Here is a 56079-nt window from a genome sequence, read left to right as displayed (position 1 = left end):
TCGCGCCGCCGCAGCGCGGGGGCGCCGTAGCCGAGCGAGTCGAGCAGCCGCGCGATCGAACGGGTGGTGGACTCCCAGGCGTACGGGACCACCTCGACCGGCAGCGGGAACGCGCCCAGGGTGGCGACGACCTTGGAGTCGTCGACCACGGCGACCATCCGGTCCGAGGCGTCCGCGACGATGCGCTCCCAGAGCAGGCAGGCGCCGCCGCCCTTGATCATGGCGCCGTCGTGGTCGATCTCGTCGGCGCCGTCGACCGTGAGGTCGAGCCGCTCCACGTCGGCGAGCGTCGTCAGCGGCACCCCCACCTCGCGGGCCAGGTCGCGGGTGCCGGTCGAGGTGGGCACGCCGACGACGTCGAGGCCGTCGGCGACGGCCGCGCCGAGGGCCCGTACGAACCAGTGCGACGTCGTGCCCGAGCCCAGGCCCAGGCGCATGCCGTCGCGCACGTACGTCTCGATGGCGCCGGTGCCGGCGGCCCACTTGGCCTTCTCGGAGTCGGTGCGGGGCTGCATTCCGGTACCTCCAGGGGGAGTCGGGGCCGCCGGGGTGCCGGCGGCCAGCGCGGCGAAGTCGTCGAGGGGGGTGCTGCCGGGGACGGGCTCGCCCCAGGCGACGTGCCGGTACGGCACGCCGAGGCGGCGGGCGGTCAGGGCGTCGATCGCGGTGTCGCCGACGTAGACGGCCGCGCCGGGCGCGACGCCCAGGGCGGCGAGCGCGGCGGCGAGGTGGCCCGGGTCGGGCTTGCCCGCGGGGACGTCGTCGATGCCGACGACCGTGTCGACGAACGGCGCCAGGCCGGTGCCGGCCAGGACGGTACGGGCCAGGCCGCCGCGCTTGTTGGTGCACACGCCGACCGCGACCCCGCGCTCCTTGAGCAGCCGCAGCGCCTCGCGCGCGCCCGGGTACGGGACCGTGCGCGCGACCGGCGTGCGCCGGTACGCGGCGCTGTACGCGTCCAGCACCTCCGCCAGCAGCCCCGGACGGCCGCCGGCCGCCCGGAGCGCCCCGGCGACCAGTTCCCGCGCCCCGCCGCCGAGCAGGCCGCGCACCTGCTCGACGCCCAGGGGCGCGAGGCCGTGCGCGGCCAGGCCGGCGCCGAGCGCGTCGGCGATGTCGTCGGCGCTGTCGACCAGCGTGCCGTCCAGGTCGAACACGACGGCGTGCGGCGGCAGGTGCGGCCGGGGCGGCGGGGGCGTGTCCGTCACGGCGACACCGCCGGCTCGGCCGCCGCCGCGGCGCGCAGCCGCGGGTACAGCTGCCGGTGGTCGCGGAACACCTCGTCGTACGCGGCCGCCGCCTCGGCGTCCGGCAGGTAGGTGTCCTCCACCCGGACCGCCGTCAGCGCCTCGTCCAGATCCCGCCAGCGCCCCGCGCCGACGCCCGCGACCAGCGCGGCGCCGTACGCCCCGCCCTCTGCGGCCCCGGTGACGGTCACGGTCTCGCGGCCCAGCACGTCGGCGAGGGTCTGCAGCCACAGCGCCTCGACGGCCGCGCCGCCGGAGGCGACGACCCGCTCCGAGCGCACGCCCGCCGCGGTGCAGACCTCCAGGATCTCCCGCAGGTTGAGCAGCACGCCCTCCATGACGCTGCGGGACATGTGCCCCAGGTCGTGCATCGGGGTCAGCCCCAGCCAGGCGGCGGTGGCCTCCGGCGCCAGGTGCGGGGAGCGCTCGCCGAGCAGGTAGGGCAGGAACCGCAGCCCCCGCGAGCCGGGCTCGACCCGGGAGGCCAGCTCGGTCAGCCGCTCGTACGGCACGCCGCCGCCGGCGGCCGGGGCGAGGGCGTCGCGCAGCCACTGGAAGGCGCCGCCCGCGGAGAGCGAGACGCCCATGATGTGCCAGCGCCCGGGGGCGTTGCCGCAGGAGACCTGCACCCGCCCGTCGGGCGCCGCGGGGCACTCGGAGGTGCCGCCGGCGACGATGCCCGCGGTGCCGATCGTGAAGCCGACGGAGCCGGGGTCGACCAGGCCCATCGCGGTGGTCTGCAGCACGGCGTCGCCGCCGCCCCCGTAGACCCGCGTCCCGGCCGGCACGTGCCAGCACCCGGCCAGCTCCGGCAGCAGGGTGCCGGTCGGCTCGGTGGACTCCACGGCGTCGGGGAGCAGCGCCCGGTCGATGCCCAGCAGGCCGAGCAGCTCGTCGGACCAGGTGCGCCGGGCGACGTGGAACAGGCCGGTGCCGGAGGCGTCGGACACGTCGGTGACGCGGTCGCCGGTCATCCGCAGCCGCAGGTAGTCCTTCGGGTTGAGGATGTGCGCGGTGCGCCCGTACAGCTCCGGCTCGTGCTCCCGCATCCAGACGATCTTGCCGCCGGTGAAGCCGGGCAGCATGCGGTTCTGCGTCATGCGCAGCAGGCCGTCGAGGCCGCCCGCGCGCTCGGTGATCCAGTCGCACTGCGGCGCGGACCGCTGGTCGTTCCACAGGATCGCCCGCCGCAGCGGGGCGTCGGCGGCGTCGAGCGCCGTCAGCCCGTGCATCTGGCCGCACAGGCCGATGCCGGTGACCTCCCGGCCGCCCTGCGGCAGCCGGGCGACCAGGGCGCGCACGGCGTCGTCGGTGGCCGCCCACCAGTCGGCCGGGTCCTGTTCGGCCCAGCCCTGGCGGAGGTTGGTCATCGGGTAGCTGCGGCTCTCCTTGGCGACGACCTCGCCGGCCGCGCCGACGGCGATGGCCTTGCAGGCCGAGGTCCCGAGGTCTATTCCGATCAGCATCTCTGCTCTCCTATCCGCGCCTCATTGCGCGCCGTGGCGGAGCCGGATGTGCTTGGGGTGCAGGTACGAGGTCAGTCCCTCCGGTCCGTGTTCCGAGCCGAAGCCGCTCTCGCGGCGGCCCCCGTAGGGGGCGTTCATGATCCCGGCGTCGACGTTGTTGACGGCGACGTTGCCGAAGTCGAGTCCGCGGGCGAGCGCGAAGGTCTCGTGGGTGTCGCCGGTGTAGACGTACGCGGCCAGCCCGCCGGGCGTGCCGTTGGCGCGGGCGACGGCGTCGTCCAGGTCGGTGAAGGAGGCGACGCCGACCAGCGGGCCGAACGTCTCCTCGCGCATGACGAGCGCGTCGTCGGGCGTGTCCGCGACCACCGTCGGACGGATGAACAGCCCCGGCGCCAGGTCCTCGACCGGACCGCCGCCGGCGACCACGGACGCGCCGCGCTCGCGGGCGTCGGCGAGGTGCGCGAGCGTCCGCTCGTACGTCTCGTCGAGGGTCAGCGAGCCGACGTCCGCGTCCGGCTCGGCGAAGCCGTCGGCGACGCGCAGCGCGTCGGCCGCGGCGGCCAGCCGCTCGGTGAACTCGGCGCGGACGCCGTCCTGGACGTAGACGCGGTTGATCGCGATGCAGATCTGGCCGGCGTTGCGGAACGAGCGGCGGGTGGCGCCGGCGACGGCGGCGCCGACGTCCGCCCGGTCGGTGACGATCATGGGGCAGCTGCCGCCCAGCTCCAGGGAGAGGGCGGTGACGCCGGTGACGGTGCGGTAGAGGGCCTGGCCGGTACGGAGCGAGCCGGTGAAGCCGATCTTGACGATGCCCGGGTGGGCGGCCAGCGCGCGGCCGGTCTCGCCGTCCCCGTGGACGAAGTTGACCACGCCGGGCGGCAGCACCTCGGCGACGCACTCCGAGAGGACCTGGGCGGAGCCCGGGGTGTGCTCGGAGGGCTTGATCACGATGGTGCAGCCGGCGGCGGTGGCGCCGGCGAGCTTCCACCCGATCAGCTCGACGGGGTAGTTCCACGGCACGATGCCCGCGACCGGCCCGACGGGCTCGTACTCGACCATGCTGGTGAAGCCGTGCGCGTCGTTGGGGACGGTGCGGCCGTGGACGCGGGTGGCCTCCTCGGCGTAGTAGTGCAGCGCGGCGACGAACTTGCGCACCTCGCCGCGCGCCTCGTCCAGCGGCTTGCCCTGCTCGCGGGTGATCGCGGCGGCCATGTCGTCCACCCGGCCGGCGCAGACACCGGCCAGCCGGTGCAGCAGCGCGGCCCGCTCGGCGGGCAGCGTGCGGCTCCAGTGGCCGAAGGCGTCGGCGGCGGCGGTGACGGCCCGGTCGACGTCCTCGGGGGTGGCGCGGGGGGCGACGGCGGCGAGCCGCCCGGTGGCGGGGTTGTGGCGCTCGGCGGTGCCGCCGGCGGAGTCGTGCCAGGTGCCGCCGGAGAAGTTGCGGCAGACGATTTTTTCGTGGGGTGTCATGCGGCTCTGCCTCCTGGGCGGTCCGGCTCTGGTGCTACGTGCGGTTCGTACGGGCGGCAGCCGGGAGCGGCACCGGGGAGCGCAGCGGCTCCCCGAGCAGCGCGCGGCGGGCCTCGTCGGCGGCGAGCTGCTGGAGCCGCTCGACGGACTGCTCGGAGTAGAACGCCGCGTGCGGGGTGAGCACGACGTTCGGCAGGGAGCGCAGCTCGCTCGCGGCGGGCAGCGGCTCGTCCTCGACGACGTCCAGGCCCGCGCCGCCGAGCCGGCCGCTGCGCAGCGCGGCCACGACCGCTCCGGTGTCGACGAGGGAGCCGCGCGCGGTGTTCACCAGCACCGCGCCGCGGGGCAGCCGCGCCAGCGTCTCGGCGTCGATCAGGTGGTGGGTCTCGGCGGTCGCGGGGGCGTGCAGGGACACGGCGTGCGCGCGGGACAGCAGCTCGTCCAGCCCGACGGGCGCGATGCCCGCGCGTGCGAGAGCGGCGGGGTCGGCGTACGGGTCGTGGCCGAGGACCGTCATCCCGAACGGGGCGAGCCGGGCGGCCAGCGCCCGGCCGATGCGGCCGGTGCCGATCAGCCCGACGGTGGTGGCGTGCAGGGCCCGCAGCGGCGCCTGGTCGGAGGGCGCGCCCCAGCCGCCGCCGGCGATGGTGCGGTGGTACGCGGGCAGCTTGCGCAGCAGCGCGAGCAGCACGGCGGCGGCGTGGTCGGCGACGGTGTCGGAGCCGTAGTCGGTGACGTTGGCGAGGCGGACGCCGCGGGCGGCGGCGGCGCCGAGGTCGACGTTGTCGACGCCGATGCCGTAGCGCACGACGGTCGCGCCGGGCGCCAGCGCGGCGAGCACCGCGTCGGTGACGGGGGCGAAGTTGACCAGCGCCACGTCGGCGCCGCGCACCGCCCGGGCGGTTTCCGCCTCCCCGGTGCAGTCGTACCGGGCGTAGTCGGCGTCCGCGGCCGCCGCCGCGCGCCGCTCGGCGGCGTCGTCGGGGAAGGTCATGTCGGTGACGACCAGGAGCTTGCGGGCCGCGGTGCTCACGATGCCGCCTCCCGGAGCAGTCCGCGGCGGGCGAGGGAGGCGTACAGCTCCCGGATGCCCGCCTGCCAGGGCGGCGCCTGCTCGCTGGTGGTGACGGTGTTGCGCAGGGTGCCGAGCAGCGGGGAGGAGATCTCCACGAGGTCGCCCTCGCGGTGGGTGAAGCCGCTGCCGGGGGCGCCGCGGTCGGCGGTGGGCGCGAAGAGCGTACCGGTGAAGAGCACGACTCCGTCGGGGTACTGGTGGCGGCGGCTGACGGCCTGGGCGACCAGGGTCTCCAGCGGGCGGCTGATGCGCGCCATGTCGGAGGAGTCGCGCAGCGAGAAGCCGTCCTCGCCCCGCACGGACAGGCCGATCGCGGCGTCGCGTACGGAGTCGACGGTGAAGCCGTCGCCGACGAGGCGGACGAACGGGCCCAGCGCGGTGGAGGCGTTGTTGTCCTTCGCCTGGGGGAGCAGGAGGGCGCTGCGGCCCTCGACGTCGCGGAGGTTCACGTCGTTGCCGAGGGTGACGCCGGCGATGCGGCCGTCGGAGGCCACGACCAGGACGAGTTCGGGCTCGGGGTTGTTCCACTCGGAGACCTCGGCGACGCCGATCCGGGCCCCGTACCCGACGGCGGACAGCACCGGGCCCTTCGTGAAGATCTCCGCGTCCGGCCCGAGGCCGACCTCCAGGTACTGCGACCACAGGTCCTGCTCGCGCAGCCACGCCAGCAGCTCGACCGCCTCCGGGCTGCCGGCCCGCACCGTCTCCAGCCGGGTGCCGAGCCGGGCGCCGATCCGCGCCCGGATCTCGTCCGCGGCGGCGGCGACGCCGCCGGCGCGCTCCTCGATGACCCGCTCCATCATGCTGTCCGCGAACGTGACGCCGGCCGCCTTGAGGACCTGGAGGTCCACCGGCGCCAGCAGCCGCGGCCGGGCCGGGTCGCCGGCCGCGGTGGCGGCGAGCACGTCGGCGAGCGGCCAGCTCCGCGCGGTGGCGGCGGCCGCGGCGGCGCGGACGCGCGCCCCGGCGTCGGGGTGTTCCAGCAGGTCGGAGACGGTCGGCCCGAGGGCGGTGACGTCGACGAGAGCGTCCCCGCGGACGGTGACCAGGCTCGGGCCGCCGTCGGCCGGGTCGAGCAGGCGGCCGACCAGCAGGGCGGTGTCGGCGTCGGCCGGCAGGACGTCCGCGGGGGAGGAGGGGATCTCACGAGGAGCCATGCGGATCCGGCCCTTTCTGTGGGTGGCGGGGTGCTCGTATTGACTTCGTATGATGATCGGACGATAGTTGGGCCATGGCTGAATCGCAACCCCCGGAATCTGCCCCTCCGGGTCCGCCGCCCCGGCCCCCTGCTGATGCCCGGGTGCCGCCCCGCCCGCCCCGGCTCTCCGCGGTCGTCGCCGAGCAGATCCAGCACGACCTGCTGGCCCAGGGCATGCGCCCCGGCGACCGGCTGCCCACCGAACCGCAGCTGGTCGAGCGGTACGGGGTGAGCCGGACCGTGATCCGGGAGGCCGGGCGGATCCTCGACCAGCGCGGGCTGGTCGACATCCGGCCAGGGCGCGGCATGGTCGTGGCCCAGCCGGACGGCTCGGCCGTCGCCCGGCACTACGCGCTGATGCTCGGCATGAACGCGGCCACCTTCCCGCAGCTGATGGAGACCCGGCTGACCATCGAGGTCGAGGTCACGGCGCTGGCCGCGGAGCGGCGCGGCGAGGCGGACCTGGCGGAGCTGCGGGCGTGTCTGGCGCGTACGGAGGAGAGCCCCGGGGACTACGCGGCGTGCCTGGAGGCCGACATCCAGTTCCACGAGGCCGTCACCCGGGCCAGCGGGAACCCGTTCTTCTCCTGGTTCATGGACCCGGTCAACACCTGCCTGCGGGAGTCCTACCGCGACTCCTTCTCCTACCTCTCCAGCCTGCCCCGGACCGTCAAGGAGCACGGCGCGATCCTCCAGGCGATCGAGGACCGCGACCCGGACGCCGCCCGGCACGCGGCGAGCCGGCACCTGGAGCGGGTCCGGTCCGAGGGCGCCGAGCTGGTCTCCCGGAGGGCGGCGCGGGAGGAGTGAACCCCGGGGAGCGTCGCCTCGCGTGGCGGCGCTGCCCCGGACCGGCCGGCGCGGTGCCGCCCCTCGCGGGGAGCGGCACCGGCCGGAGGCCGGGCCCCCGCGCCCCATGCCGCACGGCGCGGAGGCGCGCGGGCGGTCGCGTACCGTCAGCCGGCCGGCGGCAGCTCGCCCGAGCCGCGGGCGACCAGGCGCGTGGGCAGCACCAGCCGCTCCGGGTCGCCGACCGCGCCGTCGAGCCGCTGGAAGAGCCGGGCGGCCGCGCGGCGGCCCAGCTCCGCGGGATCCTGGGCGACGACGGTGATCCCGGGGGAGAGCAGGTCCGCCAGCTCGAAGTCGTCGAAGCCGACCAGCGCCACCGGCCGCCCGCCCGCCGTCAGCGTCCGCACGGCGGTGACGGTGACCCGGTTGTTGCCGGTGAACAGCGCGGTGACCGGGTCCGGCCCCGCCGCCATCCGCAGGCACTCCGCCGCCACCCGCGCCGGCTCCGTACTGCCCAGCGAGGTCCACGCCCCCGCCACCGGCAGCCCGGCGTCGGCCATCGCCGCCCGGTAGCCGCGCAGCCGCTCGGCGGCGGTGTGGATGCCGGGGTGGTCGCCGATGAAGCCGATGCGGCGGTGCCCGTGCCCGACGAGGTGCTCGACCGCGCGGCGGGCGCCGCCGTAGTTGTCGGACAGCACGGTGTCGGCGCTGATCCGCCCCGGCGGCCGGTCGACGAAGACGGCGGCCACCCCCGCGGCCAGCTCCGGCTCCAGATAGCGGTGGTCGGTGCTCGCCGGCACCACCACCAGCCCGTCCACCCGGCGCGCGCACAGCGCGAGCACCAGCTCCTCCTCGCGCCCGGGGTCCTCGCCGCTGGAGCCGTGGACGAGCAGCGAGCCGTGCGCGCGGGCGACGTCCTCGACGGCCCCGCTCAGCGGCGCGTAGAACGGGTCGGCCAGGTCCTCCAGCACCAGCCCGACGGTGGCGGTGCGGCCCTTGCGCAGGATGCGGGCGCTGTCGTTGCGGCGGAAGCCGAGCGCGTCGATGGCGTCCCGCACCCGCCGCTCGGTCTCCTGCGTGACGCCGGGCTCGCCGTTGACCACCCGCGAGACCGTCTTGAGGCCGACGCCGGCGCGCGCGGCGACGTCCTTCATCGTCGGACGGCTGCCGTAGCGGGGCCGCTGCGGGCCGGGCAGGTGATCGGGCACGTGCCTGATGATAGGGGCTAGACAACGTTGTCAGGCTCCGGGCAGACTGACCGCGGACCGCATCCGCGACCCGTTCCGCACCTCAGGAGACGCCACGATGGCCGCCGCCCAGCCGACCGAGCTCGTCGCCGCGCTCGACATCGGCGGTACGAAGACCGCCGCGGCCCTGATCGACCCCCGCGGCCGGCTCCTCACCCGGGCCCGCCGGTCCACCCCGGCCGGCGCGGACGCCGGGGTGATCATGGCCGCCGTGGCCGGGGTGCTGCGCGAGCTGGCCGCCGCCGACCCCGCCGGGTGGGCGCGCGCGTCCGCGCTCGGCATCGGCAGCGCCGGCCCCGTGGACGCCCAGGTGGGCACCGTCAGCCCGGTCAACATCCCCGGCTGGCGCGACTACCCGCTGGTGGCCGCCGTGCGCGAGGTCACCGGCGGGCGGCCGGTGGTGCTCGTCGGCGACGGCGTCGCGATGGCCGCCGCCGAGCACTGGCAGGGCGCCGCCCGCGGCCGGTCCGCGGCGCTGTGCATGGTCGTCTCCACCGGCGTCGGCGGCGGGCTCGTCCTCGACGGCCGGCCCTACCCCGGTCCCACCGGCAACTCCGGGCACATCGGCCACATCTCCGTCGACCTCGACGGCGACCCGTGCGCCTGCGGCGGGCGCGGCTGCGTCGAGCGGATCGCCTCCGGCCCGCACATCGCCCGCCGCGCCCTCGCCGAGGGCTGGACCCCGGGCCCGGACGGCGACGCCACCGCCGCCGGCGTCGCCGCGGCGGCCCGCGCCGGCGACCCCGTCGCGCTGGCCTCCTTCGACCGGGCCGCGCAGGCGCTCGCCGCGGGCATCGCCGCCACCGCCACGCTGGTCGAGATCGAGGCCGCCGTGATCGGCGGCGGCGTGGCGGCGGCCGGCGAGCTGCTGTTCGCGCCGGTGCGGCGGCACCTCAAGACGTACGCCGCGCTGTCGTACGCCGCGGACGTGGAGGTGGTCCCGGCGCACCTCGGTACGGACGCGGGCCTGATCGGCGCCGCCGCCGCGGCGGCGCAGGAGCTGGGCCTGCGGAGGTTCACCGCGCCCGGCTGACGGCCGGGGCGGTACGGGGCGGCGGCCCGGCGTCTGTGGCAGCGGAGCTGCCGGGCCGGCCGCCCCGCGGGCGGGTGCGGCGCCGCGTGCGTCAGGCGCGGCGGCGCACCCGCCCTCCTGCGGGGGTGCGGGACGAGGCGTCAGCAGGTGAACTGCGCGTCGGCCCAGTCGGCGTGGTCGTAGTCCACGCCGTCGCCGCCGTCGGTGACGACCAGGCGTACGGTCTGCGCGTCCGCGACGTCCGCGGGCAGCGGCTGCGCCGCCTCGTCGTTCGTCACCACGCCGGACTCCGCGACCTTGGCACCGTCCGCCCAGACCTCGAAGGCCACCGAGCCGTTGGCGCCGGTCTCGTCGTCGAGACCGACCTGCGCGCTGAATGTCTCGCACTCCCCGCCGGTGTAGAACCCGATGTCGCTGACGGCGTGCACGCCCAGTCCCTTGGCGTACGTCTCGCCGCCGACGGTGAGCGGCCCGCCGTCGCCCGCGGCCTGCTCGCCGACGCTGGTGTCCCGCTCCACCGGACCCCAGCCGTTGCCGGCCTCCAGCCACTCCCAGTCGCTCGCGTACGTCGTCCCCGCGGGCGGGTTCGCGACCACGTACGCCGCCGCCGCCGAGGTCAGGGACACCTCCTCGCCGGACGGCGCGGCGTAGTCGGCGGTCAGCGGGAACTCCTGCCGACCGGTCGCGGCGTCCGCGGGGGCGGTGAGCTGCCAGGTGGTGGCCAGCGTGCCGCCCGGCGGCACCTGCTGCGCGGTGGTCGGCGACTCCGCCTCGACCTGCCAGCCGGCCGGTGCCTCGAAGCCGACGGAGACGTCCCTCGCCGGGGTGATGCCGGCGTTGCGGAACGTCGTCGTCACCTCGGCGGTGCCGCCCGCCTCGACGTACGGCGCGGACCCGGCGCCGACCTCGGCGGCCGGCGGGTACGAACCGGCGCCGTCGCCGGGCCAGACGCGGTAGAGCACGGTGCCGTGCCCGGGCACCGTCGCGGAGATCCCGCCGCCGGTGTTGAGGTCCTCGTGCTTCCACAGGTCCCGCATCCGGTAACCGTCCGCGGCCGGCAGGCCGACGGCCCCGGCGGTGGTGGAGATGCGCTGCGGCGTGTCCGACTCGTTGAACAGCGCCACGGCGCGGCTGCCGTCCGCCATCTCCTTGGCGACGACCCAGCGGCCGCCCTCCGACGTGACCACGGTGCCCTGCCTGCCCAGGGGGTCCTGGTCGACGGCGATGACGTCCCGGTTGCCCAGGATCTCGAACGTCGCCTCGTCGGCGGTGCGCAGGTCGCTGCCGATGAGCAGCGGCGCCGCCATGATGGACCACATCGAGAAGTGGGTGCGGTACTCGGTGTCGGTCATGCCGCCGTTGCCGACCTCCAGCATGTCCGGGTCGTTCCAGTGCCCCGGACCCGCGTACTCCGCCAGCGGCAGGTTCTGCTTCATGATGCCGAGCATGCTCGACCAGTTGTCGCTGATGTCACCGGTCGTACGCCACAGGTGGCCGACGTCCGCCGCCCACTCCCACGGCTCGTTCTGGCCCCACTCGCAGATGCTGTAGACGATCGGCCGGCCGGTGGTCGCGGAGGCGGCCTTCAGGGCGTCGCGCATCGTGGTGTAGCGCTCGATCGCGTCGACGCCCTGGTTGTTGCAGTTGTCGTACTTGAGGTAGTCGATGCCCCACTCGGCGAACTGCATCGCGTCGCTCTCCTCGTGCCCGAGGGCACCGGGGAAGCCGGCGGGGTTGCAGGTCTTGGTGCCGGCGCTGGTGTAGATGCCGATCTTCAGGCCCTTGGCGTGGACGTAGTCGGCCACCGCCTTGATCCCGTCGGGGAAGCGCTCGGGGTCGGGGACCAGCTTGCCGTCGGCGTCGCGTTCGGGCAGGGCCCAGCAGTCGTCGAGGTTGACGTACTCGTAGCCGGCGTCCTTCAGGCCCCGTTCGACGAAGATGTCGGCGATGCCCTTGACCATCTCGTGGTCGAACTCGGCCCGGCAGTGGGTGGAGTTCCAGTTGTTGAAGCCCATGGGCGGGGTCTCGGCCAGCCCGTCGGGCAGCCGGAGGGCCGGCCCGCCGGCCGGGCCGGCCGCCGTCCCGGCCGTGGCGGTCGCGCTCTGCGTCTGCGTGCCCGGGTGCGCCGCCACGGCCGGCGCGGCGAGGACCGCGGACAGCGCGACCGCTCCCGCGGCGGCGGTCACCGCGCGCGCGTAGGTTCCGGCGGCTCTTCGTGCGGAGAGCAGTTTCCGCATCGGATCCACTCCTCTGGTGGGGCTGTGAACGGATTGGGTCATGGACGCGTCACACGAGCGTTTACGGTAGAGCTTGTTGGAGTCTGTCGGAAGAGATGCGGTAACAGTTGACCGAGACACGGTCAAAACCCTTGACAGTGCCCCTGGGTGGAGGTGTGATCCCACAATCTTCGTTCGGTTGTGTTTGGTTAACACTCCACGGAAGGGTTGCGATGAGCGCCTCATCTTCTGCCGGCAGGACTGTAGGCCGCCCCACCACCGCGCCGCCGATGACGCGCCGGAGTCTGCTGCGAGGAGCCGCCGTCGGCGTCGGCGCGGTCACTCTTCCGGCGCTGCTCGCCGCCTGCGGAAGCGGGCCGGGCGGGGACGGCAAGACCGTGACGATGGGATCGAACGCCTCCGACGAGGTGCCCCGGAAGGCGCTCCAGGACGTGCTCGACGCGTTCGAGAAGAAGTCGGGGAAGACGGTCGAGGTCAACACCGTCGACCACAACACGTTCCAGGAGAACATCAACCGCTATCTGCAGGGACGGCCGGACGACGTGTTCACGTGGTTCGCCGGCTACCGCATGCAGTTCTTCGCCGAGCGCGGGCTGCTCGCCGACATCAGCGACCTGTGGAAGGGCTTCGACGGGTTCTCCGGCGCCCTGAAGGACCAGTCCACCGGCGCTGACGGCAAGCAGTACTTCGTGCCGATGTACTACTACCCGTGGGCGGTCTTCTACCGCAAGAGCGTCTTCGAGCAGGGCGGCTACGAGATCCCGGAGACCTTCGACCAGTACACCGCCCTGGCCAAGCAGATGCAGAAGGACGGCCTGGTCCCCTTCGCCTTCGGCGACAAGGACGGCTGGCCGGCCATGGGCACGTTCGACTACCTCAACATGCGCGCCAACGGCTACGACTTCCACAAGTCGCTGATGGCCGGCGAGGAGTCCTGGACCGGCCCCCGGGTGCGCGAGGTCTTCGACCTGTGGCGCGGCCTCATGCCGTACCACCACGAGGGCGCCAACGGCCGCACCTGGCAGGAGGCCGCCCAGTCGCTCGCCCTGAAGAAGACCGGCATGGGGGTGTTCGGCCTGCCGCTGCCCGGCCAGCAGTTCTCCGAGGAGGACCGCGCGGACCTCGACTTCTTCCCCTTCCCCGAGATCGCTCCCGAGCACGGCCGGGACGCGGTCGAAGCCCCGATCGACGGCTACCTCATGTCGTCCAAGGCCAAGAACGAGGAGGTCGCGCGGGAACTGCTGAAGTTCCTGGCCACCCCGGCGGCCGAGGAGACGTACCTGAAGTCCGACCCCAACAACGTCGCCGTCCACTCCGGCGCCGACACCTCCTCCTACGGCCCGCTGCAGAAGAAGGCCGCCGAGTTGGTCTCGGGCGCCAAGCAGATATCCCAGTTCCTCGACCGGGACACCCGCCCGGACTTCGCCTCGACGGTCATGATCAAGGCGTTCCAGGACTTCATCGACGACCCCGACGACATCGACGGACTCCTCAACGGCATCGAGGCGCAGAAGAAGACCATCTTCACCGAGAACCAGGAGTAGCCCGCCGTGCCGCCCGCCACCGCTCGCGAACGGCGCACCCGGCGGCGGGGTCTGCGGCGGTTCTCCGCCCGCGACCTCGCCGTCACCGGGGTGCTGCTGGGCTTCGCCATCCTGCTGGACCTGTTCATCATCTGGGGGCCGACTGTCGCCTCCGTCACCCTGTCCTTCTCCTCCTGGGACGGGCTGTCCGACCTGCACTGGGTCGGCGGCGACAACTACGACACGCTCGCCGGCGGCGACTACCCGGCGTTCTGGCCCGCGGTGCGCAACAACCTGCTGTGGATCGCCTTCCTGGGGCTGGTCGCCACGCCCTTCGGGCTGCTGCTCGCGGTGGTCATCGACCGCGGGGTGCGCTTCTCGCGCTTCTACCAGTCCACGATCTACCTGCCGGTCGTGCTCTCCCTCGCCGTCGTCGGCTTCATCGCCCAGCTGATCTTCTCCCGCGACCAGGGCGCGCTGAACGCCATCCTCGGCAACCAGGACAACCCCACCGACTGGCTCGGCGACCGGGACCTGAACATCTGGATGGTGCTGCTGGCCGCCGCCTGGCGGCACACCGGCTACGTGATGATCCTCTATCTGGCCGGGCTCAAGGCCGTGGCGCCGGAGCTGAAGGAGGCCGCCGCCATCGACGGCGCGAACGAGCGGCAGACCTTCCTGCGCGTGGTCTTCCCCACGATGCGGCCGGTCAACGTCGTCGTCCTCGTCATCACCATCATCGAGTCGCTCCGCGCCTTCGACATCGTCTACGCCATCAACAAGGGCAGAAACGGCCTGGAGCTGCTGTCCGTGCTCGTCACCGACAACATCATCGGCGAGGCCAGCCGCATCGGCTTCGGCTCCGCCATCGCCGTGGTGCTGCTCACCGTCTCCCTGGGGTTCATCGTGACGTACCTGGTGCAGGAGATGCGCGGGGAGGAGAGCCGATGACCGCCGACATACCCACCACCGCCGGGCCGCGCCCCGGCACCGCGCCGCCGGCCGCCAAGCCGGACCGGGCGGCGAAACGGCCCCGCCGGGGCCGCTTCGGCGTGCACATCTTCCTCGGCGGGGTCTCGCTCGCCTTCCTGGCGCCGCTGCTCCTCGCCGTCTACGCCTCGCTGCGCCCGTACGAGGAGACCGCGGAACACGGCTACTTCTCCCTGCCCCGCAGCCTGTCCTTCGACTACTACCGGCAGGCGTTCTCCGACTCGGAGATGAGCAAGTACTTCATCAACTCGATCATCATCGCCGTGCCCGGCGTGCTGATCGTGCTGTTCCTGGCGTCGTTCGTCGCCTTCGTGGTGGCCCGGCTGCGCATCCGCGGCGGGCTCTTCCTGCTCATCCTCTTCACCGCGGGCAACCTGCTGCCCCAGCAGGTCATCGTCACCCCGCTGTACGTGATGTTCAACCGCATCGAGCTGCCGTACTGGATGTCCGAGTCGATGCTGCTCTACGACTCCTACTGGGCCGTCATCCTCGTCAACGTCGGCTTCCAGATGGGCTTCTGCGTCTTCGTCCTGGCGAACTTCATGCGCGCGCTGCCCAACGAGATCCTGGAGGCCGCCATCGTCGACGGCGCGGGGGTGTGGACCCGGTACTGGCGGATCGTCCTGCCCCTGTGCCGCCCGGCGCTGGCGGCGCTGGGGACACTGCAGTTCACCTGGATGTACAACGACTTCCTGTGGGCGCTGGTCTTCATCTCCGACGGCGACAAGCTCCCGATCACCTCGGCGCTGAACAACCTGCGCGGCCAGTTCTTCACCGACTACAACCTGCTCGCCGCGGGCTCCGTGCTGGTCGCGCTGCCGACCATCGTCGTCTTCCTGCTGCTCCAGCGCCACTTCATCGCCGGGCTGACGCTCGGCTCCACGAAGGGGTGAGGAGGCGGCGGCCCGGGGGGAGCCGTCGATCAGCCCTTCTGATCACCGGACCGGGCCGCCGTACCCCGCCCGCGCGCGACGGGCGGCAGACGCCACCCTGCCCGGCCGCGGGGGCGCGGTGCAGGGGCCGAACGGCCCCCCGCCGGACCCCGGACGGCCCGGTTCGGCCGCGCAGCGCCGGTGCACGGGCCCGCGGGCGGCTCGAATCGGTCGGCGACCCGATGCAATCGCGCCGGGTCGCGGGCGTGCAACGTAGCCGGGCGGCCAAACTCTTCGCGCGGAGTTTCCCCGGGAGCAGGTAGCGGGCAACTCTCTGGGGGCGGCTGAGAGGGGGAACATGTGATCGTCTGGCTGAACGGCGCATGGGATACGGGTCTGCGCCGCGTCGCGCGCGAGCTGGTGGAGCTGACGCCGGGGAGCATCCTCTACGACCCGGAGCTGACCGGCGGACAGCTGCGCCGGCTGCTGCCGCAGAAGCGGCTGGAGGAGGTCGACGACGAGCAGGAGCTGCCGTCGTGGCGGCGGCTGGTGGTGGAGACGGCGGCGGCGCTGCTGGCGGAGGCGGACGGGCCGCTGGTGGTGCCGGCTCCGCTCTGGCGGCAGGAGCACCGGGACGAGATCTTCGGGCGGCTGGCCTCCCGCCGCTGCGAGGTGCGGCATGTGCTGGTCTCCTATGACGAAACGATCCTGCACGCCGGTCCCTTCCCGCGGTGGCTCACCGACGACGCCCACCTCGTCGACGCCGTGGGCCTCACCCCCCGCGAGGCCGCCGAAGAGGTCGCGGCCCGCCTGCGCGCCGGAGCCGGGCGCTGCGACATCGTGCAGAACTCCGAGCCCACCCGCGAGACGCTCGCCTCCGGCGTGCTGCTCTTCGACGACGCGGACCGGGTGCTGCTGGTCGACCCCACGTACAAGCCGGGCTGGGAGTTCCCCGGCGGCGTCGTCGAGGCCGGCGAGGCGCCGGCCCGCGGCGGCGTCCGGGAGGTGGCGGAGGAGCTGGGGCTGAGCCTGCGCCGGCCGCCCCGGCTGCTGGTGGTGGACTGGGAGCCGCCCCGGCCGCCCGAGTACGGCGGGCTGCGGCTGCTCTACGACGGCGGCCGGCTGCGCCCCGCCGAGACGGCCGGCGTCCTGCTGCCCGGGCCCGAGCTGCGCGCCTGGCGGTTCGTCACGGAGGACGAGGCGGGCGGGCTGCTGCCGTCGGTGCGGTTCAGCCGGCTGCGCTGGGCGCTGCGGGCCCGCCGCCGGGGCGCGGCGGTCTACCTGGAGGGCGGCACGCCGGTTGGCGACGGGGCGTAGCAACCCTATTGGCCCCGCCATTGCCCCGTTCGGCAGTTTCTGAGTGCGTGTCACCACCCATGTCTGCATAGCGTCTCTGCTAGCGGCGGCCCACGTCGCCGCGTCCCCCCACTTCAGGAGTTGACGACCGATGCGGATCATATCCACGGCGCTGGCCGCCGTGGCCGTCGGCGCGGTCGCCGCCGGCCTCACGGCCACGGTGGCGACGGCGCGGGACAACGACACCAACATCACCTCCTTCGGGTTCACCGTCACCCCCGAGACCGTCAAGCCGGGCGGCAAGGTCGATCTGACCGTGACGGAGTGCGACAAGGAGGCCACGGCCTCGTCGGCGGTCTTCGGCAAGACGACCCTCGGCATGGGTGGCGGCACCCAGAGCGCACAGGTGAAGGTCGACTGGGACGCCAAGCCGGGCGCCGCCTACGACGTGACCTTCACCTGCGACGACGAGTCCGGCACGGCGCCCCTGACCATCGCCGGCACCGGCGGGAACGGGGAGTCGGCGGTGGGCGGGGCCACGTCCCGGCCGCGGCAGCAGGCGGACGGGGACGCCACCCGGAAGGCCGAGCCCGCCCGGCCCGGCAAGGAGGCGCAGCCGGGTAAGGAGGCGGAGCCGGGTAAAGAGGCACAGCCGGGTAAGGACGCGCAGCCGGGCAAGGACGCCGTCCGGCCGGCGCAGCCGGCGAAGCCCACCCTTCCGGCCCGCGGCGGCCTGGGCGGCTCCCAGGACGGCGGCACCGCGATGCTCGCCGGCGGCGCCGGGCTCACGGCCGCCGGTGCCTTCGGCGGGGTCCTGCTCCTCCGGCGCCAGGAGGCGCCCGGGCGCGGCTGACCCGCGGCGCAGGCACCGGTCCGCATCGCGCGGCGCCCCGCGGCCCCTGGCCGCGGGGCGCCCGTCGCGGTCCGTACCGACTCCCCGCACGCCCACCCGCGCGGTCTCCCCGCGCTGCCCCGCGCAGCTCTTTCGCGCAGAAACGGTCCGCACCATGCACGAGCACCGCACCGACGACCCGTACGCCGCCATGCCGTACGGCATGACCCCGCACGGCGCTCCGCCCCACGACACGACCGGGTACGGGGCCGTCCCCCACGGCACCGCGCCCGGCGGCCCGCCGGCGGACCCCGGCGGCGACGGCGAGGGCGGCGGGAGCGTGGCCGCCGCGCTGCGCAACCGGTTCGCCGCGGGCGCCGTCGTCTGCGTGACGCTCCTGGGCATCGGCATGATCCACACCGCCCTCACCGGCGGCTTCGGCCCGCCACAGCCCTCCGCGCAGCACGCGCTCGCCGACGGCGGGCCGCCCGCGCACGCGCCGCTGCCGGTGTCGCCGCCCGTCGGGATCCGCATCCCCGCCGTCGGCGTCGACGCCCCGCTGACCGACGTCGGTCTCGACCCGGACGGCTGGCTGGCGGCGCCGCCCGCGGGCGTGCGCAACCTGGCCGGCTGGTACCGCGACGCCGCCACCCCGGGCGCCGCGGGCACCGCCGTGGTCACCGGGCACGTCGACGACGCCGCCGGGCCCGCGGTCTTCTACCGCCTCGGCGGCCTGGAGCGCGGCGAGGCGATCAAGGTGGACCGGAAGGACGGCCGCACGGCGGTGTTCACGGTCTACGCCGTCGAGTTCTTCGACGCCGAGGACTTCCCCGACCGGCGCGTGTACGGCGACACCGACCGCGCCGAGCTGCGCGTGCTCACCTGCGGCGGCGACTACCGGGAGGACGCGGCGGACCCCGGCTACGCCGGCAACGTCGTCGTCTTCGCCCGGCTCACGGCCGTCGGCTGACGGCACGCGCCGCGGCACCCGTCCGCCGGCGCCGCCGGCGCCGGCCCCGCGGCGTCAGCCCGCGCGGCCCTCCGCGTACCGGCGCAGGAACAGGGCCTCCGCGAACGACAGCCGCTCCAGCTCCTCCGGCGACACGCTCTCGTTGACCGCGTGGATCTGCGCCGCCGGCTCGGAGAGCCCGATCAGCAGGATCTCCGCCCGCGGGTACAGCCCGGCGAGGGTGTTGCACAGCGGGATCGTGCCGCCCTGCCCCGCGACCTGCATCTCCTCGCCCGGGTACGCCACGCGCATCGCCTCGGCCATCGCCCGGTACGCGGGGCTGGTGACGTCGGCGCGGAACGGCTGCCCGTCGCCGTACGGCTCGGTGCTCACCCGCGCGCCCCACGGCGCGTGCGCCTCGAAGTGCGCCCGGAGCCGCTCCGTCGCCTCGGCCGCGTCGTGGCCCGGCGGCAGCCGCAGGCTCACCAGCGCCGCCGCGCCGGCCTGCACCGACGGCGTGGCCTCGGCCACCGACGGGACGTCCATGCCGATCACCGTCACCGCCGGCCGGGCCCAGATGCGGTCCGCGACGCTCCCCGAGCCGATCAGCTCCACGCCGTCCAGCACCTTGGCGTCCCGGCGGAAGTCCTCCTCCGGGTACGCCAGGCCGTCCCACCCCGGGCCGGCCGCCAGGCCGTCCACCGTGGTCGAGCCGTCGGCGTCGCGCAGCGAGTCGAGGATCCGGATGAGCGCGCCGAGGGCGTCCGGGGCGGCGCCGCCGAACTGGCCCGAGTGCAGGTTTCCCGCCAGCGTGTCGACCTGCACCCGCAGCATCGTCATGCCGCGCAGGGTCGCGGTGACCGTGGGCACCCCGGCGCGGAAGTTGCCCGCGTCGCCGATGACGACCGCGTCGGCCGCCAGCAGCTCCGGGTGCTGCTCGGCGTACCGTTGCAGGCCGCCGGTGCCCTGCTCCTCGGAGCCCTCGACGACGACCTTCACCGAGACCGGTATGCCGCCGTTCTCGCGCAGCGCGCGCAGGGCGGTGAGGTGCATGAGGACGCCGCCCTTGCAGTCCGCCGCGCCCCGCCCGTACCAGCGGCCGTCGCGCTCGGTCAGCTCGAACGGCGGGCTGAGCCACGCCGATTCGTCGAGCGGCGGCTGTACGTCGTAGTGGGCGTAGAGCAGCACCGTCGGGGCGTCCGCCGGGCCGGGCAGGAACCCGTACACCGAACGCGTCCCGTCCGGGGTGTCGAGCAGGCGCACGTCCGTGAAGCCCTCGGCGGTGAGCGCGTCGGCGACCCAGCGGGCGGCGGCGTCGGACTCCGACGCCGGGAAGCGCTCGGGGTCGACGAGGGCGACCGAGCGGAAGGAGACCAGCTCGGCCAGCTCGGTACGGGCGCGCGGCAGCAGGCCGGCGACGGTGCCGGCGAGCCGATCGGTGTCCATGGGAACGCTCCTCGGGCGAACTGCGTTGTGTCCTGCGGTGCCGGTCCCGGAATCGGGGCGAGCGGTGACGATCATCGCACAGCGGTGCGCCGTTCTAGGATGCGGCAGATGGACGCCCCGGGCGGGGGCGGCCGGGAACAGGAGCAGAGAGCCAACGTGACCAGCGAGAACCCTCCAGAGCTGCCCGAAGAGACGCCGCGGCCCGCGGCCGACGGGGCGCCGGCCGGCCGGTCCGGTGCCGAGGCCGGCGGGGACCCGGACGTCTGGGACGTCGTCGTCATCGGCGCCGGCCCGGCCGGGGCCTCGGCGGCGTGCGCCGCCGCCGGCCAGGGGCGCCGCGTCCTGCTCCTGGAACGCTCCGCGCTGCCCCGCTACAAGACCTGCGGCGGCGGCATCATCGGCCTCTCCCGCGAGGCGCTCCCGGACGGGGTCGAACTGCCGCTGCGCGACCGGGTGAACGCCGTGACGTTCACCATGCGCGGGCGGCTCGGCCGCACCCGCCGCTCCCGCCGCACGCTGTTCGGGCTCGTCAACCGCGCCGAGCTGGACGCCCGGCTGGCCGAGGCCGCCCAGCGCGCGGGCGCCCGGCTGCGTACCGGCGTCACCGTCGCCCGGGTCGAGCAGCACGGCCCCGACGTGCCCGACCGGCGCACGGTCGCCGTCCACCTGGCCGACGGCGAGAAGGTGCTCGCCCGCGCGGTGGTCGGCGCGGACGGCAGCGCCGGGCGGACCAGCAGCCACGTCGGGGTGGAGCTGGAGCAGGTGGACCTGGGGCTGGAGGCGGAGATCCCGGTGCCGCCGGAGGTCGCCGACGACTGGCGCGGCCGGGTGCTGATCGACTGGGGCCCGCTGCCCGGGAGTTACGGCTGGGTCTTCCCCAAGGGGGACACCCTGACCGTCGGCGTCATCTCCGCCCGCGGCGACGGCGCCGCGACGAAGCGGTATCTGGAGGAGTTCACCGCCCGGCTGGGCCTGGCGGGCTTCGAGCCGAGCCTGTCGTCCGGCCACCTCACCCGCTGCCGGGCGCACCACTCGCCGCTGTCCCGCGGCCGGGTCGTGGTCTGCGGCGACGCCGCCGGGCTGCTGGAGCCGTGGACGCGCGAGGGGATCTCGTACGCGCTGCGCTCCGGCCGGCTGGCGGGGGAGTGGGCGGTGCGCATCGCGGAGGCGCAGGACGCGGTGGACGCGCGCCGCCAGGCGCTCAACTACGCCTTCGCCGTCAAGGCCGGGCTGGGCGTGGAGATGGCGGTCGGGCGGCGGATGCTGGCGGCCTTCGAGCGGCACCCGGCGGTGTTCCACGCGGCGCTGACCGGGTTCCGGCCCGCGTGGCACATGTTCACGAAGATCACGCAGGGGTCGACGACGCTCGGCGAGATCGTCCGCACTCACCCGGTGGCGCACCGGGCGCTGTCGCTGCTGGACCGGAAGGGCGCCGCGCTCAGCGGGTCTCGGTGAGCCGGAAGACCGGGTGGTCGGGGGCGGCGGCGAGCAGCTCGTCGTCGGAGGAGGCGGCCGTCACGCCCTGGAAGTACTGGTTGACCTCCCAGCCCCAGCGCTTGAGGTAGCTGCGCAGCACGGGGACGGCGGTGGCGGGCGGCAGCTCCTCGACGGTGAAGCGGCGCACCTTGCGCCCGACGCGCAGCTCGCCGCCGCCGGCCGCGCGCATGTTCCGTACCCACTGGGAGTGGCCGCGGGCGGAGACGAGGTAGTGCCCGCCGTCGTGGGTGTGCGGGTTGACGGGCAGGCGCAGCATCCTGCCGGAGGTGCGGCCGCGCACGGACAGCTCGGCGGTGCCCAGCACGCTCACGCCGCGGCGCGCGAGCCAGCCCACCACCTTGTTGAGCCGCGAGGCGACGGGGCCGGCCTTGAGGTAGTACGGCTGCGAGGTCATCGGGTCCTCCCGGACTGTGAGAGCGGTGATCTGTTTCGAGAGCGGTGCTCTCGACGGCTCCCAGTGTGCCGCAGAGTGGTGCGCCATGGCAAGAGCAGTGCTCTCGATTGTGTGCACTGATCTCGCGGTGGCAGACTGGCCCCATGACGAAGGTCACCGGAGCCAGGCAGCGCGCCCGCGGCGAGATCGCGGAGACCATCAAGGCGGAGGCCAGACGCCAGCTCGCCGAGGCGGGCGCCGCCCGGCTGTCGCTGCGCGCCGTCGCCCGCGAGCTCGGCATGGTCTCCTCGGCGCTCTACCGCTACTACCCCAGCCGCGACGACCTCCTCACCGCGCTCATCATCGACGCGTACGACAGCGTGGGAGCCGCCGCCGAAAGCGCCGTGCCCCCCGCCGACTCCGCCGCCGACCCCGCCGGTGCCTACCCCGTCGCCCGCTGGACCGCCGTCTGCCACGCGGTACGCCGCTGGGCGCTGGCCCACCCGCACGAGTACGCCCTGCTCTACGGCTCCCCGGTCCCCGGCTACGCCGCGCCGGCGGACACCAACGCCCCCGCCTCCCGGGTCGCCCTCGCGCTCATCCGGATCGTCGAGGACGCCGCCGACGCCGGGCTGCTCGACCCCGCGGCCGTCGGGTCCGCCGCCGTGCTGCACGACGCGGAGCAGCTGGTGCGGCGGCTGGACGTGCGGCTGCCGCCCGCCGCGATGGCGCGGGTGACCGCGGCCTGGGCGCAGCTCTTCGGGCTCGTGGGCTTCGAGGTGTTCGGCCAGTTCCACCAGGTCGTCGACGCCCGCGAGGAGTTCTTCGGCCTGACCGCGGCGGACCTGGGCCGCGGTGTCGGCCTCCGCACCCCCGCCGGCCGACCCGCGCCGGCCCCGCCTGCGCCCGGCGGCCACACCCACCGCTGAGCAGGTACTCCGCCGGGAGTACACCGGGTGTCCGCGCAGGGCTGACGCCCGGGGGCACCGCCGCCGGTTAGCGTTTCAGCCATGCGACGCGGAGGACCCCCGTGGCGGGCACGGGACGACGAGGCCGGCGGCCGGCGACGGCCGCCGTTCGCCGGGCCCCACGCCCCGGGCGGCCCGCCCGGGGCCGGCGGCGACCCGGACGACCCCGACGCCCGGCCGCTGCCGGGCCTGCTGCGCTGGCTGCCCAGCCGCGACCGGCTGCCCTGGCGCTCCACCCTCTTTCTGACCCTCTTCATGATCGTCGGCACCCACGGCGCCTCCCGCGGCTCCGACCGGGTCGGCGCCTTCCCCGGCACCCTCGGCTTCCTCCTCGCCGCCGCCGTCCTGTTGCTGCTGCGCCACCGCCACCCGCGCACCGCGGCCTTCGGCACCGCCGCCGTCTGCCTGGGCTACCTGGCCGCCGGCCTCCCGTACGGGCCGATCTTCCTCAGCGCCGCCGTCGCCTGCTTCGCCGCCGTCTCGGTGGGGGAGCGGCACGCCGCCTGGGGCGCGCTCGCGCTGCTCTTCGCCGGCCACGTCACGTACACCTCGCTCCTCTACCGCTGGCTGCCGCCCGGCGGGGACGACGGCGGCCACTGGGGCCAGGTGCTCTTCGTCGCCGCCTGGGCGGCGGCGGTGCTCGCGGGCGGCGAGCTGATGCGCACGCGCCGCGAGCAGTGGGCCGCCCTGCGCGCCGAGCGCGAGCAGGCCAGGCGCCGCCGCGCCGACGAGGAGCGGCTGCGCATCGCGCGCGAACTGCACGACGTGCTGGCGCACAGCATCTCCGTGATCAACATCCAGGCCGGCGTCGGCCTCGCCCTCCTCGACCAGCAGCCCGAGAAGGCCCGCGAGGCGCTGACCACCATCAAGTCCGCCAGCAAGGAGGCACTCGGCGAGGTGCGCCAGGTGCTCGACGCGCTGCGCACCCCCGGCGGCGCCCCGCGCTCCCCCGCCCCGGGCCTCGACCGGCTCGGCGAGCTGCGCGAGCAGGCCGCCGCGGCCGGTCTGACCGTGGACGTCACCGTCGACGGCACGCGCGTCCCGCTGCCGCCGGGCACCGAGCTGGCCGCGTTCCGCATCGTCCAGGAGGCGCTGACCAACGTCGTCCGGCACTCCGGCTCCCGCACCGCCCGCGTCGTGGTCGCTTACGCCCCGGCCGAGCTGGAGCTCCAGGTCGACGACGACGGCCCGGCCACCGCGGGCGGCCTCACCGGCGGCGGCAACGGCCTGGTCGGCATGCGCGAGCGCGCCGCCGCGCTCGGCGGCACCGTCGAGGCGGGGACCCGCCCCGACGGCGGCTTCCGGGTGCGGGCCCGGATCCCGCTCCCGGCGGATACGGTGAACGCCGGCCGCGAGCCCCGCGGCCGCGACATCCCAGAGGAGCGCCAGTGATCCGCGTGATGCTCGCCGACGACCAGGTGCTCGTACGGGCCGGCTTCAGCGCCCTCCTCGACGCCCAGGAGGACGTCGAGGTCTGCGCCGAGGCGGCCGACGGCGGCGAGGCCGTCGCCCTCGTACGCGAACAGCGGCCGGACGTCGTCCTCATGGACATCCGCATGCCGGTCCTGGACGGCCTGGAGGCCACCCGCCGCATCACCGGCGACCCGGATTTGACGGACGTCAAGGTCGTCATGCTCACCACCTTCGAGCTGGACGAGTACGTCTTCGAGGCGATCCGCTCCGGCGCGTCCGGCTTCCTGGTCAAGGACACCGAGCCGGAGGAGCTGGTGCGCGCGGTACGGGCCGTGGTCGAGGGCGACGCGCTGCTCTCGCCGGGCGTCACCCGCCGGCTGATCTCCGAGTTCGCCGCCCGTTCCAAGGAGCCCGCGGCGGCCGCGGCGCTGGACGAGCTGACCGAACGGGAGCGGGAGGTGATGGCGCTGGTGGGCATGGGCCTGTCCAACGAGGAGATCGCCCGCCGGCTCGTGGTCAGCCCGCTGACCGCCAAGACGCACGTCAGCCGGGCGATGGTCAAGCTCGGGGTACGGGACCGGGCGCAGCTGGTGGTGCAGGCGTACGAGTCGGGGCTGGTCCGCCCCGGCTGGCTCGGCTGACACCGCCCCGTGCCTCACCCGGCCCACGCTCACCCGGCCCACGCCGCCGGCCGCGCCGCCGCCGTGCCCAGCCCCGCCGGCGGCCCGCCCGGCAGCCCCGGGCCGCCCGCGTCCTCCGCCAGCTCCGCGGCCCCGTACCGCCGTACGTGCCGGTGCCAGTTGAGGATCCCCGCCATCCAGTTCTGCAGGTCGCGTACGTAGCCCTCGACCGCCGCGCGCGTCCCGGCCGACGCCCCCAGGTCCTCGAACAGCACCGGCAGCCCGGTCGCCAGCACGTGCTCGAACTGCCGCATCCGCCCCGTCGTCAGGTCGTGCACGATCCGTACCGCGTCCGCATAGCCGACGTCGAAGAAGTTCTGCACCACCAGCACGCCGTTGTGGATCTCGCCCTCGTACTCGATCTCCTTCTGGTACGAGAAGAGATCGTTGAGCAGGCAGGCGTAGTCCATGGCGGAGTTCTCCAGCGCCGCCACCGGCCCGCTGTCGTAGACCTCCGGCGGCACGGCGTCCCCGCGGCGCAGCCGGCACAGGTACTTCGTCATGTCGGACCCGAACGTCGCCCGGCGCATCTCGACGTAGTCGACCGGGTCCGGGACGCGGTGCTGCGCCTGGTTGGACAGCTCCCACAGCCAGGCGTCGAGCATCACGTCCACCGCCGCCCGGAACCGCGCCCGCTGCTCCGGCGCCATCGGCCCGGCCGTCCGCCGCCACAGGTCGGCCAGCCCGCGCTCCAGCGCGTTCGCCGGCGGTGGCGCCGCCGCCCCGTCCTCGACCGGCATGCACCGCTTCAGCCGGTCGTTCGAGGCCCGCGCCCCCGCGAGGTCGTGGACGCGGCCGAAGACGGCCGGGTAGTAGTCGTCCCCGTACGTGCCCCAGGCCAGCCAGAGGGAGGCCAGGACCAGCTCCTCCTCGCCGGCGTCCGGGTGCAGCCCCGCGGCGCACAGCGGGAGGTCGTAGCCGCGCACGCGGCGCGCGTCCCACACGTGCGAGCCCGGCACGCCGGGCTGGGGCCCGAGGGCGCCCGTCTCGCGGCACCATTCGAGGGTCCGGGTCCGGGCCGTGTCGAGGTGCCCCGAGAGCCGCAGCCGGTACGGCATGTGCATCCCAGGCACCACCGACGGGCCGGTGCGCCGGTGCGGCGCGACCGCGTACGCGCGCAGCCGCGTCGCCCCGGTGGCGGTCGCCGGGCCGTGCGCGCCCGCCCCCGGCTCCGCGGGCGTGGACAGCAGGGCGGGCGGCCCGGCCGCGGCGCCCTCGTTCATGTACCGGCTGGAGCGCAGATGCCACTCGTGCCCGCCGGACTGCCAGTCCTGCAACCCCTTCGCGTACGCCGTCACCCGCGCGCACTCGGCCGGCGTCAGCCCCTCCTCGGCCAGCAGCGCGGGCAGTTCGGTCAGCGCGGTGTGCTCGAACTGCTGCATCCGGGAGGTCAGCAGGTCGTTGACGCGCTCGGCGGCCTCCTGCGTGCCGCAGCCGAGGAAGGTCTCCAGCACCAGCACGCCGTTGCTCAGCTCGCCCTCCTCCTCGACCTCGCGCCGGTAGGAGAAGAGGTCGTTGCGCAGGTGCACGGCGTCGGAGAAGGTGTCGCGCAGCACCAGCAGCGGCCGGGACCCGGCCACCTGATCCGGCACCTCCGCCGCCGCGGCGTACTCCACCAGCCCCGCGGACCACGGCGCGCCGCCGACCTTGCGCCGCATCTCCACGTACTCCACGGGGTTGGCCACCCGCCCCTCGTCGATGTTGGCCAGCTCCCACAGCGACTCGTCCAGCAGGTTCACGGTGCTCCGCGCGAACCGCCGCCGCCACCCGGCCGACATCGCCGGCACCGTGCGCGCCCACAGGTCCGCGAGCCCCGCCTCCACCGGGTTGCGCGGCTCCGGCATGGCGGCCGCGGCCGGCTCCACGGGCATGAACGCCGGCAGCCGGTCCAGATACGCCTTGGCGCCGGCCCGGTCGCGGTCGCGCTTGAACGCCTCCACGAAGTGGTCGTCGAAGAAGAAGACCCACACGTACCAGTCGGTGACCAGCGAGAGCACGTCCGCGGAGCAGTCGGGGTGGGTGTACGCGCACAGCAGCGCGTAGTCGTGCGCGTCGAGGTCGGCGGTGTCCCAGATGCCGGAGCCCTCCAGCATCCCCATCCCGCGCGCCCAGGCCCGGGAGTGCGTCCGGGCCTGCTCGACGTGCGGGTTGAGCCGCGCGGGCCACGGCAGGTAGAAGGCCGGCAGTTCGAACGGCTGCTTAGGCGGCATCCGCCCTCCCCTTCGTTCGTTCGCGTTCGGCGCCGGGGGCAGCACTACCCCCGGGCCCGCCGCCGCACCCGGGGAAGCACCCGTGGGGGTGACGTCCGGGGCGCGCGTGCGGATCGGCGTACGGGCGGGGCGCGCGGGCGTACGGGCCGGGGGCCCCGGCGCGTACGGGCTCAGCCGGCCCAGCGGTAGCGGTGCTCGGGCCGCCCCGTGCCGCCGTACTTCAGCGACAGCTCGGCGCGGCCGGACTCCGCGAAGTGCTCCAGGTAACGCCGCGCGGCCACCCGGGAGAGGGCCGCCGCCTCCGCGCACTCGGCCGCCGACAGCCCGCCCGGGTGCCCGCGCAGCACCCGTTCCACCAGCTCGGCGGTGCGGGCGTTGAGCCCCTTGGGCAGCGCGCCGGACACGGTGGGGCGGGCGCCGAAAAGCCGGTCGACGTGCGCCTGCTGCACGCCGTCGGCGGCGTCGAGGGCGTCGAGCCGGGCGCGGGTGGCGGCGATGTGGCGCAGCTGCTCCTGGAGCGCGGCCTGCGTGAACGGCTTGATCACGTAGTGCAGGGCGCCGCCGTGCAGCGCGCCGCGGATGGTCTCGGCGTCCCGGGACGCGGTGATGACGAGCACGTCGGTGTCCGCGTGCTCCCCGGCGCGCAGCCGCCGCAGCACCCCGATGCCGTCCATGTCCGGCAGGTACACGTCGAGCAGCACCAGGTCGGGCCGCAGCCGCGCCACCGCGCGCAGCGCGCCGGCGCCGCTGTGCGCGACGCCGGCCACCTCGAAGCCGTCGGTCGCCGTGACGTAGCGGCTGTGCAGCCTGGCCACCATGAAGTCGTCGTCGACCACCAGTACCCGGATCACGGCGGTCAGGCTAGCGCCCCGGGCCCGCCCGCACCGGGACCAGAACGACCAGAACTTTCCTTGCGTTCACAAGCGCGACACCCCGCGGTCACGGCGGGAGCATGTGGCGACGCCCGGACCCCAGTGATCGTCCACGGCTCCGCGGAGCCGGATTCCCGAAGAAGAGGCGGTGAACCGAACCGTGCGCCTGCCGACCACTCTACGCACCCCGTTCGCGCTCGCGGCGGCGGCGCTGCTGGTGCTCCTCGGACCGCCGCTGATCACCGAGGGGGACGGCGCGGCCGGGGGCAGCCGGATCCCCGGCCTGGAGCTGATGGTGCCCAACACCCCCGGCGGCGGCTACGACATCACCGCCCGCACCCTCGCCCGCACCATCGAGGAGGCCGACCTCGGCAGCAACGTCGAGGTCTTCAACCTCCCCGGCGCCGGCGGCACCGTGGGCCTGTCCCGGCTGGTCGGCGAGCACGGCAACGGCAAGCTCGCGATGTCCATGGGCCTCGGGGTCACCGGCGCGGTCCGGACCAACACCACCGACCACACCCTCGCCGACACCACCCCCCTCGCCCGCGTCACCCAGGAGCCCGACATCGTCGTGGTCCCCGCCGACTCCCCGTACCGGACCTTCGAGGACCTGCTGGCCGACTGGAAAGCCTCCCCGGGCAAGACCCCCGTCGGCGGCGGCTCGTCCCCCGGCGGCCCCGACCACCTGGCGCCGATGCTGATGGCCCGGGCCGCCGGGATCGTGCCCAAGGAGGTCAACTACGTGCCGTACGACGGCGGCGGCGAACTGCTCGCGTCGATCCTCGGCGGCAAGGTCGCCTTCGGCGTCTCCGGCGTCGGCGAGTACCTCGACCAGATCAGGGCGGGCGAGCTGCGCGTCCTCGCCGTCACCGGCGGCGAGCGGCACCCGGGCCTCGACGCGCCCACGCTGCGCGAGGTCGGCATCGACGTCGCGTTCACCAACTGGCGCGGCTTCGTCGCCCCGCCGGGGCTGTCCGACACCGAGCGGAAGAACCTCATCCACCTCTTCGAGAAGCTGCACGACACCGACGAGTGGCGGCAGGCGCTGAAGAAGAACGGCTGGACCGACGCCTTCCTGACCGGCGAGAAGTTCGGCGACTACCTCGACGGGCAGGACCGGCGCGTGGTCTCCGTACTGAAGGAGCTGGGCCTTTGAATCCTCCCCCAGCTGAAGCAGGGGATTCCTGGCTCACACTGCCTGCGAGTCAACGACCCGACAGGTCTTCCGCGATCAACACCAGCCGGGTTGAAACCAGCCCGGGTTTGGTATGGCGATGTTCTGAGAGGTGCATGTGCCGTCTTGGTTCTCGAGCAGCACGCGCGGGAGGCTTGGTTCTCGCAACCCGCGCCCGGAACGCTACCACTTCCTCGCCCTCCTGCGCGGCAGGTCCGAACTCGGCGTCTGCGTCCTGCTGCTGGCGATCGGCGTGCTGGTGCTGGTCGACGCGCTGCGCATGGACACCGACTTCGCCCAGCGCGGCCCGGTCGGCCCCGAGGCCGCGCCCACCGTCGTCGGCATCGCCCTCCTCGTCGTCGCCGCGCTGCTCGCCGTCGACGTGCTGCGCGGCGGCAGGGGCGAGGCGGAGGGCGGCGGGGACGTCGACCTCGACGCGCCCTCCGAGTGGCGGACCGTGCTGCTGCTCGCCGGCGTCTTCCTGGTCACCGCCTTCCTCATCTCCCCGTTCGGCTTCCCGGTTGCCGGCGCACTGCTCTTCTGGGGCGCCGCGTTCGCCCTCGGCAGCCGCGCGTACACCCGCGACCCGCTCATCGCGGCCGTGCTGTCGGTGGCCACGTACGCCGTCTTCGACAACCTGCTGGGCGTCCCGCTGCCCGGCGGCCCGCTCATGGAGGTGCTGTGAGATGGACTCCCTGACCTCCCTCCTGGACGGCTTCGGCACCGCGCTGACGCCCGTGAACCTCCTCTGGGCCGCCGTCGGCGTCCTGCTCGGCACGGCCATCGGCGTCCTGCCCGGCATCGGCCCCGCGATGGCCGTCGCGCTGCTGCTCCCCGTGACGTACGGGCTGGAGCCCACCGCCGCGCTCATCATGTTCGCCGGCATCTACTACGGCGGCATGTTCGGCGGCTCCACCACCTCCATCCTGCTCAACACCCCGGGGGAGAGCGCCGCGGTGGTCGCGGCCATCGAGGGCAACCCGATGGCCAAGTCCGGCCGCGGCTCGCAGGCCCTCGCCGCCGCGGCGATCGGGCACTTCGCCGGCGGCATGATCGGCACGATCCTGCTGGTCGTGCTCGCCCCGGTGATCGCGGACCTGGCCGTCGACATCGGCGCGCCCGACTACTTCGCGCTCATGGTCCTCGCGTTCATCGCGGTGACCTCCGTGCTGGGCCGCTCCCGCGTCCGCGGCTTCGCCTCGCTGCTGATCGGGCTGACGCTCGGCCTGGTGGGCCTGGACCGGATGACCGGGCAGGAGCGGCTGACGTTCGGCTCGCTGCAACTCGCCGACGGCATCGACGTCATCATCGTCGCGGTCGGCCTCTTCGCCGTCGGCGAGGCGCTGTGGGTGGCCGCGCGGCTGCGCTCCGGCCCGCAGGGCCCGATCCCCGTCGGGCGGCCGTGGCTCGACCGCTCCGACGTGCGGCGCACCTGGAAGCCGTGGCTGCGCGGCCCCGCGATCGGCTTCCCGTTCGGGGCGATCCCGGCGGGCGGCGCGGAGATCCCCACGTTCCTGTCGTACGTGACGGAGAAGCGGCTGTCGAAGCACAAGGACGAGTTCGGCAAGGGCGCCATCGAGGGCGTCGCCGGGCCGGAGTCCGCGGCGTCCGCCTCCGCCGCCGGGACGATGGTGTCGATGCTCACGCTCGGGCTGCCGACCACCGCGACGGCCGCGGTGATGCTGGCCGCGTTCCAGCAGTACGGCATCCAGCCCGGCCCGCTGCTCTTCGACCGGGAACCCGACCTGGTGTGGGGCCTGATCGCCTCGCTGTTCCTCGGGATGCTGCTGTTGCTGGTGGTCAACCTGCCGCTGGCGCCGGTGTGGGCGAAGCTGCTGCGTATCCCGCGGCCGTACCTGTACGCGGGCATCCTGTTCTTCGCGGCGGTCGGCGCGTACGCCGTCAGCGGGGAGGCGGTCGACCTGGTCGTCCTGCTGGTGATCGGCCTGGTCGGGCTCGGCATGCGGCGCTACGGGCTGCCGGTGCTGCCGGCGATCATCGGCGTCATCCTCGGGCCCGCGGCCGAGCAGCAGATGCGCCGGGCGCTCCAGCTCAGCGACGGCAGCCTCAGCGGGCTGGCGAACACCCCGTTCTCCGTCACGCTCTACGCCGTCATCGCGCTGATCCTGCTCTGGCCCCTGGCCCGGCGGCTGGTCACCAGCGGCGCAGGACGAGCCCGACGCGGATCACGAACACCGTAGCCCCCGCCGCCTGCGCGGCCGTGACCAGCCCCGCCCGCGCGTCGCCGTGCACCGCGCCGAAGAACAGCGCGGGCGCGGCGACGGCGAGGAACACCGCGCCGCCCAGCAGCGCCGCCGTGACGGCCGCGTACACGATCTCGACGGTCGCGGCGTCCCGTTGGCGCTGCGTCCTCGGTCCCCTCATGTCGCCCCCTTCCGCCCCCGAGACTATCCGGGCCCGCCCGTGTTCAATCCGTTGCACACCGGCCGTCACATCGCGCTCACGGGCTGGTACGGTGCCATGCCATGGCAACGGGGAGCGCCGAGGGCGCGGTCGTTTCTCAGTGGCGGGAGATCCGCGCGGTGCACGCGCGGGCTGTGGGCGAGCTGGACCGTGAGCTGCATCGATACGGCATCGGGGCCAGCGACTTCGAGGTGCTGGACGTGCTCCTCGGCATGGTGGACGCCGGCGACGGGGCGAGCCTGCGGGTGCAGGAGCTCGCGGACCGGGTGCACCTGAGCCAGAGCGCGCTGTCCCGCCTCGTCGGCAGGCTGGAGAAGCACGGGCTGGTGGCCCGCGGGATGTGTCCCGAGGACCGCAGGGGCGTCAAGGTGTGCGTCACCGACGCGGGCCGTACGCTGCACGCCGAGGCGCTGCCGGTGCAGCGGGCGGTGCTCGCCCGCACCGTCGGCATCAGATGACCCGCCGCCCCGGCCGGGTCCTCAACTCGGGCGCGGGCGCGTCGCGTACTGCATCGCGTACGCGATGACCGACGCGGCCCCGGCGAGCAGTGCCACCGTGCTCAGCGCGGCGCGCAGCGAGAACCAGTCGGCGAGGAAGCCGATCGCGGGCGGGCCGAGGAGCATGCCGCCGTAGCCGAGGGTGGACGCGGCGGCCACGCCGTGCGGCCCGGCCAGCTCGCCGGCGCGGCCGATGGCGATGGGGAAGATGTTGGCCAGGCCGAGCCCGGTGAGGGCGAAGCCGGCCAGCGCGCCCCAGACGGACGGGGAGAACGAGCCGAGCAGCATGCCCGCGCAGGCGGTCGCGCCGCCCGCGACCAGGGCGCGGTTCTGGCCCAGCCGCAGCAGCAGCGCGGTGCCGGAGAGCCGGCCGGCGGTCATGGCGAGGGCGAAGACGGAGTAGCCGGCGGCGGCCAGGCCCGGGCCGGCGTCGAGGGACTCCTTGAGGTGCAGCGCGCTCCAGTCGGCCATGGCGCCCTCGCCGTACGCCGTGCACAGCGCGACGAGGCCGAGCACGCCGACGAGCAGCCGGACGCGCCCGGCGGGCAGCGCCGTACGCGCCCCCTCCGCGCCCGGCGCCGCGGCCGGCTCTCCGGCGCCCGAGGCGGCCGGCGGGGGCTCCGGCGCCGGGAGGGCGAGCAGCGCGCGCCCCGCGAAGGCGGTGACGGCCAGCCCCAGCAGCGCGAGCAGCAGCAGGTGCCGGGTGGGGGAGAGGTGGCCGGCGACGAGCGCCCCGAGCCCGGCGCCGAGCATCCCGCCGAGGCTGAACGCCGCGTGGAAGCTGGGCAGTACCGGCCGGCGCATGGCGGCCACCAGGTCGACGGCCGCGCTGTTCATGGCGACGTTGATGGAGCCGAACGCGGCGCCGAAGACCAGCAGCACCAGCCCGAGCGCGACGGCGGAGCGGGTCAGCGGCGGCAGCATGACGCCGGCGCAGAGCAGCACGGCGGTGGCCACCGTGACCACGTGGGCGCCGTAGCGGCGGATCAGCCCGCCGGTGAGCACCATGGTCGCCACCCCGCCCGCGGACACGCCGAGGAGCGCCAGGCCCAGCGCGCTGGGCGAGGCGCCGGTCTGGTCCTTGATGTCGGGGATACGGACGACCCAGCCGGCGAAGACGAAGCCGTCGAGGGCGAAGAAGACGGTCAGGACGATACGGAGTCGGGTGAGCCGCGCTCCCGCGGCGCCGCCGGGCGGGGTGGTGCCGCGGAGTCGTCGGGGGAGGGCGGCCCGTATTTTGTTTAGCGTCGGCACAAAGACAGAATAGGAGGGTGACGCCGACTCGTACAAGGCCCGCGGGACCCGAGAGAGGCCGCAGCGCGCTGGGGCCCGCGCTGGAGCTCGTCCACACCGGCCGCGCGCCCACCCGCGCCGTGCTCACCTCCGAGCTGGGGGTGACGCGCGCCACCGCCGGCGCCGTCGCCGCGGAGCTGGCGGCGCTCGGCCTGATCACCGTCGACTCCCGCCCCGCCGCCGCGCCCGGCCACCAGGGCCGGCCCTCCCACGGCCTGGCCGTGAACCCCGACGGCCCCGTCGTGCTGGCCGCGCAGGTGCACGCCGACGGCTTCCGGGCCGCGCTCGTCGGGCTCGGCGGGCGCATCGTCGCCACCGCCCCCGGCTGCGGCACCGTCCCGGAGGACCCCGGGCACGTCCTGGCCGCCGTCGTCGCGGAGGGCGCCGAGCTGCTGCGCGCCACCGGGCGCCGGTGCGTGGGCGCCGGCCTGGCCGTGCCGTCCGCGGTCGCCGAGCCCGACGGCGAGGCCCTCAACCCGCTGCACCTCGCCTGGCCCGTGGGCGCGCCCGTGCGCCGGATCTTCCACGAGTGCCTGGCCGACTCCGGCATCGGGTTCACCGCCGCCCCGCGGGCGTTCACCGGCAACGACGTCAACCTCGCCGCCCTCGCCGAGCACCGCCACGGCGCCGGCCGCGGCTCCGCGCACCTGCTGTGCGTCGCCACCGGCCACCGCGGCGTCGGCGGCGCGCTCGTCCTCGACGGTCGGCTGCACACCGGCAGCGCCGGCCTCGCGCTGGAGGTCGGCCACCTGACCGTCAACCCCGACGAGGGCCTGCCCTGCCACTGCGGCAGCCGCGGCTGCCTCGACGTCGAGACCGACCCGCTGGCGCTGCTGACCGCCGCGGGCCGGGCGCCGGGGCCGGAGGTCTCGCTGCTGCGGCAGGCGTGCGAGCTGGTGCGCGACGAGTACGCGGACCCGGCCGTCGCCGCCGCCGTCGCGGTGCTCGTCGACCGCCTCGGGCTCGGCCTCGCCGGCCTCGTCAACATCCTCAACCCGGACCGCATCATCCTCGGCGGCCTGCACCAGACACTGCTGGCCGCCGCCCCGGAGCGGCTGCGCGCGGTCGTGGCGGACCGCAGCCTGTGGGGGCGCAGCGGGGAGGTGCCGGTGCTGGAGTGCGCGCTGGACCACAACAGCCTGGTCGGCGCCGCGGAACTCGCCTGGCAGCCGGTGCTCGACGACCCCCTGGGCGTCCTGGAGCCGTAGCCTACGGCGGGGTCACAGCGGGGACGGGTCGCCGCGCAGCCGGCTGAACATGTGGCCGTCGCGCCACTGCCCGTTCCGGAACTCCGCGGCGCGGATGACGCCTTCGAAGGTGAACCCGGCGCGCTTCAGCGACCCCTGCTCGGCGAGGTTCTCCGCATGCGTGGCGGCCTGGATGCGCTGCACGGGCGTGTGCCGGAAGAGGTAGTCGCAGAGCAGGGCCTGCGCCCGCCAGCCGATGCCGCGCCCGCGCCACTCCGGCAGCAGCGCGATGCCGATCTCCCAGTACTTCCCGAGCCCGGCGTACCCGCCGCTGTGGTAGCTGACCAGGCCGGCGGCCCCGCCCTCGGCGCCGACGTCGACCATCAGCCGGCTGTCGTCCGCGCCGAGCCACCCGTCCGCGGCGAACCGCCTCGCCGCCGCGGCCGCGTCGCGGAACCCGGCCCAGTCGAGGCCGACGAGGCCGGGCTCGACGGCGAAGCGGCGGAACATCTCCAGATCGTCCTCGCGGACGGGACGCAGACGTACGGTCAGCCCACCGACCACGGCCGAGGGCTCCGCGGGCATGCCGGTCGTCATGCCGGCCGACCCTACCCGCCGGCACCGCACCGCCTTCCGGCCGCCCGTCGCCGGGCAGCGGCCGTACGGCCCCTCGCGCCCCTCCCGCCCCGGTCGCGGACGTCCGCGGGCCGGACCGCCGTCCGGTCCGCGGCGCCCGCGCCGGTGGGGGGTTGCCGCCCGCCCGGCCGGCCGGGTGCCGGGTCCGGCACGGCCGGGCGGAGCGGCTACGGAACCGCCGCCAGGCTGCGGGGAAGCGAGCGGACCCGATGCCGCACAGTCAACTCGCCACCCGTGCCCACCGGGAGGGCGCACACGCCACGACCGCGGGCGCGCACTTCACACCCCGTGTGAAACGCCCTCGGCTACGCTGGCGAACACCCTGCACGCAGGAGGGCACATGGAGCCCAACACCCTGCTCGACGCGGCCCTCGACGAGGCCGGGATCTCCCACGCCGGGCTCGCCGCCCACGTCAACCGGGCCGGTGCCGCCCGCGGTCTGCGGCTGCGCTACGAGCACACCGCCGTCGCCCGCTGGCTGAAGGGCCAGCGACCGCGCGGCCAGGTCCCCGACCTCATCTGCGAGGTGCTGGCCGAACGCCTCGACCGCCCGGTCACGCTGGACGACATCGGCTTCGGCTCCGCCGCCGGCACCTCGTCGGGCGGCGCCCCGCTCGCCCGCTTCGTCGAGCGGGCCACCGCCCTGTGGCGCTCCGACGAGCAGCAGCAGCCGCACGTCGTCGGCGCCCGCGCGCTCACCGGCACCCCGGCCGTCATCCCGGTCTGGGAGTGGGAGAACCCGCCGGAGGACGGCGACGTCTCCCGGACCGGGCCCGTGCACGTCAGCGAGGCCGACGTCACCACCCTGAAGGCCGCCCGCGCGCACTACGAGCAGATGTACCGCAAGGCCGGCGGCATGGCGACGCGCGCCCGCGTCGTGCGCTTCCTCAACTCCGAGGCGGCGCCGCTGCTCCGCGGCTCGTACGGCGACGAGGTGGGCCGCCGGCTGCACCGGGCCACCGGCGGCCTCGTCGCCGTCGCGGGCATCTGCGCGTACGACTCGGACGCCCTCGGCCTGTCGCAGCGCTACTTCCACCAGGCGCTCCGGCTGGCCAAGGCCAGCGGGGACCGCGGCTTCGGCGCGTACGTCATCGCGATGCTCGTCAACCAGTCGCTGTTCCTGCGGGAGTACCGTCAGGCCGTGGCGTTCGCGGAGGCCGCGCTGCGGGCCGCGGACCAGGACGTGAGCCCCGCCCTGGCGGCCGATCTGTACGCGATGCAGGCCAAGGCGTACGCCTTCCTCGGCGACCGCTCGGGCACCCTGGGCTGCATCCGCCGCGCCGAGTCCGCCGCCGGGCGGATCAGCGCCCGCCAGGAGCCGGCCGAGACGGACTACGTCCAGCCGGGTCTGGTCAATGTGCAGGTCGCCGAGGCGCTCTTACGCATCGGGGACCTGCGCGCCGCCCGCGAACAGGCGGCGGCCGCCGTGCACCGGCCCGCCCACGACCGGGGGCGGGTGCACCGGCTGGCGATTCTGAGCCACGTCGAGCTGCGCCAGGGGGACGCCGAGGAGGCGGCGCAGGCGGCGCTGGAAATGGCACGGGCGGCCAGAGGGATGGAGTCGCAGCGGCTGCGGGACAGGTTGCGCGCGGTCCGTCGCCATCTGACCGAGACCGGCGGAGGGGGGACCGCCGAGGCGGCGGAGCTGATCGACGCGGCGTTGCGCGTTCCGCTCTGAGCCGGGGGCCGTCACCGCCACTGGACGGCGACAAGGGGGATGGTACGTGCGATGGAGGAACCTCAGGGAGCACACCGTGTACGAAAACCGCTGGTTCCGCGTCAACCTGGCCGACGTGGAACTCCCGGACGGGCGCCACCTTGACCACTATCTGATCCGCCTGCGACCCGTCGCCGTGGCGACCGCGGTCAACGAGGCGAACGAGGTGCTGCTGCTGTGGCGGCACCGTTTCATCACCGACGTCTACGGATGGGAGCTGGCCGCCGGGGTGGTGGAGGACGGGGAGGACCCCGAGACCGCCGCCGCCCGCGAGATGGAGGAGGAGACCGGCTGGCGGCCCGGCCCGCTCACGCACCTGATGACCGTCGAGCCGTCCAACGGCCTGACGGACGCCCGCCACCTCATCTACTACGCCACGGAGGCGGTGCAGATCGGCGACCCCGAGGACGACTTCGAGTCCGACCGGCGGGAGTGGGTGCCCCTGAAGGGGGTGCCCGACATGGTCGGCCGCGGCGAGGTGCCCGCCGCGAACATGGCCGCGGCGCTGCTGATGCTCCACCACCTGCGCCTCGGCGCCTGATCCGGACGGCCCGGGCCGCCGGCCCCGCGCTACGTGGGACCGGCGGCCGGTGGGCCGGGTCTGCCGCTCGGCGCCGCTCAGCGGCCCAGCGCCTGCCATAACGCCAGCGCCATCGCCGCCGCGCCGGTGAGCGCGGCGATCGAGGGCAGTGGCCAGCGCGAGTGCTCCAGCGAGGTGACGCGTGCCGTGAGTTCGTCGATCTCGCGCTCCATCTGCTGACTACGCTGCGACAGCAGTGCGAGCCGCCCGTCGATGCGGGCCAGGCCCACGTCGAGGGAGCGCCGGATCTCGGCGAGCTCGGACACGACCGCACTCGTGTCGGGTTCCGTGGCCACGGTTCTGCTCCTTTGTCCCGTCCGTGCCCCGCGTCCACCGTCCATGGAAGGCCACCGGGGGCGTACGCGGGAGCGTGTGGAGGGTGCATATGCACGTGCCCCGGGCGCACCCCGTGTGAATTCGTCACGCACAGTGACCGCGGGCGGGGCGCCGGGAGCAGCCGGAGACCGCCCGGGTACTCCGCCGGGAGCAGGCCGGGTGCCGCTGGCCGTACGACGACCCGGACCCCCTCCGAGCGGGAGTCTCGATGGTGTCAGCACCACGGAAACCATCGAGGAGTTGAGGACGATGAACACCCTGGCGCACTGGAACGACGGCGGGCCCGGCCCCTGGGTCCTGCTCTTCCCGCTCATGTGGGCACTGGTGATCGGCGGCCTGTTCTTCTTCGTCCGCCGCGTCGTCGGGCGCGGACGCGGCGCCCCCTGGCAGCGCTTCCGCGGCGGCCCCGGCGGCACCGGCTACGGCGAGCAGTCGCCGATCGCCGTGCTCGGCCGGCGCTTCGCGGCGGGCGAGATCGACGAGGACGAGTACTGGCGCCGGCTGTCCGTGCTGAACGAGGAGTTCGGCCACCGGACCGAGGGCAAGGGCGGTGCGGCATGACGCACGCGACCGGCACCGCCCCCGTGATCACCGGCGCGGCCGCCCGCGTCGTCGACGCCGCCAAGGTTTACGGCAGCGGCGACACCGAGGTCCGGGCGCTCGACGGCGTCGGCGTCGCCTTCCCGGCCGGGAGGTTCACGGCCATCATGGGCCCCTCCGGGTCCGGGAAGTCCACGCTGATGCACTGCGCCGCCGGCCTGGACACGCTCACCTCCGGCGCCGCCTTCATCGGCGACACCGAGCTGGGCGCGCTCGACGACAAGCGGCTGACCAAGCTGCGCCGCGACCGGATCGGCTTCGTCTTCCAGGCGTTCAACCTGCTGCCGACGCTGACCGTGGCGGAGAACATCACCCTGCCCATGGACCTGGCCGGCCGCCGCGGCGACCCCGCCTGGATCGACTCGCTCATCGACGTCGTCGGCCTCCGCGACCGGCTGCACCACCGGCCCGCGGAGCTGTCCGGCGGCCAGCAGCAGCGCGTCGCCGTGGCCCGCGCCTTCGCCGGCCGCCCCGACGTCGTCTTCGCCGACGAGCCCACCGGCAACCTCGACTCGCGCTCCGGCGCCGAGGTCCTCGGGCTGCTCGCCGACACCGTGCGCGACCTCGGCCGCACCGTGGTCATGGTCACCCACGACCCGGTCGCGGCGGCCTACGCCGACGAGGTGGTCTTCCTCGCCGACGGCCGGCTGGTCGACCGCATGGCGGAGCCCACCGCGGACCGCGTGCTGGACCGCATGCAGCGCTTCGTCGGTGACAGCCCCCGCCCGGCCCGTCCCCTGAACGACCCCGCGGAGAGGAAGAGTTCGTCATGAGCGGCACCCGCGCGTCGCTGCGGCTGAGCATGGCCGGGCTGCGCACGCACAAGCGGCGGTTCGCCGGCACGTTCTTCGCCGTGCTCCTCGGCGTCGCGTTCCTCGGCGGCACCCTCGTCATGGGGGACACCCTGAGGTCCAGCTTCGACGCCATGTTCGGCCGCGCCACCGGCGGTACGGACGCGGTGGTACGCGGCGACGACATGATCACCACCCCCGGCGAGTCGTTCGGCACCCGCCAGACCGTCCCCGCTCGGCTGGCGGACGAGATCGCGCAGCTGCCGGGCGTCGCCGCGGCCGAGCCCCGCATCGAGGGCCCCGGCCAGATCATCGACGAGGACGGCGAGCCGGTGGGCGGCGGGGGCCCTCCGACCCTGGCCGGGAACTGGATCGCCGACGAGGAACTGAACTCGTACCAGATCGCCGACGGCCGCGCGCCCGAGCGCTCCGGTGAGGCCGTGATCAACCGCGGCGCCGCCGACGCCGCCGGCCTGGAGATCGGCGACACCGCGACCGTGCGCACCCCCGACCCGCTGCGGATCGAGATCGTCGGCATCTCCACCTTCGGCGGCGAGGACGGCATGGGCCAGACCACCTTCACCGCGCTGACCCGCGCCGACGCGGAGAAGTACCTGACGCCGGAGCCCGGCCGGGCCACCAGCATCCAGGTGCGCGCCGACTCGGGGGAGAGCCAGAGCGGGCTGGTCCGGGCGCTGGCCCCGGCGCTGCCCGACGGCGTCGAGGCCGTCACCGGGCAGGAGGTCACCGAGGAGAACCAGGACCAGATCGCCGGTCAGTTCCTCAGCGGCTTCACCGCCGGCCTGCTCGGCTTCGCCGGCGTGGCCATGCTGGTCGCCACGTTCAGCATCTACAACACCTTCGCGATCGTCGTCGCCCAGCGCACCCGCGACAACGCCCTGCTCCGCGCGATCGGCGCCACCCGGCGCCAGGTCGTGGCCCAGACCATGGCCGAGGCGCTGGCCGTCGCCGTGCTCGCCTCGCTCGCCGGACTCGCCGGCGGCCTGGGGATCGCGGCCGGGCTGCAGGCGCTGTTCCCGGCGGTCGGCTTCCCGTTCCCCGACGGCGACCTGGTGGTCAGCGGGCTGTCGCTGGCCCTGCCGTTCGCCACCGGCGTCCTGGTGTGCCTGGCCTCCGCGCTGGCGCCCGCCGTCCGCGCCGGCCGCACGGCGCCGCTGGCGGCGCTGCGCGAGACGGCCGTGGACGACTCGGGCTCCTCCCGGGTACGGGCCCTCGTCGGCGGCGTCCTCACCGCCGCGGGCGCCGGGCTGACGGTGTACGGCGCCTCGTCGGGCCCGTCGGTGCTGCTGACGGTCGCCGGCGCGGTGATCACGCTGGCCGCGTTCGTGGTGCTGGGCCCGGTGGCGTCCGCGTACGCCGTACGGATCCTCGGCGCCCCGCTGCGCCGCATGAACGGCCGGCTGGCCCGCCGCAACGCGCTGCGCAGCCCCAAGCGCACCGCGGCCACCGCGACCGCGCTGATGATCGGCGTCGCCGTGGTGTCCCTGTTCACCGTCTTCGGCGCCTCGCTGAAGTCCACGATGGACCAGACCGTCTCGCGCGCCTTCGCCGGCGACGTGGCGGTGCGGGTGCCGGCCTTCGGGCCGGAGAGCGGCGCGCTCAGCCCGAAGGTCGCCCCGGCCGTGGCGCAGCTGCGGGAGGTGGAGCACGCGCTCGGCCTGGGCAGCGGCGTGGCGCGGGTGGACGGCGACGGCAGGGCGCTGACCGTCACGGATCCCGGGCGGATGGGCGACGTGCTCGACCTCGGCGCGGTCGAGGGCAGCCTGGCGGACCTGGGTACGAACGGCGTCGCGGTCTCGGAGAGCGAGGCGGACGACCACGGCTGGGAGGTCGGCAGCACCGCGCGCTTCACCTTCACCGACGGCGAGAAGCAGCCCTTCACCGTGCGGGCCGTCTACGACCAGGCGGATCTGGCCGGGGACTACGTCCTCACCCGCGAGGCGTGGGAGCCGCACCGGATGCAGGACTCCGACACGCTCGTCGCGGTCGCGTTCAAGGACGGCGTGTCCGAGGACGGCGGCAAGGCGGCGGTGGAGAAGGTCGCCGAGCGGTACGGCAGCCCGGAGGTGCAGACGCGGGACGAGTTCGCCGAGTCCTCGGCGGCGGGCGTCGACATGATGCTGACGCTGGTGTACGCGCTGCTGGCGCTCGCCGTGGTCATCGCCCTGCTGGGCATCGCCAACACCCTCACCCTCGCCGTGCACGAGCGGACCCGCGAGCTGGGCCTGCTGCGCGCGGTCGGGCAGACCCGGGCGCAGCTGCGCGCGATGGTCCGCTGGGAGTCGGTGCTGGTGGCCGCCTTCGGCACGGCCGGCGGGCTGGTGCTCGGCGGGTTCCTCGGCTGGGCCATGACGAAGGCCACGGACTCCTCCGGCGACGGGGTGTTCACCGTCCCGCCGGTGCAGCTGACGATCGTGGCGCTGGTCGGCCTCACGGCAGGCGCGCTGGCGGCCTGGCGGCCGTCCCGCAGGGCGGCACGGCTGGACGTCCTGGGCGCGATCGCGACGGAGTGACCCGCGGTCCGCACCGTCGGCCGGTGGCCCGTTCCGCCCCCTCGGGGAGCGGGGCGGGCCACCGCGGCGGTGACCGCCCCCGCGCAGCGGGCGGCCCGGCGGCCGCCGGCCACTGCGGTGACCGGCCCCGGACATCCCCGCCCGCCCCGCGGGCGGGGTGCGCTCAGCCGAAGTCCGCCGTGCCGTTCCCGCGGCCGCGCGCGGCGCGTACGGCTTCGAGGAAGCGGCCGACCGCCTTCGTGCCCGACTCCCTGCCGCCGCCCCGCTCGCCGCCGAGCGTCAGGACGTACTGCCGGCCGTTGACCGACGCCAGCGCCCGGTCGCCGCGGCCGAACCACGGCCGGCCGGCGCGCACCTGGCGCACCGGAGCGCTGTCGATCTGGGTGCCGTAGCTGGTGAGCAGCTCCAGCCGGCCGTCCTTGATGTGCACCTGCCCGGCCCGGGTCAGTGAGCGCACCCAGCGCCCGATCCGCACCCCGCGAGCCGTGTACTCCGTCTCCGCCACGCCGACCCTCCTCGGCTCCCCCACAGCGCTCCCCCTGGAGCGATGAGCGCGCATGGGCGGCACCGCCCGGCCCGCGGGCGGTACCCGCACTCCTGCCAGTGTGCCCACGACCGGCCGGGGTGACCAGAGCCGCGCATATGATCGGGGCGTGACCGCCAGCGCACAGCACCCGGCCGCCACGCCCGGCGGCGCCCTCCCCACCCTCGACGTCGACCGCAGCGACCCCGCGGCGCGCGCCTGGCTCAAGGAGGCCGTCCGCAAGGTGCAGGCCGACGCCAACCGCACCGCCGACACCCACCTGCTCCGCTTCCCGCTGCCCGAGCGGTGGGGCATCGACCTCTACCTCAAGGACGAGTCCACCCACCCCACCGGCAGCCTCAAGCACCGCCTCGCGCGCTCGCTGTTCCTCTACGGGCTGTGCAACGGCTGGATCCGCCCCGGCAAGCCCGTCATCGAGGCGTCGTCCGGGTCCACCGCCGTCTCCGAGGCGTACTTCGCCGACCTGATCGGCGTGCCCTTCATCGCGGTGATGCCGCGCACCACCAGCCGGGAGAAGACCCGGCTCATCGAGTTCCACGGCGGCAGCTGTCACCTGGTGGACGACCCGCGGACGGTGTACGAGGTGTCGGCCCGGCTGGCCGAGGAGACCGGCGGCCACTACATGGACCAGTTCACCTACGCCGAACGGGCGACGGACTGGCGCGGCAACAACAACATCGCCGAGTCGATCTACACCCAGCTCCGCCTGGAGCGGTTCCCCGAGCCCGCCTGGATCGTCGCCACCGCCGGCACCGGCGGCACGTCCGCCACCATCGCCCGCTACGTGCGCTACCTGCAGTACGACACCCGCGTCTGCGTCGCCGACCCGGAGAACTCCTGCTTCTTCGACGGCTGGGAGAGCGGCGACGCCGGCGTCACGGCCGACAGCGGCTCCCGCATCGAGGGCATCGGCCGCCCGCGGATGGAGCCCAGCTTCCTGCCCGCGGCCATCGACCGGATGATGAAGGTCCCTGACGCGGCCACCGTGGCGGCCGTACGCGCCCTGGAGCGGGCCATCGGCCGCCGGGCCGGCGGCTCGACGGGCACCGGGCTGTGGGGCGCGCTGAAGATCGTCGGTGAGATGGTCGACGCCGGCCGGCACGGCAGCGTCGTTACCCTGATCTGCGACCCCGGCGACCGCTACCTCGACAAGTACTACTCCGACGACTGGCTCGCCGGACAGGGCCTCGACGTCGGCCCGTACGCCGCGCACCTCGACGGCTTCCTGGCCACCGGCCGCTGGACCTGCTGAGCGCCCCCGGCCCCGCGGCCGCTCAGCCCTCCGCCGGCGCCTGCGGCCCGCCCGCGACCACGACCTCCGGCAGGTGCTCCGCCATCTCCGCGCGCGCCTCCGGGCGCACCCCCGGATCCGTCACCAGCGCGTCCACCGCGTCCAGCGAGGCGAACGAACTCAAACCCACCGTGCCCCACTTGGTGTGGTCGGCGACGACCACCACCCGCCGCGCCGCCCGCACCAGATGGCGGTTCGTCTCCGCCTCCGCGAGATTCGGCGTGGAGAGCCCCGCCTGCACCGATATGCCGTGCACCCCGATGAACAGCACGTCGAAGTGGAGCGTGCGGATGGCCTGGTCGGTCACCGGGCCGACCAGCGAGTCCGACGGGGTCCGCACCCCGCCCGTCAGCACCACCGTCGCGCCGCGCGCGCCCGGCTGCTGGGCGGCGTAGAACACGTCGGCGACGCGCACCGAGTTGGTCACCACCGTCAGCTCCGGCACCTCGACCAGCTCGCGCGCCAGCGCGAACGTCGTCGTCCCGCCGGAGAGCGCGATCGCCGCGCCCGGCGCCACCATCTGCGCCGCCGCCCGGGCGATCTCCTCCTTCGCGCCCGTCTCCCGCGAGGACTTGGCCTCGAAGCCGGGCTCGTGGGTGCTCGCCTCGGCCAGCGGCACGGCGCCGCCGTGGACCTTCTCCACGACCCCCTGGCGCGCGAGCGCGTCGAGGTCGCGCCTGATGGTCATGTCGGAGACGTTCAGACGGCGCGTCAGCTCGTTCACCCGCACCCCGCCGCGGCGCCGGACCTCGTCCAGGATGAGGGCCCGGCGCTGCTCCGCGAGCAGGTTCTGGTTGTCGCTCACGCCGTCCGCCTCTCGTCCCCGGGGCCGCTCGTCGGGGTCATCCTCCCATGCGGAGACGGGCCGCGGCCTCGGGTGTCCGGCCACCGGGGGAGACCCCCGCGTCACGATTCTGCTTCGCCTCCCGCGCGGGAAGCTGCACGGAAAGCCCGATCCCGGGATGCTGGGTCACGGCATCGACGAATGGCGGCACGGGGGGCGAGTGGCATGCAGCCGGAGGCGCTGAGCGCCAGGGGGACAACGGACGGACCGGACGACGCGGCGCCGCAGCCGGCGCTGGAGCTGCTGGTGCACGGCGTGGGCGGGGCCACGCCGCAGGAGATGCTGGGGGACCCGCGCACGGAGCTGGTCACCGGCGACCGCACGGCCGGGATCCACCGCCGCACGCAGGACGTGCGGGACGCGCAGGAGCCGGGGGACGAGCGCGGGGAAGCCGGCGGATCCCGTACGGAGCCGGTGCAGGAGGCGTACTGCTGGTCGAACCTGACCTCCGGCAACGGCGCCCGCGCGCTGTGGCTGGTCCTGCTGCCGTTCATGGTCGCGAACCTCGCGCACTGGATGCGCCCCGCGGCCCCGTCGCGGCACGGCGCGCAGCGGGCGTACGACGTGCTGGTGCGGATCCTCGCGCTGACCCTCACCGTGCAGCTCGTGCTCGCCGCCGGCGAGGTGACGCTCGACCTGCTGGCCTGGCAGTGCGCCGGCAGCGCGCACTGCGTCGACGGCAAGTCGTGGCTCGGCTTCATGTCCGCCGGGTCCGGCGGCTGGTTCGGCGCCCCCGGCCGGCGGCTCGCGCTCGCCGCGCTGGTGCCCGTGCTGCTGACGGCGCTGCTGTGGTGGCTGTCCCGGCGCACCTGGAGCATCTACGAGTCCGCCAGGCCCGCGCCGCGCACCACCCCGGCCGGCGGCGCCGCCGGCGAGCAGCCCGCGCTGTCCCTGCCCGGCTTCTGGTACGGGCGCCGCCTGGTGGCCCGGCTGCGCGCGGCGCACACCGCCGCCGGGCTGCTCGCCGTGGCCTCCGCGCTGCTGCCCGTCACCGCGGCGGCCGACGACGGCACCGGCGGCGGCCTGCGGGCCGCCGGCTGGGTGCTCGCGGCCCTGGTCGCCGCCGGCTGGGCCGCCGTCGTCCTGCTGGTGTGCCGCTCGGGACGTACCGAGGCGGAGCCGGACCTGGGCGAGGACCGCCGCACCGTACGGGCCCTGCCGCTGGCCGCGCTCGCGCTGCTGGCGGCCGTGCTCGTGCACACCGCCTGGTCCCGCCCCGGCTGGGTCTCCTCCGGCCGGCTGCCCGGCACCTCGGTCTTCGGCGGCCTGGCCGTGGCGCAGGGCGTGCTCGCGGCCGGGCTCGCGGTCGCCGGGCTGGTGCTCCAGCGGCGCGCTGCACACCCCGACGAGGCTGCCCCGCCCGCCCTGCGCGGCCTCGGCGGGGCGTGCGTGGCGCTGCTGGCCGGCGCCCTGGCCGGGGTCTTCTCCGGCGGCGTCGCCCAGCGCGTCGCCGACTGGCTGGACCGCGGCGCCACCCCCGGCGAGGGCGGTCCGCTCGCCGGCCCGCCCGTGGTGCTGTCCTGGCAGGCCACGGTCATTCCGCTGGTCGCCCTGCTCGTGCTGCTGCTCGCGCTGGCCGGCGCCTGGCGGCTGTGGGTGCTGCGCCGCCGGCTCACCGCCGAGGTGGCCGGGCTCTACCCGGCCGAGCACCCCGCCACCGCGGCCAACGACCCGCGCACCGGCCGCATCGCCGGCGCCATCGCCCGCGCCCGGCTCACCGACGACGCGCCGACCGCCATCGGCGCCGCGGCGCTCGCCACCCTGGTCCTCGGCGCGGGCGCCGTGCTCGGCGCCTGGCTCACCGACGAGGTCCCCGGCCGGGCCGCCGACGGCGCCCCCGGCCCGCTGCCCGGGCTGGCGCAGACCGGGCAGGCGCTCGGCTCCTGGATGATGGGCGCCGGGGTCATCCTGCTGCTGGCCATGGGCCGGCAGGCGTACCGGGACCCCAAGTCGCGCCGTACGGTCGGCATCCTGTGGGACGTCGGCACCTTCTGGCCGCGCGCCGCCCACCCGTTCGCGCCGCCCTGCTACGCCGAGCGCGCCGTGCCCGACCTCGCCTGGCGCACCAGCACCTGGACCACCCGCACCGGCGGCTGCCTGGTCATCTCCGGGCACTCCCAGGGCAGCGTGCTCGCCGCCGCCGCGGTCTGGCAGCTCGACCCGGACATCCGCGGCCGGGTGGCGCTGCTGACGTACGGGTCGCCGCTGCGCCGGCTCTACGGGCGGTGGTTCCCCGCGTACTTCGGCGACGCCGCGCTGGCCGCGCTCGACCGGGAGACCCACGCCTGGCGCAACCTGTGGCGGCTGACCGACCCCATCGGCGGGCCGGTGCGGCCCACGTCGCCGGACGGGCGGCCCAGCGACGTCGACCGCAAGCCGCTGAAGGACCCGCTGGCCTTCGAGCGCACGCCCGAACACCCGCTCCCGGCGGCGATCAACGCGCACTCCGACTACCAGGCCGACCCGGCCTTCGCCGCCGAACGCGCCGGGCTGCTCGACCGGATCGCTGTCGTCCCCGCGGCGGCCCCGGAGGAGTGGCCGCGGCGGGTTCCGCGGCCCGCGGGGGAGCCGGAGCCCGCCGGGGAGCCGGAGACGGCGGGCGGGCCGGGGGACGCGGGCGAGGCGGCGGCTCAGGGCAGCGCGGGGATGTCGTCCGCGTAGAGCAGCGTCAGCTCGTCGGTCGTGGGGTCCGGAAGCTGGGCCACGCGGCCGGCGTGCCGCTCGACCATCGCCTCGAACGTCTGCCGCGCGGTACGGCCGTTGCCGAAGCCGGCGCCCTTCGGTATCACGGTGAAGTACTTGAGCAGCGCCTCGCTCGTGCCGTCGCCGAGCCGGTACTCGTGCTCCTCGGCCTGCTGCGAGACTATGCGCAGCAGCTCCTCCGCGGTGTAGTCGCCGAAGGTGATGGTGCGTGAGAAGCGCGACGCCACCCCGGGGTTGACGGCCAGGAACCGCTCCATCTCCGTGGTGTACCCGGCGGCGATCACCACGACCGACTCGCGGTGGTCCTCCATCAGCTTCACCAGGGTGTCGATGGCCTCGCGGCCGAAGTCCCGGCCGGAGTCCTCCGGCGCCAGCGCGTACGCCTCGTCGATGAACAGCACGCCGCCGTGGGCCCGTTCGAACGCCTGCTGGGTGCGGATCGCGGTCGAGCCGATGTGCTCGCCGACGAGGTCCACCCGGGAGACCTCCACCAGGTGCCCGCGGTCCAGCACGCCCAGCGAGGAGAGGATCTCGCCGTACATCCGCGCCACCGTCGTCTTGCCGGTGCCGGGGGAGCCGGTGAAGACCAGGTGGCGGCGGACCGAGGCGGCCTTCAGGCCCGCCTGCCGGCGCCGCCGGCCGACCTCGATCATGTCGGTCAGCGCCCGCACCTCGCGCTTGACGTTCTCCAGCCCGACGAGCGTGTCCAGCTCCGCCAGCACCTCCCGGGCCGGCCGCGCCTCCGCCTGCGCCTCGGCCGCCGGCCGCGCGCCGCCCGCCGCGCCCGCCGGCTGCGGCGCGAACGCGCCGAGCAGGCCGTCCGGTTCGGGCTCGGTGCGGGCGGCGGGCACCGTGGGGCGGGCGGAGGCCGTCTCGGCGCTCTCGTCGCTCGTGCAGTCCTCGACGACCGGGCCGCCGGAGCCCTCGGGGGCGGCGGGGCCGGCGTCGGCGAACTCGTAGCCGCCGCGCGCGCAGCGCTCCGTCCGGCAGCGGGTCAGGGCCGTACGGCAGCCGTCGATGACGTGGAAGCCGTAGCCGAGGCTGCCGGTGACCCGGCAGCCGGTGAACGACCCGCGGCCGGCCGCCGAGACGAACACCCCGGCCTCGGTGGGGGAGGAGATCGTGCAGCCCTCGACCGCGGGGTCGGCGCCCTTGGTGACGATGATCCCGGAGGCGACGGAGTCCACGGTGGTGTCCCGTACGGTGCCGCCGCTGCCGTGGTCGCGGAACCACGCGCCGGTCGCCGCGTCCCGGATCCGGCACTGCTCCAGCGCGACCGTGGCGCCGTCGCTCACCGACACCGCCGTGCCGCGCACCTGCGCGAGGTCGGTGTCGTCCGCCTCGACCGCCGAGCCGCGGTCGAGGACGACCAGCGCGTCGGGCACGTCGTGCACCCGGCAGGAGGTGAACGTCGCCGCCGCGCCGTCGCTCACCCACACCGCGGGGTAGTCGCCGGTGCTGTCGTGGACCTCGCACTGCACGGCCTCGGCGCGCGTGCCCGCGTCCCACACCGACAGGCCGTTGCGGCCGAACCGGCGCACGGTCACCCGCGTCAGCCGCGCCTGCGCGCGCGACCGCAGGTCCACGGCGTTCTCCGGGACGTCGTGGACCTCGCAGCCGGTGAGCCGCACGACGGCCTCGGTGTCGAGCGAGATGCCGTCGCCGGAGGTGCGGTGCACCGTGCAGTCCGTCAGCTCCCCGGAGGCGCGGGACGTCAACTGCACGCCGGCGCCCTTGATCTCGTAGACCTCGCAGCCCACCGCCTCCACCGTGCTGCCCTCGCCGGTGAGCAGCAGCCCGGCGCCGCCCGCGTGGTGGATACGGCACTGCGACAAATGGGCGCTGGAGCCGCCGCGCACCGCGACCCCGCTGCGCCCGGCCGCCAGCACCTCGCAGCCCTCCAGCACGCCGCCGGACCCGTCGGCGAACGTGACCCCCGTGCCTCCCGGGTTGTCCACGGCGCAGCGGCGGACCGTCGGCCGGGCGTCGCCGCGCACCTCGATGCCGGCGGCGGAGCGGGTGACGACCCGCAGCCCGGTCAGCTCCGGCCGGCCCGTCTCCACGAGTACCGCCGGGACCGCCGCGTCCTCCCCCTCGACGTGCAGCCCCTCGACGACCGCGGACGCCCGGACGGTCAGCGCCACGCCGTCGGCCGGCGCGATGCGCACGGAGCCCACCGCGCCGCCCGGTCCGCGCAGCGTCACCGCCCGCTCCAGTACGACGTTCTCCCGGTACGTGCCCGGGGCCAGCGACAGCACGTCGCCGTCGGCCGCCGCCTCCAGGGCGGCGGCGAGCGACCCGTACTCCCCGGTGCGCCGACGCCACCGGCCGGCCCCCCGTGCGGTACCGGTGTGCGTGACCTGGACGGAGCCCTGTGCCATGTCCTGCTCTGCCCCCACCTCGTGCGTCGGCTTGGCTGAGGCACCACCGTAGCGCGCGCGGCGAGGTCGGCCGGCCACCGTTCAGGGCCAGCCCGTGCTCAGTAGCGCTGTCCGTCCTGGTAGTACGGGCGGGCGTACTGGTCGGCGTACGTCTGCGGGGACGCCGGCCGGGCGGGCTGCGCCTGCTGCGGCGGCGCCGGCCGCGGCGCGACGGGCCGCATCGCCTCGTACCCGGGCGGGGGCGCCGACTGCTGCTGCGGGCGCGCCTGTTGCTGCGGGGGCCGCGGCTGCTCGTAGCCCTGGTCCCAGCGGGGCTGCGCCTGCTGCGGGATGAACGGCTGCGGCGGGGCCGGCTGGGGCGCGGGCTGATGGCCGCCGTAGCCCGGGTTCTGGGCGGTGTGCGGATGGTGCGGCACGGGCGGCCCGGGTGCCGGGGCCGGTACCGGGGCGGGCGGCAGGGCGGCGCGGGGCGCGGGCAGGGCCGGGAGGTGGTGGCCGGTGTCGTACGAAGGAACCCTGATCGGGGCGATCTGGGGGGTACCCCGCTCTTCGACCAAACTGTCGTAGATCGGGGTGTCCGGGAAGGCCGGCGCGGCATAGTAGCCGCCGCCGTACGGGCGGGGGGAGGTCATACCGCATAAGTTAAGCCCACGATGTGGTCGTTGGGGAGACCGATAAGAAGGTTGTTTTGCGTGTTCGAAGTGACCGAACCTCATCAATACGAGTGAACGTGGGGAAATCGGGCCTCTCGTGGTGTTGAGATTCTGTAAAGGCCAGGTGGACGGGGAGGGTCGAGGCTACCCGCGCGTAGGAAATGCGTACCTCACGCGTACACACGTCCCTTCCACGCGGCGCCCCTGCCGCGGTGGTGCCGTACGGCCGAGTCCACCGTCATGAGCAGGTACAGCCCGGCGGTGAACGGCAGCAACGCCGCGGCCCACGGCGGCTGTCCGTAATAGCGCAGCACGGGCAGGTACGTCCCCGCCATCACCGCCCACGCCAGCGCCCCCGCGACCGCCGCGGCGGGTGCGCCCCCGAGGAGCCCGGCGGCGAGCGCGAACGGCGGCACCAGGTACACCAGCGCGAGCCCGGCGACGGCGGCGGCCAGCAGCAGCGGGCTGTGCCGCAGTTGGGCGTACGCGCTGCGCGCGACCATCGCCCACAGCTCCGCCAGCCGCGGGTACGGACGCACGCTGTCGACCCGCTCCGCGAGCCCCAGCCAGATCCTCCCGCCGGCGCGCTTGACGGCGCGCGCCACGGACACGTCGTCGATCAGCGCCCCGCGCACCGACTCGGGGATGCCCGCCCGGCGGGCCGCGTCCGCCCGGAGCAGCACGCAGCCGCCGGCCGCGGCGGCGGTCCTGCCGCCGGCGCGGTTGACCCGGCGGAAGGGGTAGAGCTGGGCGAAGAAGTAGACGAACGCGGGCACCACGAGCCGCTCCCAGCCGGTGGCCGTACGCAGCCGGGCCATCTGCGAGACGAGGTCGTACCCGCCGGTCTCGGCGGCCGCGACCAACTCGCGCAGGCTCTGCGGCCCGTGGGCGATGTCGGCGTCGGTGAGCAGCAGGTACTCGGCGCCCGCGGCGTGCGCCTGCCCGATCCCGTGCCGCAGCGCCCAGAGCTTCCCGGTCCACCCGGGCGGCGGTTCGCCGGGCGACGACACGGTGAGCGGCAGCGCGCCGTCCCCGGCCCGCGAGGCGAGCGCGCGGGCGGTCGCGGCGGTGCCGTCGGTGCTGCCGTCGTCGACGAGGAACACCTGCGCCGGCCCCGGATACGCCTGCGCCAGCAGCGACGGCAGGCTGTCCGGCAGCACCCCGGCCTCGTCCCGCGCCGGTACGACGACGGCCACGGAGGGCCACCGCCCGGGCGGGGTGCGCACGGGCAGGCGTACATCGGTCCGCCAGAAGAGCCCCTGCCCGAGCAGGAGCCAGGCCCAGGAGAGGAGGGACAGCACGGCGCACCACGACACGAGAGTCACGCGGGCAAGTCTCCCGCGCGAACCCCCGCGGGGCGAGCACCGCGGGGGCTCGCGCGGAGTCGGGGGAGGGCCGGGGCGGGGCGGGGCCGCGGCGGCGGGCCGGGCCTTCCCGGCGTCCCCCTCGCCGCCGTCCGCGCCCAGGCGCCCGGTGCTCCCGTCCAGGGCCCGGCCGCGTCCGGCCGCGGCGGCGACGTACCGGCCCCGCCCGGCGGGACCCGGCGCCGAGCCCCCCTGCGGCCGGGCCGCGGGCTAAAGTGACCGCGTGAAGATCGCGCTTGTGGACTCCGGGCTCGGGCTGCTGCCCGCGGCCGCCGCCGTGCGGCGGCTGCGGCCCGACGCCGGCCTGGTGCTGTCCTCCGACCCCGACGGCATGCCCTGGGGGCCCCGCGAGCCCGCGGACCTGGGGGAGCGGGTGCTCGCCTGCGCCCGGGCCGCCGCCGCCCACGGGCCGGACGTGCTCGTCGTCGCCTGCAACACCGCCTCCGTGCACGCCCTGCCCGCGCTGCGCGCGGAGCTGGAGCCCGCGCTGCCCGTCGTCGGCACCGTGCCCGCCGTGAAGCCCGCCGCCGCCCGCGGCGGGCCGCTCGCCGTCTGGGCGACGCCCGCCACCACCGGCAGCGACTACCAGCGCCGGCTGATCCGCGACTTCGCCGGCGGCGCGGCCGCCGCCGAGGTGCCCTGCCCCGGCCTCGCCGACGCCGTCGAGCACGCCGACGGGGCCGCCGTCGACGCCGCCGTCGCCGCGGCCGCCGCCCGCACCCCCCGCGACGTCGGCGCCGTCGTCCTCGGCTGCACCCACTACGAGCTGGTCGGCGAGCGCATCCGCGCCGCCGTGCAGCGGCCCGGCGCGCCCCCCGTGGCGCTGTACGGCTCCGCCGGCGCCGTCGCCGGGCAGGCGCTGCGCCGTATCGGCGCCGGGCCGGACCCCGGCGCCGCGCCCTCCGGCTCCCTCACCGTCCTCCTCAGCGGCCGCCCGGGCGCCCTCCCGCCCGCCGCCCTCGGGTACGCGGAGGGCCGGCTGCTGCACGGCGCCCCGGCCCGCTCCGGGGCCGTACCCGGATAGCCGCGGGGGGACTGCCGGGACCGCCCGGGCGGCGTACTCTCGGGGACATGAAGGACGACCGCCCCCGCGTCTGGACCGGGCGGGCCACGAACCGGGTGCAGTGGCTGCTCGCCCTGATCGGCGCTGCCTGCATGGCCCTCGGCATCGAGCTGGCCGTCGCCGCGCCCTTCACCGGCGGGCTCGCGCCCCTGGTCATGTCCGTGGTCGGCTGCATCGCCGCCGGCCTGCTCGTCCTCGCCGGCACCGTCGCCTTCGTCCACGTGGCCGTCAGCGTCGACGACGACGCCCTGGAGATCCGCTGCGGCCACCTCGGCCTGCCGCGTCGGCGCATTCTGCTCAGCGACGTGCTCGCGGCGGACTTCGCGCCCCTGGTCACCCCCCGGCACTGGGGCGGCTGGGGCTACCGCTGGCGCCCCGGCAAGGGCACCGCCGTCGTCGTCCGGCGCGGCGAGGGCCTGGTGCTGCGGCTGGTGGACGACCACGACTTCACGATCACCGTCGACAACGCCGAAGAGGCGGTACGGGCCATCCGCGACCGCCTGCGCCGTCCCCTCACCGGCGGCGCCGCCGAGGCGTAGCCCCCGGGTCACGGCGCGTTTCCCGGCGGCATCCCGGGGCCGTTTACGCTTACCGCCATGGCGACACCCGACTTCATCCGCGAGCTGCGCGCGACCGCCGGGCAGCAGCTTCTCTTCCTCCCCGGCGTCAGCGCCGTCGTGGTCGACGGCGACGGCCGGGTGCTGCTCCACCGGCGCGCCGACACCGGGCGGTGGTCGATCGTCGGGGGCATCCCGGAGCCGGGCGAGCAGCCCGCGCAGACGGCGGTGCGCGAGGTGTACGAGGAGACCGGGGTGGTCTGCACCGCCGAGCGGGTCGTGCTGGTGGAGGGGCTGGACCCGGTCGAGTACCCCAACGGGGACAAGTGTCAGTTCATGGACATCTCGCTGCGCTGCCGGGCGACGGGCGGGGAGGCGCGGGTCAACGACGAGGAGGGGCTGGAGGTCGGCTGGTTCGCCCCGGACGCCCTGCCGGCGGAGCTGGAGCCGTTCGCGCGGCACCGGATCCGGCTGGCGCTGGCGGACGGCCCGACGTGGTTCGCGGCGGCGGGGGAGCCGGGCGCCCGGGCGGCGGACCCGGGTGCGGGGGCGGCCGTACCACCGGGCGCCCGCCGGTAACCCCCGGCGACGCGGCCCTCGCGCGCCGTACGCCCGCGGCGGCACCCCGGCGCGGGCCCGCACTCGCGCGGGCCGCCGACCCACGCCGTACGGTCGCACCCCGGTGACGTGTCCCCGCAGCCGCCCGCGGTCCGTACCCCCCGCCCGGCCACGAGCGCGGCGCCCCGGGCGCCCGGCACGCCCGCCCCGCTCAGCCGCGTTCCGCGCCTGCCGCGCCCGCCGCCTTCAGCTCCGCCAGCAGCTCCGTGCCGCTCCACCGCCGAGCCTCGCCCGCGCCCCGCGCCTCCGCCTCCCGTACCAGCTCCACCAGCCGCGCGTTCACCGGCGCCCGCGTCCCGTGGCGCGCCGCCAGCGCCGTCACCTCGCCCTGGAGCGTGTCGATCTCCGTCGGCCGGCCCCGTTGCAGGTCGTCCCACATGGAGGACCGGGCCTGCGCGTCGACGCGCAGCGTCGCCGCCGCCAGCCGCCGGAAGAGCAGGTCGGGCAGGCGCAGCAGCAGCGGCGTCAGCCCCGGCGGCGCCGGGCCGAGCCGGGCGGGGGCCAGCCCCGCCGCGCGGAAGGCGGCGAGCGCCTCGCGCTGGCACAGCGCCAGGCACGTACGGTACGAGCGCTGCCCCAGCTGCTCCTTCAGCGGCAGCCCGGACAGCGCGTTGACGGCGTTGTTGAGGTTCATCAGCAGCTTCGCGTGCTGCACCTCGGGCATGTCGTCGCGCGCCTCCACCGCCAGCCCGGCCTGCGCCATCGCCGCCGCCAGTGGCGCCGAGCGCTCACCCCCGCCGACCATCAGCACGCCCGCCGTGGCCTGGTGGTACACGCCGGGCGCGGACCGCACCACGTTGTACGGGACCATGCCCGCGAGCACCGTCCGGCCCGGCAGCCCCTCGCGCAGCAGGCCGGGGTTGCGCAGCCCGTTCTGGAAGCTCACGACCGCCGCGCCGGGGGCCAGGTGGCCGGCCAGCTCGCGGGCGGCCCGCGCGGTGTCCGCGGACTTCACGGTGACCAGGACGTAGTCCGCCCCCGCGGCGGCCTGCGGGCCGGTCGTCAGGCGCAGCTCGGCCGGCTCGACGCGGCGCTCCGCCCGGCCGCCGCCGGTGAGCGTCAGGCCGCGGGAACGCAGCACGTCCATCGCGGCCTGCCGGCCGACTAAGGTCACGTCGGCCACCTCGGCCAGCATGCCGCCCAGGTGGCAGCCGATGCTGCCGGCACCGAACACGGCTATCTTCACGGTCCCGCCCCTTCGTGTCCGGCGGTGCCTGTGCGCCCGCCGGTTCGTGTCTCCGACTTCCTGCCCACCGGGAGGCTCCGGCGCACCCGGGACGCCGGGGGCACCGGAACCGGAGCCCCGGGCACCACGCGCCACGGCACCCGCATCCGCACGCCCGCGCACCCGGAGGCCCCGCGGCGCCCCAGCGCTTCCGCGCGCCCCCGGCTCACTCCTTGCGGTACCCGTACGCCTCCTGCGCCGCCGCCGCGACCCCGTCCAGGTCCGCCCCCGTGGACGCCGTGACGACCGCCGCCACCGCGCCCTCCACGAACGGCGCGTCCAGCAGCCGCGCCCCGGCCGGCAGCTCCTCGTCCTCCACCAGCGACTTCACCGTCAGCACCGCGCTGCCCAGGTCCACCAGCAGCCCCACGCCCGCGCCCCGGTCCGCCGCCCGCGCCGCCGCCGCGATGCGGTCCGCGTCCGTACCGAAGCCGCCGTCGGCCGTGCCGCCGGCGTGCTCGACGGGGACCGTGTCCACGCCCGCCAGGGCGACCGCCAGCCGGGCCACCGACTCGGCGACGGCGGCGCTGTGCGAGACCAGCACGAGGCCGACCAGCGGGCCCTCAGCCACCGGTCACCGCCTCCGCGGTCTCGGCCAGCGCGCCGAACAGCAGCGCCGACGAGGTGGCGCCCGGGTCCCGGTGCCCGATGCTGCGCTCGCCGAGGTACGAGGCCCGCCCCTTGCGGGCCTGTATCGGAACCGTCGCCTCGGCGCCCTTCTCCGCGGCCGCCCGCGCGGCGGCGTAGTCACCGCCGTCGCCGAGCGCCGCCACGGCCGGCACCAGCGCGTCCAGCATCGTCTTGTCGCCGGGCGCCGCGCCGCCCAGCTTGGCGACCGCGCCCACGCCGTCGTCCAGCGCCGCGCGCAGCGCCGCGTCGGTGACCTCGGCGTCGTCGCCGAGGGCCTTGCCGGTGCCGCGCAGCAGCGTGCCGTACAGCGGCCCGGAGGCGCCGCCGACCTTCGAGATCAGCTGCCGCCCGGCGAGCACCAGCACCGCGCCCGGCGTCTGCGGCGGGTCGTCCTCCAGCGCCGCCCGTACGGCCGTGAAGCCGCGCTTCAGGTTCGCGCCGTGGTCGGCGTCGCCGATCGCCGAGTCGAGTTCGGTGAGGCGGTCGGCCTCCCGGTCGACGGCCGCCGCCGTGGTGAGCATCCAGCGGCGGAAGAATTCCGCGTCGAGCACGTGCCGTATCCCTTCTCGTACCTTCTGCTGCGGGTCAGACGCCCCAGCGCAGCCCGGGGGTGCGGACCGGCGCGTCCCACAGCCGCAGCAGCTCCTCGTCCGCCTGGCACAGCGTGACGGAGCAGCCCGCCATGTCCAGCGAGGTCACGTAGTTCCCGACGAGCGTACGGGCCACCGCCACGCCGCGCTCCGCCAGCACCCGC

Annotated in this window: 51 protein-coding genes (2 of these 51 running past the window's edge); 27 read left to right on the top strand and 24 right to left on the bottom strand. The window is 75.5% G+C overall.

The window, feature by feature from the left end:
• The 5 genes in view from rpiA to ACHZ99_RS19760 are tightly spaced (at most 34 nt apart) and all read right to left on the bottom strand, a layout consistent with a single transcriptional unit that may run on beyond the window.
• Positions 1–1208, bottom strand: the 5' portion of a protein-coding gene (rpiA, locus tag ACHZ99_RS19780; protein ID WP_420305968.1) for a ribose-5-phosphate isomerase RpiA. The gene continues 250 nt to the left of window position 1, outside the view; 1208 of the gene's 1458 nt are visible here — the first part of the coding sequence; its start codon is at positions 1206–1208; its stop codon lies off the left edge, out of view.
• The gene (gene xylB / locus ACHZ99_RS19775) at positions 1205–2713 is read right to left on the bottom strand and encodes a xylulokinase (RefSeq protein ID WP_420305967.1); all 1509 of its coding nucleotides are present in this window, start codon (positions 2711–2713) and stop codon (positions 1205–1207) included. The genes rpiA and xylB overlap by 4 nt, the downstream gene beginning before the upstream one ends.
• A gap of 21 nt (positions 2714–2734) precedes the next feature.
• Positions 2735–4183 (bottom strand): aldehyde dehydrogenase family protein, encoded by a 1449-nt coding sequence (locus tag ACHZ99_RS19770; RefSeq protein ID WP_420305966.1) that lies wholly within the window; start codon positions 4181–4183, stop codon positions 2735–2737.
• 34 nt (positions 4184–4217) lie between these two features.
• The gene (locus ACHZ99_RS19765) at positions 4218–5216 is read right to left on the bottom strand and encodes a C-terminal binding protein (RefSeq protein ID WP_420305965.1); all 999 of its coding nucleotides are present in this window, start codon (positions 5214–5216) and stop codon (positions 4218–4220) included.
• Positions 5213–6415 (bottom strand): fumarylacetoacetate hydrolase family protein, encoded by a 1203-nt coding sequence (locus tag ACHZ99_RS19760; protein WP_420305964.1) that lies wholly within the window; start codon positions 6413–6415, stop codon positions 5213–5215. Before ACHZ99_RS19760 ends, ACHZ99_RS19765 begins: the two co-directional genes overlap by 4 nt.
• A 143-nt stretch (positions 6416–6558) precedes the next feature.
• Here ACHZ99_RS19760 and ACHZ99_RS19755 point away from each other — a divergent pair, with 143 nt between their 5' ends.
• Positions 6559–7266 (top strand): FadR/GntR family transcriptional regulator, encoded by a 708-nt coding sequence (locus ACHZ99_RS19755; protein ID WP_420305963.1) that lies wholly within the window; start codon positions 6559–6561, stop codon positions 7264–7266.
• A 146-nt stretch (positions 7267–7412) separates the two neighbouring features.
• On the opposite strand, the gene ACHZ99_RS19750 is transcribed toward ACHZ99_RS19755, so the two are convergent.
• Positions 7413–8399, bottom strand: coding sequence for a LacI family DNA-binding transcriptional regulator (locus ACHZ99_RS19750; protein ID WP_420306068.1), 987 nt, complete (start codon positions 8397–8399; stop codon positions 7413–7415).
• A 151-nt stretch (positions 8400–8550) separates the two neighbouring features.
• On the opposite strand from ACHZ99_RS19750, the gene ACHZ99_RS19745 reads away from it, so the two are divergent.
• A complete protein-coding gene (locus tag ACHZ99_RS19745; RefSeq protein ID WP_420305962.1) occupies positions 8551–9525 on the top strand; it encodes an ROK family protein in 975 nt (324 codons plus the stop codon).
• A 140-nt stretch (positions 9526–9665) separates the two neighbouring features.
• On the opposite strand, the gene ACHZ99_RS19740 is transcribed toward ACHZ99_RS19745, so the two are convergent.
• Positions 9666–11762, bottom strand: coding sequence for an NPCBM/NEW2 domain-containing protein (locus ACHZ99_RS19740; protein ID WP_420305961.1), 2097 nt, complete (start codon positions 11760–11762; stop codon positions 9666–9668).
• 269 nt (positions 11763–12031) lie between these two features.
• Here ACHZ99_RS19740 and ACHZ99_RS19735 point away from each other — a divergent pair, with 269 nt between their 5' ends.
• The 6 genes from ACHZ99_RS19735 to ACHZ99_RS19710 all read left to right on the top strand — a co-directional run bounded on the left by ACHZ99_RS19735 (position 12032) and on the right by ACHZ99_RS19710 (position 18245).
• A complete protein-coding gene (locus ACHZ99_RS19735) occupies positions 12032–13306 on the top strand; it encodes an ABC transporter substrate-binding protein (protein WP_420305960.1) in 1275 nt (424 codons plus the stop codon).
• Positions 13307–13312: 6 nt separating this feature from the next.
• Entirely contained in the window at positions 13313–14236 is a 924-nt protein-coding gene (locus tag ACHZ99_RS19730) for a carbohydrate ABC transporter permease (RefSeq protein WP_420305959.1), read from the top strand.
• Positions 14233–15168, top strand: a complete 936-nt coding sequence (locus tag ACHZ99_RS19725; RefSeq protein ID WP_420305958.1) for a carbohydrate ABC transporter permease — start codon at positions 14233–14235, stop codon at positions 15166–15168. The genes ACHZ99_RS19730 and ACHZ99_RS19725 overlap by 4 nt, the downstream gene beginning before the upstream one ends.
• Positions 15169–15507: 339 nt before the next feature.
• A complete protein-coding gene (locus ACHZ99_RS19720; protein WP_420305957.1) occupies positions 15508–16464 on the top strand; it encodes an NUDIX domain-containing protein in 957 nt (318 codons plus the stop codon).
• 130 nt (positions 16465–16594) lie between these two features.
• Positions 16595–17296 carry a hypothetical protein gene (locus ACHZ99_RS19715; protein ID WP_420305956.1) on the top strand — a complete coding sequence of 234 codons (702 nt, stop codon included), beginning with the start codon at positions 16595–16597 and terminating at the stop codon, positions 17294–17296.
• 154 nt (positions 17297–17450) lie between these two features.
• Entirely contained in the window at positions 17451–18245 is a 795-nt protein-coding gene (locus ACHZ99_RS19710; protein ID WP_420305955.1) for a class F sortase, read from the top strand.
• A 54-nt stretch (positions 18246–18299) separates the two neighbouring features.
• On the opposite strand, the gene ACHZ99_RS19705 is transcribed toward ACHZ99_RS19710, so the two are convergent.
• Entirely contained in the window at positions 18300–19670 is a 1371-nt protein-coding gene (locus ACHZ99_RS19705; RefSeq protein WP_420305954.1) for a dipeptidase, read from the bottom strand.
• Positions 19671–19778: 108 nt separating this feature from the next.
• Between ACHZ99_RS19705 and ACHZ99_RS19700 the strand changes: the two genes are divergently transcribed.
• The gene (locus tag ACHZ99_RS19700) at positions 19779–21125 is read left to right on the top strand and encodes a geranylgeranyl reductase family protein (protein ID WP_420305953.1); all 1347 of its coding nucleotides are present in this window, start codon (positions 19779–19781) and stop codon (positions 21123–21125) included.
• Here the strand turns inward: ACHZ99_RS19700 and ACHZ99_RS19695 are convergent.
• Positions 21109–21561, bottom strand: coding sequence for a nitroreductase/quinone reductase family protein (locus ACHZ99_RS19695; RefSeq protein ID WP_420305952.1), 453 nt, complete (start codon positions 21559–21561; stop codon positions 21109–21111). The two genes, ACHZ99_RS19700 and ACHZ99_RS19695, sit on opposite strands and share 17 nt — an antisense overlap.
• Before the next feature lie 143 nt (positions 21562–21704).
• On the opposite strand from ACHZ99_RS19695, the gene ACHZ99_RS19690 reads away from it, so the two are divergent.
• The 3 genes from ACHZ99_RS19690 to ACHZ99_RS19680 all read left to right on the top strand — a co-directional run bounded on the left by ACHZ99_RS19690 (position 21705) and on the right by ACHZ99_RS19680 (position 24562).
• Entirely contained in the window at positions 21705–22469 is a 765-nt protein-coding gene (locus ACHZ99_RS19690) for a TetR/AcrR family transcriptional regulator (protein WP_420305951.1), read from the top strand.
• 81 nt (positions 22470–22550) lie between these two features.
• Positions 22551–23900: a sensor histidine kinase gene (locus ACHZ99_RS19685; protein ID WP_420305950.1), complete on the top strand. Its 1350-nt coding sequence runs from the start codon at positions 22551–22553 to the stop codon at positions 23898–23900.
• On the top strand, positions 23897–24562 hold the full coding sequence (locus ACHZ99_RS19680; RefSeq protein WP_420305949.1) for a response regulator: 666 nt from the start codon (positions 23897–23899) through the stop codon (positions 24560–24562). The genes ACHZ99_RS19685 and ACHZ99_RS19680 overlap by 4 nt, the downstream gene beginning before the upstream one ends.
• Before the next feature lie 29 nt (positions 24563–24591).
• Here the strand turns inward: ACHZ99_RS19680 and ACHZ99_RS19675 are convergent, their stop codons facing one another.
• Both ACHZ99_RS19675 and ACHZ99_RS19670 read right to left on the bottom strand, forming a co-directional pair.
• Positions 24592–26811, bottom strand: coding sequence for a terpene synthase family protein (locus ACHZ99_RS19675; protein ID WP_420305948.1), 2220 nt, complete (start codon positions 26809–26811; stop codon positions 24592–24594).
• Positions 26812–26981: 170 nt separating this feature from the next.
• Positions 26982–27662, bottom strand: coding sequence for a response regulator (locus ACHZ99_RS19670; protein WP_420305947.1), 681 nt, complete (start codon positions 27660–27662; stop codon positions 26982–26984).
• Between the two features lie 181 nt (positions 27663–27843).
• On the opposite strand from ACHZ99_RS19670, the gene ACHZ99_RS19665 reads away from it, so the two are divergent.
• The 3 genes from ACHZ99_RS19665 to ACHZ99_RS19655 all read left to right on the top strand — a co-directional run bounded on the left by ACHZ99_RS19665 (position 27844) and on the right by ACHZ99_RS19655 (position 31058).
• Complete coding sequence (locus tag ACHZ99_RS19665; protein ID WP_420306067.1) at positions 27844–28839, top strand: Bug family tripartite tricarboxylate transporter substrate binding protein; 996 nt, start codon at positions 27844–27846, stop codon at positions 28837–28839.
• 220 nt (positions 28840–29059) lie between these two features.
• On the top strand, positions 29060–29542 hold the full coding sequence (locus tag ACHZ99_RS19660; RefSeq protein ID WP_420306066.1) for a tripartite tricarboxylate transporter TctB family protein: 483 nt from the start codon (positions 29060–29062) through the stop codon (positions 29540–29542).
• A 1-nt stretch (position 29543) separates the two neighbouring features.
• The gene (locus ACHZ99_RS19655; RefSeq protein ID WP_420305946.1) at positions 29544–31058 is read left to right on the top strand and encodes a tripartite tricarboxylate transporter permease; all 1515 of its coding nucleotides are present in this window, start codon (positions 29544–29546) and stop codon (positions 31056–31058) included.
• On the opposite strand, the gene ACHZ99_RS19650 is transcribed toward ACHZ99_RS19655, so the two are convergent.
• On the bottom strand, positions 31012–31242 hold the full coding sequence (locus tag ACHZ99_RS19650; protein ID WP_420305945.1) for a DUF6332 family protein: 231 nt from the start codon (positions 31240–31242) through the stop codon (positions 31012–31014). The two genes, ACHZ99_RS19655 and ACHZ99_RS19650, sit on opposite strands and share 47 nt — an antisense overlap.
• A 101-nt stretch (positions 31243–31343) precedes the next feature.
• Between ACHZ99_RS19650 and ACHZ99_RS19645 the strand changes: the two genes are divergently transcribed.
• Positions 31344–31739 (top strand): MarR family winged helix-turn-helix transcriptional regulator, encoded by a 396-nt coding sequence (locus ACHZ99_RS19645; RefSeq protein ID WP_420305944.1) that lies wholly within the window; start codon positions 31344–31346, stop codon positions 31737–31739.
• Positions 31740–31760: 21 nt separating this feature from the next.
• Here the strand turns inward: ACHZ99_RS19645 and ACHZ99_RS19640 are convergent, their stop codons facing one another.
• Positions 31761–33032, bottom strand: a complete 1272-nt coding sequence (locus ACHZ99_RS19640) for an MFS transporter (RefSeq protein WP_420305943.1) — start codon at positions 33030–33032, stop codon at positions 31761–31763.
• Between the two features lie 17 nt (positions 33033–33049).
• On the opposite strand from ACHZ99_RS19640, the gene ACHZ99_RS19635 reads away from it, so the two are divergent.
• Positions 33050–34279: an ROK family protein gene (locus tag ACHZ99_RS19635; RefSeq protein WP_420305942.1), complete on the top strand. Its 1230-nt coding sequence runs from the start codon at positions 33050–33052 to the stop codon at positions 34277–34279.
• Between the two features lie 12 nt (positions 34280–34291).
• On the opposite strand, the gene ACHZ99_RS19630 is transcribed toward ACHZ99_RS19635, so the two are convergent.
• Positions 34292–34855, bottom strand: coding sequence for a GNAT family N-acetyltransferase (locus ACHZ99_RS19630; RefSeq protein WP_420305941.1), 564 nt, complete (start codon positions 34853–34855; stop codon positions 34292–34294).
• A gap of 379 nt (positions 34856–35234) precedes the next feature.
• Between ACHZ99_RS19630 and ACHZ99_RS19625 the strand changes: the two genes are divergently transcribed.
• Positions 35235–36572 (top strand): transcriptional regulator, encoded by a 1338-nt coding sequence (locus ACHZ99_RS19625; RefSeq protein ID WP_420305940.1) that lies wholly within the window; start codon positions 35235–35237, stop codon positions 36570–36572.
• A 46-nt stretch (positions 36573–36618) separates the two neighbouring features.
• The gene (locus ACHZ99_RS19620) at positions 36619–37152 is read left to right on the top strand and encodes an NUDIX hydrolase (protein ID WP_078898122.1); all 534 of its coding nucleotides are present in this window, start codon (positions 36619–36621) and stop codon (positions 37150–37152) included.
• A 77-nt stretch (positions 37153–37229) separates the two neighbouring features.
• Here ACHZ99_RS19620 and ACHZ99_RS19615 read toward each other — a convergent pair whose 3' ends face one another.
• Positions 37230–37487: a hypothetical protein gene (locus ACHZ99_RS19615; RefSeq protein ID WP_027769898.1), complete on the bottom strand. Its 258-nt coding sequence runs from the start codon at positions 37485–37487 to the stop codon at positions 37230–37232.
• A gap of 289 nt (positions 37488–37776) precedes the next feature.
• Here ACHZ99_RS19615 and ACHZ99_RS19610 point away from each other — a divergent pair, with 289 nt between their 5' ends.
• From ACHZ99_RS19610 to ACHZ99_RS19600, 3 genes are read left to right on the top strand one after another with little or no spacing between them, the layout of a single operon-like run.
• Positions 37777–38088 (top strand): SHOCT domain-containing protein, encoded by a 312-nt coding sequence (locus ACHZ99_RS19610; protein ID WP_420305939.1) that lies wholly within the window; start codon positions 37777–37779, stop codon positions 38086–38088.
• Complete coding sequence (locus tag ACHZ99_RS19605; RefSeq protein WP_420305938.1) at positions 38085–38900, top strand: ABC transporter ATP-binding protein; 816 nt, start codon at positions 38085–38087, stop codon at positions 38898–38900. The genes ACHZ99_RS19610 and ACHZ99_RS19605 overlap by 4 nt, the downstream gene beginning before the upstream one ends.
• Positions 38897–41452, top strand: coding sequence for an ABC transporter permease (locus ACHZ99_RS19600; RefSeq protein ID WP_420305937.1), 2556 nt, complete (start codon positions 38897–38899; stop codon positions 41450–41452). The genes ACHZ99_RS19605 and ACHZ99_RS19600 overlap by 4 nt, the downstream gene beginning before the upstream one ends.
• A gap of 163 nt (positions 41453–41615) precedes the next feature.
• Here the strand turns inward: ACHZ99_RS19600 and ACHZ99_RS19595 are convergent, their stop codons facing one another.
• Positions 41616–41957, bottom strand: coding sequence for a hypothetical protein (locus tag ACHZ99_RS19595; RefSeq protein WP_420305936.1), 342 nt, complete (start codon positions 41955–41957; stop codon positions 41616–41618).
• Between the two features lie 148 nt (positions 41958–42105).
• On the opposite strand from ACHZ99_RS19595, the gene ACHZ99_RS19590 reads away from it, so the two are divergent.
• Complete coding sequence (locus ACHZ99_RS19590; RefSeq protein WP_420305935.1) at positions 42106–43248, top strand: PLP-dependent cysteine synthase family protein; 1143 nt, start codon at positions 42106–42108, stop codon at positions 43246–43248.
• 22 nt (positions 43249–43270) lie between these two features.
• Here ACHZ99_RS19590 and ACHZ99_RS19585 read toward each other — a convergent pair whose 3' ends face one another.
• On the bottom strand, positions 43271–44092 hold the full coding sequence (locus ACHZ99_RS19585) for a DeoR/GlpR family DNA-binding transcription regulator (RefSeq protein WP_420305934.1): 822 nt from the start codon (positions 44090–44092) through the stop codon (positions 43271–43273).
• Positions 44093–44296: 204 nt separating this feature from the next.
• On the opposite strand from ACHZ99_RS19585, the gene ACHZ99_RS19580 reads away from it, so the two are divergent.
• Positions 44297–46792 (top strand): hypothetical protein, encoded by a 2496-nt coding sequence (locus ACHZ99_RS19580; RefSeq protein ID WP_420305933.1) that lies wholly within the window; start codon positions 44297–44299, stop codon positions 46790–46792.
• Here the strand turns inward: ACHZ99_RS19580 and ACHZ99_RS19575 are convergent.
• The 3 genes from ACHZ99_RS19575 to ACHZ99_RS19565 all read right to left on the bottom strand — a co-directional run bounded on the left by ACHZ99_RS19575 (position 46762) and on the right by ACHZ99_RS19565 (position 51193).
• The gene (locus ACHZ99_RS19575; protein WP_420305932.1) at positions 46762–49215 is read right to left on the bottom strand and encodes a right-handed parallel beta-helix repeat-containing protein; all 2454 of its coding nucleotides are present in this window, start codon (positions 49213–49215) and stop codon (positions 46762–46764) included. The genes ACHZ99_RS19580 and ACHZ99_RS19575 overlap by 31 nt on opposite strands.
• Before the next feature lie 98 nt (positions 49216–49313).
• On the bottom strand, positions 49314–49847 hold the full coding sequence (locus ACHZ99_RS19570; RefSeq protein ID WP_420305931.1) for a DUF6643 family protein: 534 nt from the start codon (positions 49845–49847) through the stop codon (positions 49314–49316).
• Positions 49848–50038: 191 nt separating this feature from the next.
• Positions 50039–51193, bottom strand: a complete 1155-nt coding sequence (locus ACHZ99_RS19565) for a glycosyltransferase (protein ID WP_420305930.1) — start codon at positions 51191–51193, stop codon at positions 50039–50041.
• Positions 51194–51455: 262 nt separating this feature from the next.
• Here ACHZ99_RS19565 and ACHZ99_RS19560 point away from each other — a divergent pair, with 262 nt between their 5' ends.
• The 3 genes from ACHZ99_RS19560 to ACHZ99_RS19550 are packed head-to-tail and all read left to right on the top strand — an operon-like array spanning position 51456 to position 53431.
• Entirely contained in the window at positions 51456–52256 is an 801-nt protein-coding gene (locus ACHZ99_RS19560; protein ID WP_420305929.1) for a glutamate racemase, read from the top strand.
• A 47-nt stretch (positions 52257–52303) separates the two neighbouring features.
• Positions 52304–52834: a hypothetical protein gene (locus ACHZ99_RS19555; RefSeq protein WP_420305928.1), complete on the top strand. Its 531-nt coding sequence runs from the start codon at positions 52304–52306 to the stop codon at positions 52832–52834.
• Between the two features lie 57 nt (positions 52835–52891).
• Positions 52892–53431, top strand: a complete 540-nt coding sequence (locus tag ACHZ99_RS19550) for an NUDIX hydrolase (RefSeq protein WP_420305927.1) — start codon at positions 52892–52894, stop codon at positions 53429–53431.
• Positions 53432–53621: 190 nt separating this feature from the next.
• Here the strand turns inward: ACHZ99_RS19550 and ACHZ99_RS19545 are convergent, their stop codons facing one another.
• From ACHZ99_RS19545 to dhaK, 4 genes are all read right to left on the bottom strand, one after another.
• Positions 53622–54656, bottom strand: coding sequence for a 2-dehydropantoate 2-reductase (locus ACHZ99_RS19545; protein WP_420305926.1), 1035 nt, complete (start codon positions 54654–54656; stop codon positions 53622–53624).
• 205 nt (positions 54657–54861) lie between these two features.
• The gene (locus ACHZ99_RS19540; RefSeq protein ID WP_420305925.1) at positions 54862–55266 is read right to left on the bottom strand and encodes a PTS-dependent dihydroxyacetone kinase phosphotransferase subunit DhaM; all 405 of its coding nucleotides are present in this window, start codon (positions 55264–55266) and stop codon (positions 54862–54864) included.
• Entirely contained in the window at positions 55259–55876 is a 618-nt protein-coding gene (dhaL, locus tag ACHZ99_RS19535) for a dihydroxyacetone kinase subunit DhaL (RefSeq protein ID WP_420305924.1), read from the bottom strand. Before dhaL ends, ACHZ99_RS19540 begins: the two co-directional genes overlap by 8 nt.
• A 34-nt stretch (positions 55877–55910) precedes the next feature.
• Positions 55911–56079, bottom strand: the final stretch of a protein-coding gene (gene dhaK, locus ACHZ99_RS19530; protein ID WP_420305923.1) for a dihydroxyacetone kinase subunit DhaK. It continues 824 nt past the right edge of the window; only the last 169 of its 993 coding nucleotides appear in the window; its start codon lies beyond the right edge, outside the window; the stop codon is at positions 55911–55913.

Source organism: Streptomyces sp. MAR4 CNX-425, from assembly GCF_048656465.1.
In the GTDB taxonomy this organism is placed as follows: domain Bacteria; phylum Actinomycetota; class Actinomycetes; order Streptomycetales; family Streptomycetaceae; genus Streptomyces.
The sequence above is the reverse complement of the archived record's forward strand: the minus strand, read 5'-3'. Positions and strand labels throughout refer to the sequence as shown.

Excerpts from the sequence above, each read along its gene's own strand:
- ACHZ99_RS19695 (WP_420305952.1), bottom strand. The coding sequence starts at position 21,561 with ATGACCTCGCAGCCGTACTACCTCAAGGCCGGCCCCGTCGCCTCGCGG.
- ACHZ99_RS19740 (WP_420305961.1), bottom strand. The coding sequence starts at position 11,762 with ATGCGGAAACTGCTCTCCGCACGAAGAGCCGCCGGAACCTACGCGCGC.
- ACHZ99_RS19690 (WP_420305951.1), top strand. The coding sequence starts at position 21,705 with ATGACGAAGGTCACCGGAGCCAGGCAGCGCGCCCGCGGCGAGATCGCG.
- ACHZ99_RS19630 (WP_420305941.1), bottom strand. The coding sequence starts at position 34,855 with ATGACGACCGGCATGCCCGCGGAGCCCTCGGCCGTGGTCGGTGGGCTG.
- ACHZ99_RS19705 (WP_420305954.1), bottom strand. The coding sequence starts at position 19,670 with ATGGACACCGATCGGCTCGCCGGCACCGTCGCCGGCCTGCTGCCGCGC.
- ACHZ99_RS19570 (WP_420305931.1), bottom strand. The coding sequence starts at position 49,847 with ATGACCTCCCCCCGCCCGTACGGCGGCGGCTACTATGCCGCGCCGGCC.
- ACHZ99_RS19735 (WP_420305960.1), top strand. The coding sequence starts at position 12,032 with ATGACGCGCCGGAGTCTGCTGCGAGGAGCCGCCGTCGGCGTCGGCGCG.
- ACHZ99_RS19610 (WP_420305939.1), top strand. The coding sequence starts at position 37,777 with ATGAACACCCTGGCGCACTGGAACGACGGCGGGCCCGGCCCCTGGGTC.
- ACHZ99_RS19580 (WP_420305933.1), top strand. The coding sequence starts at position 44,297 with ATGCAGCCGGAGGCGCTGAGCGCCAGGGGGACAACGGACGGACCGGAC.
- ACHZ99_RS19550 (WP_420305927.1), top strand. The coding sequence starts at position 52,892 with ATGGCGACACCCGACTTCATCCGCGAGCTGCGCGCGACCGCCGGGCAG.
- ACHZ99_RS19760 (WP_420305964.1), bottom strand. The coding sequence starts at position 6,415 with ATGGCTCCTCGTGAGATCCCCTCCTCCCCCGCGGACGTCCTGCCGGCC.
- ACHZ99_RS19600 (WP_420305937.1), top strand. The coding sequence starts at position 38,897 with ATGAGCGGCACCCGCGCGTCGCTGCGGCTGAGCATGGCCGGGCTGCGC.
- ACHZ99_RS19710 (WP_420305955.1), top strand. The coding sequence starts at position 17,451 with ATGCACGAGCACCGCACCGACGACCCGTACGCCGCCATGCCGTACGGC.
- ACHZ99_RS19725 (WP_420305958.1), top strand. The coding sequence starts at position 14,233 with ATGACCGCCGACATACCCACCACCGCCGGGCCGCGCCCCGGCACCGCG.
- ACHZ99_RS19555 (WP_420305928.1), top strand. The coding sequence starts at position 52,304 with ATGAAGGACGACCGCCCCCGCGTCTGGACCGGGCGGGCCACGAACCGG.
- ACHZ99_RS19750 (WP_420306068.1), bottom strand. The coding sequence starts at position 8,399 with ATGAAGGACGTCGCCGCGCGCGCCGGCGTCGGCCTCAAGACGGTCTCG.
- ACHZ99_RS19715 (WP_420305956.1), top strand. The coding sequence starts at position 16,595 with ATGCGGATCATATCCACGGCGCTGGCCGCCGTGGCCGTCGGCGCGGTC.
- ACHZ99_RS19685 (WP_420305950.1), top strand. The coding sequence starts at position 22,551 with ATGCGACGCGGAGGACCCCCGTGGCGGGCACGGGACGACGAGGCCGGC.
- ACHZ99_RS19770 (WP_420305966.1), bottom strand. The coding sequence starts at position 4,183 with ATGACACCCCACGAAAAAATCGTCTGCCGCAACTTCTCCGGCGGCACC.
- ACHZ99_RS19605 (WP_420305938.1), top strand. The coding sequence starts at position 38,085 with ATGACGCACGCGACCGGCACCGCCCCCGTGATCACCGGCGCGGCCGCC.
- xylB (WP_420305967.1), bottom strand. The coding sequence starts at position 2,713 with ATGCTGATCGGAATAGACCTCGGGACCTCGGCCTGCAAGGCCATCGCC.
- ACHZ99_RS19645 (WP_420305944.1), top strand. The coding sequence starts at position 31,344 with ATGGCAACGGGGAGCGCCGAGGGCGCGGTCGTTTCTCAGTGGCGGGAG.
- ACHZ99_RS19625 (WP_420305940.1), top strand. The coding sequence starts at position 35,235 with ATGGAGCCCAACACCCTGCTCGACGCGGCCCTCGACGAGGCCGGGATC.
- ACHZ99_RS19745 (WP_420305962.1), top strand. The coding sequence starts at position 8,551 with ATGGCCGCCGCCCAGCCGACCGAGCTCGTCGCCGCGCTCGACATCGGC.
- ACHZ99_RS19700 (WP_420305953.1), top strand. The coding sequence starts at position 19,779 with ATGGACGCCCCGGGCGGGGGCGGCCGGGAACAGGAGCAGAGAGCCAAC.
- ACHZ99_RS19655 (WP_420305946.1), top strand. The coding sequence starts at position 29,544 with ATGGACTCCCTGACCTCCCTCCTGGACGGCTTCGGCACCGCGCTGACG.
- ACHZ99_RS19575 (WP_420305932.1), bottom strand. The coding sequence starts at position 49,215 with ATGGCACAGGGCTCCGTCCAGGTCACGCACACCGGTACCGCACGGGGG.
- ACHZ99_RS19675 (WP_420305948.1), bottom strand. The coding sequence starts at position 26,811 with ATGCCGCCTAAGCAGCCGTTCGAACTGCCGGCCTTCTACCTGCCGTGG.
- ACHZ99_RS19650 (WP_420305945.1), bottom strand. The coding sequence starts at position 31,242 with ATGAGGGGACCGAGGACGCAGCGCCAACGGGACGCCGCGACCGTCGAG.